Origin of the sequence: Pseudomonas fluorescens, assembly GCF_000967965.1 — a bacterium.
Classification (GTDB): Bacteria; Pseudomonadota; Gammaproteobacteria; order Pseudomonadales; family Pseudomonadaceae; genus Aquipseudomonas; species Aquipseudomonas grandcourensis.
Genome location: NZ_LACC01000004.1, coordinates 133,415 through 190,114, shown reverse-complemented (window position 1 = coordinate 190,114; position 56,700 = coordinate 133,415). Strand labels below are relative to the sequence as shown.

58 protein-coding genes (1 of these 58 running past the window's edge) are annotated in these 56,700 nt (G+C 59.9%); 54 read left to right on the top strand and 4 right to left on the bottom strand.

The window, feature by feature from the left end; all coding sequences use genetic code 11:
• The 30 genes from flgJ to flhB form a co-directional block, all read left to right on the top strand.
• Positions 1-292 carry the 3' portion of a flagellar assembly peptidoglycan hydrolase FlgJ gene (flgJ, locus tag VC35_RS03280; RefSeq protein WP_046037721.1) on the top strand. 995 nt of this gene lie to the left of the window's left edge, so 292 of the gene's 1,287 nt are visible here — the last part of the coding sequence; the start codon falls outside the window, past its left edge; its stop codon occupies positions 290-292.
• 23 nt (positions 293-315) lie between these two features.
• Positions 316-2,328 (top strand): flagellar hook-associated protein FlgK, encoded by a 2,013-nt coding sequence (gene flgK, locus VC35_RS03275; protein ID WP_046037720.1) that lies wholly within the window; start codon positions 316-318, stop codon positions 2,326-2,328.
• A 13-nt stretch (positions 2,329-2,341) separates the two neighbouring features.
• Complete coding sequence (locus VC35_RS03270; RefSeq protein WP_046037719.1) at positions 2,342-3,934, top strand: flagellar hook-associated protein 3; 1,593 nt, start codon at positions 2,342-2,344, stop codon at positions 3,932-3,934.
• A 300-nt stretch (positions 3,935-4,234) separates the two neighbouring features.
• A complete protein-coding gene (locus tag VC35_RS03265) occupies positions 4,235-5,164 on the top strand; it encodes a ketoacyl-ACP synthase III (RefSeq protein ID WP_046037718.1) in 930 nt (309 codons plus the stop codon).
• Positions 5,165-5,411: 247 nt separating this feature from the next.
• Positions 5,412-6,851 carry a flagellin N-terminal helical domain-containing protein gene (locus VC35_RS03260; protein WP_046037717.1) on the top strand — a complete coding sequence of 480 codons (1,440 nt, stop codon included), beginning with the start codon at positions 5,412-5,414 and terminating at the stop codon, positions 6,849-6,851.
• 74 nt (positions 6,852-6,925) lie between these two features.
• Positions 6,926-7,276 (top strand): flagellar protein FlaG, encoded by a 351-nt coding sequence (locus VC35_RS03255; protein WP_046037716.1) that lies wholly within the window; start codon positions 6,926-6,928, stop codon positions 7,274-7,276.
• A gap of 81 nt (positions 7,277-7,357) precedes the next feature.
• Entirely contained in the window at positions 7,358-8,743 is a 1,386-nt protein-coding gene (gene fliD / locus VC35_RS03250; RefSeq protein ID WP_046037715.1) for a flagellar filament capping protein FliD, read from the top strand.
• Between the two features lie 157 nt (positions 8,744-8,900).
• Positions 8,901-9,290, top strand: a complete 390-nt coding sequence (gene fliS, locus VC35_RS03245) for a flagellar export chaperone FliS (RefSeq protein WP_046037714.1) — start codon at positions 8,901-8,903, stop codon at positions 9,288-9,290.
• 24 nt (positions 9,291-9,314) lie between these two features.
• Entirely contained in the window at positions 9,315-9,611 is a 297-nt protein-coding gene (gene fliT, locus VC35_RS03240) for a flagellar protein FliT (protein ID WP_046037713.1), read from the top strand.
• Between the two features lie 172 nt (positions 9,612-9,783).
• Positions 9,784-11,259, top strand: coding sequence for a sigma-54 dependent transcriptional regulator (locus VC35_RS03235; RefSeq protein WP_046037712.1), 1,476 nt, complete (start codon positions 9,784-9,786; stop codon positions 11,257-11,259).
• 128 nt (positions 11,260-11,387) lie between these two features.
• A complete protein-coding gene (locus VC35_RS03230; RefSeq protein WP_185754731.1) occupies positions 11,388-12,581 on the top strand; it encodes a sensor histidine kinase in 1,194 nt (397 codons plus the stop codon).
• A gap of 5 nt (positions 12,582-12,586) precedes the next feature.
• Positions 12,587-13,972 (top strand): sigma-54-dependent transcriptional regulator, encoded by a 1,386-nt coding sequence (locus VC35_RS03225; protein ID WP_046037710.1) that lies wholly within the window; start codon positions 12,587-12,589, stop codon positions 13,970-13,972.
• 130 nt (positions 13,973-14,102) lie between these two features.
• Entirely contained in the window at positions 14,103-14,429 is a 327-nt protein-coding gene (gene fliE / locus VC35_RS03220; protein WP_008052868.1) for a flagellar hook-basal body complex protein FliE, read from the top strand.
• A 16-nt stretch (positions 14,430-14,445) separates the two neighbouring features.
• Positions 14,446-16,233 carry a flagellar basal-body MS-ring/collar protein FliF gene (gene fliF, locus VC35_RS03215; RefSeq protein WP_046037709.1) on the top strand — a complete coding sequence of 596 codons (1,788 nt, stop codon included), beginning with the start codon at positions 14,446-14,448 and terminating at the stop codon, positions 16,231-16,233.
• A complete protein-coding gene (fliG, locus tag VC35_RS03210) occupies positions 16,226-17,245 on the top strand; it encodes a flagellar motor switch protein FliG (protein WP_007983391.1) in 1,020 nt (339 codons plus the stop codon). Before fliF ends, fliG begins: the two co-directional genes overlap by 8 nt.
• A gap of 4 nt (positions 17,246-17,249) precedes the next feature.
• On the top strand, positions 17,250-18,047 hold the full coding sequence (gene fliH, locus VC35_RS03205; protein WP_046037708.1) for a flagellar assembly protein FliH: 798 nt from the start codon (positions 17,250-17,252) through the stop codon (positions 18,045-18,047).
• Positions 18,037-19,395 carry a flagellar protein export ATPase FliI gene (gene fliI / locus VC35_RS03200; protein ID WP_046037767.1) on the top strand — a complete coding sequence of 453 codons (1,359 nt, stop codon included), beginning with the start codon at positions 18,037-18,039 and terminating at the stop codon, positions 19,393-19,395. Before fliH ends, fliI begins: the two co-directional genes overlap by 11 nt.
• Positions 19,396-19,401: 6 nt before the next feature.
• Positions 19,402-19,851, top strand: a complete 450-nt coding sequence (fliJ, locus tag VC35_RS03195; protein ID WP_046037707.1) for a flagellar export protein FliJ — start codon at positions 19,402-19,404, stop codon at positions 19,849-19,851.
• A gap of 116 nt (positions 19,852-19,967) precedes the next feature.
• Positions 19,968-20,267, top strand: a complete 300-nt coding sequence (locus VC35_RS03190) for an STAS domain-containing protein (RefSeq protein ID WP_046037706.1) — start codon at positions 19,968-19,970, stop codon at positions 20,265-20,267.
• 5 nt (positions 20,268-20,272) lie between these two features.
• Positions 20,273-21,979, top strand: coding sequence for an ATP-binding SpoIIE family protein phosphatase (locus VC35_RS03185; RefSeq protein WP_046037705.1), 1,707 nt, complete (start codon positions 20,273-20,275; stop codon positions 21,977-21,979).
• Between the two features lie 30 nt (positions 21,980-22,009).
• On the top strand, positions 22,010-22,360 hold the full coding sequence (locus tag VC35_RS03180; protein ID WP_046037704.1) for an Hpt domain-containing protein: 351 nt from the start codon (positions 22,010-22,012) through the stop codon (positions 22,358-22,360).
• 100 nt (positions 22,361-22,460) lie between these two features.
• Positions 22,461-23,825, top strand: coding sequence for a flagellar hook-length control protein FliK (locus tag VC35_RS03175; protein ID WP_046037703.1), 1,365 nt, complete (start codon positions 22,461-22,463; stop codon positions 23,823-23,825).
• A gap of 175 nt (positions 23,826-24,000) precedes the next feature.
• Positions 24,001-24,507 carry a flagellar basal body-associated protein FliL gene (gene fliL, locus VC35_RS03170; protein WP_046037702.1) on the top strand — a complete coding sequence of 169 codons (507 nt, stop codon included), beginning with the start codon at positions 24,001-24,003 and terminating at the stop codon, positions 24,505-24,507.
• 9 nt (positions 24,508-24,516) lie between these two features.
• The gene (gene fliM / locus VC35_RS03165; RefSeq protein ID WP_046037701.1) at positions 24,517-25,485 is read left to right on the top strand and encodes a flagellar motor switch protein FliM; all 969 of its coding nucleotides are present in this window, start codon (positions 24,517-24,519) and stop codon (positions 25,483-25,485) included.
• Positions 25,486-25,551: 66 nt separating this feature from the next.
• Complete coding sequence (gene fliN / locus VC35_RS03160) at positions 25,552-25,998, top strand: flagellar motor switch protein FliN (protein WP_046037700.1); 447 nt, start codon at positions 25,552-25,554, stop codon at positions 25,996-25,998.
• Positions 25,999-26,442, top strand: coding sequence for a flagellar biosynthetic protein FliO (gene fliO / locus VC35_RS03155; RefSeq protein ID WP_046037699.1), 444 nt, complete (start codon positions 25,999-26,001; stop codon positions 26,440-26,442).
• Entirely contained in the window at positions 26,442-27,200 is a 759-nt protein-coding gene (gene fliP / locus VC35_RS03150; protein ID WP_046037698.1) for a flagellar type III secretion system pore protein FliP, read from the top strand. The genes fliO and fliP overlap by 1 nt, the downstream gene beginning before the upstream one ends.
• On the top strand, positions 27,197-27,466 hold the full coding sequence (gene fliQ / locus VC35_RS03145; protein ID WP_007948918.1) for a flagellar biosynthesis protein FliQ: 270 nt from the start codon (positions 27,197-27,199) through the stop codon (positions 27,464-27,466). Before fliP ends, fliQ begins: the two co-directional genes overlap by 4 nt.
• 3 nt (positions 27,467-27,469) lie before the next feature.
• A complete protein-coding gene (gene fliR, locus VC35_RS03140; protein ID WP_046037697.1) occupies positions 27,470-28,252 on the top strand; it encodes a flagellar biosynthetic protein FliR in 783 nt (260 codons plus the stop codon).
• Positions 28,253-28,255: 3 nt separating this feature from the next.
• Positions 28,256-29,395: a flagellar biosynthesis protein FlhB gene (gene flhB / locus VC35_RS03135; protein WP_046037696.1), complete on the top strand. Its 1,140-nt coding sequence runs from the start codon at positions 28,256-28,258 to the stop codon at positions 29,393-29,395.
• Between the two features lie 34 nt (positions 29,396-29,429).
• Here the strand turns inward: flhB and VC35_RS28560 are convergent, their stop codons facing one another.
• Positions 29,430-30,536: an RHS repeat-associated core domain-containing protein gene (locus tag VC35_RS28560; protein WP_080925243.1), complete on the bottom strand. Its 1,107-nt coding sequence runs from the start codon at positions 30,534-30,536 to the stop codon at positions 29,430-29,432.
• A 269-nt stretch (positions 30,537-30,805) separates the two neighbouring features.
• On the opposite strand from VC35_RS28560, the gene flhA reads away from it, so the two are divergent.
• From flhA to VC35_RS03060, 14 genes are all read left to right on the top strand, one after another.
• Complete coding sequence (gene flhA, locus VC35_RS03125; RefSeq protein WP_046037694.1) at positions 30,806-32,935, top strand: flagellar biosynthesis protein FlhA; 2,130 nt, start codon at positions 30,806-30,808, stop codon at positions 32,933-32,935.
• A gap of 11 nt (positions 32,936-32,946) precedes the next feature.
• On the top strand, positions 32,947-34,275 hold the full coding sequence (flhF, locus tag VC35_RS03120) for a flagellar biosynthesis GTPase FlhF (RefSeq protein ID WP_046037693.1): 1,329 nt from the start codon (positions 32,947-32,949) through the stop codon (positions 34,273-34,275).
• A 116-nt stretch (positions 34,276-34,391) separates the two neighbouring features.
• Complete coding sequence (gene fleN / locus VC35_RS03115) at positions 34,392-35,222, top strand: flagellar synthesis regulator FleN (RefSeq protein WP_007975361.1); 831 nt, start codon at positions 34,392-34,394, stop codon at positions 35,220-35,222.
• The gene (gene fliA, locus VC35_RS03110; RefSeq protein WP_007894214.1) at positions 35,219-35,959 is read left to right on the top strand and encodes an RNA polymerase sigma factor FliA; all 741 of its coding nucleotides are present in this window, start codon (positions 35,219-35,221) and stop codon (positions 35,957-35,959) included. The genes fleN and fliA overlap by 4 nt, the downstream gene beginning before the upstream one ends.
• 167 nt (positions 35,960-36,126) lie before the next feature.
• On the top strand, positions 36,127-36,498 hold the full coding sequence (locus tag VC35_RS03105) for a chemotaxis response regulator CheY (protein WP_003183998.1): 372 nt from the start codon (positions 36,127-36,129) through the stop codon (positions 36,496-36,498).
• A 21-nt stretch (positions 36,499-36,519) separates the two neighbouring features.
• Positions 36,520-37,308: a protein phosphatase CheZ gene (locus VC35_RS03100; protein ID WP_046037692.1), complete on the top strand. Its 789-nt coding sequence runs from the start codon at positions 36,520-36,522 to the stop codon at positions 37,306-37,308.
• A gap of 55 nt (positions 37,309-37,363) precedes the next feature.
• Positions 37,364-39,631 (top strand): chemotaxis protein CheA, encoded by a 2,268-nt coding sequence (locus VC35_RS03095; RefSeq protein WP_046037691.1) that lies wholly within the window; start codon positions 37,364-37,366, stop codon positions 39,629-39,631.
• A 48-nt stretch (positions 39,632-39,679) separates the two neighbouring features.
• Positions 39,680-40,810 (top strand): protein-glutamate methylesterase/protein-glutamine glutaminase, encoded by a 1,131-nt coding sequence (locus tag VC35_RS03090; RefSeq protein ID WP_046037690.1) that lies wholly within the window; start codon positions 39,680-39,682, stop codon positions 40,808-40,810.
• Positions 40,810-41,550 carry a flagellar motor protein gene (locus VC35_RS03085; protein WP_046037689.1) on the top strand — a complete coding sequence of 247 codons (741 nt, stop codon included), beginning with the start codon at positions 40,810-40,812 and terminating at the stop codon, positions 41,548-41,550. Before VC35_RS03090 ends, VC35_RS03085 begins: the two co-directional genes overlap by 1 nt.
• 277 nt (positions 41,551-41,827) lie before the next feature.
• Positions 41,828-42,718: a flagellar motor protein MotD gene (gene motD / locus VC35_RS03080; RefSeq protein ID WP_046037688.1), complete on the top strand. Its 891-nt coding sequence runs from the start codon at positions 41,828-41,830 to the stop codon at positions 42,716-42,718.
• A gap of 43 nt (positions 42,719-42,761) precedes the next feature.
• Positions 42,762-43,550, top strand: coding sequence for a ParA family protein (locus VC35_RS03075; RefSeq protein WP_046037687.1), 789 nt, complete (start codon positions 42,762-42,764; stop codon positions 43,548-43,550).
• Positions 43,551-43,589: 39 nt separating this feature from the next.
• On the top strand, positions 43,590-44,549 hold the full coding sequence (locus VC35_RS03070; protein ID WP_046037686.1) for a CheW domain-containing protein: 960 nt from the start codon (positions 43,590-43,592) through the stop codon (positions 44,547-44,549).
• Between the two features lie 76 nt (positions 44,550-44,625).
• Positions 44,626-45,111, top strand: a complete 486-nt coding sequence (locus tag VC35_RS03065) for a chemotaxis protein CheW (protein ID WP_007980742.1) — start codon at positions 44,626-44,628, stop codon at positions 45,109-45,111.
• Positions 45,112-45,504, top strand: coding sequence for a DUF2802 domain-containing protein (locus tag VC35_RS03060; RefSeq protein WP_046037685.1), 393 nt, complete (start codon positions 45,112-45,114; stop codon positions 45,502-45,504).
• 8 nt (positions 45,505-45,512) lie between these two features.
• On the opposite strand, the gene VC35_RS03055 is transcribed toward VC35_RS03060, so the two are convergent.
• The 3 genes from VC35_RS03055 to fliK form a co-directional block, all read right to left on the bottom strand.
• On the bottom strand, positions 45,513-46,898 hold the full coding sequence (locus tag VC35_RS03055) for a delta-60 repeat domain-containing protein (protein ID WP_080925242.1): 1,386 nt from the start codon (positions 46,896-46,898) through the stop codon (positions 45,513-45,515).
• A 154-nt stretch (positions 46,899-47,052) separates the two neighbouring features.
• Positions 47,053-47,382: an EscU/YscU/HrcU family type III secretion system export apparatus switch protein gene (locus tag VC35_RS03050; RefSeq protein ID WP_046037683.1), complete on the bottom strand. Its 330-nt coding sequence runs from the start codon at positions 47,380-47,382 to the stop codon at positions 47,053-47,055.
• Positions 47,379-48,953 (bottom strand): flagellar hook-length control protein FliK, encoded by a 1,575-nt coding sequence (gene fliK, locus VC35_RS03045; RefSeq protein WP_046037682.1) that lies wholly within the window; start codon positions 48,951-48,953, stop codon positions 47,379-47,381. The genes VC35_RS03050 and fliK overlap by 4 nt, the downstream gene beginning before the upstream one ends.
• A gap of 199 nt (positions 48,954-49,152) precedes the next feature.
• Between fliK and ccmA the strand changes: the two genes are divergently transcribed.
• The 10 genes from ccmA (at position 49,153) to VC35_RS28555 (ending at position 56,519) form a co-directional block, all read left to right on the top strand.
• Positions 49,153-49,788, top strand: coding sequence for a cytochrome c biogenesis heme-transporting ATPase CcmA (gene ccmA, locus VC35_RS03040; RefSeq protein WP_046037681.1), 636 nt, complete (start codon positions 49,153-49,155; stop codon positions 49,786-49,788).
• Complete coding sequence (ccmB, locus tag VC35_RS03035) at positions 49,785-50,453, top strand: heme exporter protein CcmB (protein ID WP_007980754.1); 669 nt, start codon at positions 49,785-49,787, stop codon at positions 50,451-50,453. The genes ccmA and ccmB overlap by 4 nt, the downstream gene beginning before the upstream one ends.
• Positions 50,454-50,526: 73 nt before the next feature.
• Positions 50,527-51,282 carry a heme ABC transporter permease gene (locus tag VC35_RS03030; protein WP_046037680.1) on the top strand — a complete coding sequence of 252 codons (756 nt, stop codon included), beginning with the start codon at positions 50,527-50,529 and terminating at the stop codon, positions 51,280-51,282.
• Complete coding sequence (gene ccmD / locus VC35_RS03025) at positions 51,279-51,455, top strand: heme exporter protein CcmD (protein ID WP_007983322.1); 177 nt, start codon at positions 51,279-51,281, stop codon at positions 51,453-51,455. Before VC35_RS03030 ends, ccmD begins: the two co-directional genes overlap by 4 nt.
• The gene (gene ccmE, locus VC35_RS03020) at positions 51,452-51,907 is read left to right on the top strand and encodes a cytochrome c maturation protein CcmE (RefSeq protein WP_046037679.1); all 456 of its coding nucleotides are present in this window, start codon (positions 51,452-51,454) and stop codon (positions 51,905-51,907) included. The genes ccmD and ccmE overlap by 4 nt, the downstream gene beginning before the upstream one ends.
• 3 nt (positions 51,908-51,910) lie before the next feature.
• Positions 51,911-53,899, top strand: a complete 1,989-nt coding sequence (locus VC35_RS03015) for a heme lyase CcmF/NrfE family subunit (RefSeq protein WP_046037678.1) — start codon at positions 51,911-51,913, stop codon at positions 53,897-53,899.
• Positions 53,896-54,432: a DsbE family thiol:disulfide interchange protein gene (locus VC35_RS03010; protein WP_046037677.1), complete on the top strand. Its 537-nt coding sequence runs from the start codon at positions 53,896-53,898 to the stop codon at positions 54,430-54,432. Before VC35_RS03015 ends, VC35_RS03010 begins: the two co-directional genes overlap by 4 nt.
• Complete coding sequence (locus tag VC35_RS03005) at positions 54,429-54,902, top strand: cytochrome c-type biogenesis protein (protein WP_046037676.1); 474 nt, start codon at positions 54,429-54,431, stop codon at positions 54,900-54,902. Before VC35_RS03010 ends, VC35_RS03005 begins: the two co-directional genes overlap by 4 nt.
• Complete coding sequence (ccmI, locus tag VC35_RS03000; RefSeq protein WP_046037675.1) at positions 54,895-56,097, top strand: c-type cytochrome biogenesis protein CcmI; 1,203 nt, start codon at positions 54,895-54,897, stop codon at positions 56,095-56,097. The genes VC35_RS03005 and ccmI overlap by 8 nt, the downstream gene beginning before the upstream one ends.
• 14 nt (positions 56,098-56,111) lie before the next feature.
• Positions 56,112-56,519, top strand: a complete 408-nt coding sequence (locus VC35_RS28555; protein WP_080925241.1) for a hypothetical protein — start codon at positions 56,112-56,114, stop codon at positions 56,517-56,519.
• The last annotated feature ends 181 nt before the right edge of the window (positions 56,520-56,700 follow it).

Below are 56,700 nucleotides of genomic sequence, written 5' to 3'. Positions count from 1 at the left end.
GGCGATCACCAGCGAATTCAGGGATGGGCAGATGGTCAAGGAGACGGCCGAGTTCCGTTCCTACGACTCCTACAAGGACAGTTTCCATGACCTTGTGACTTTGCTGCAGACCAACAATCGCTATCAAGATGTCGTGAAGTCGGCCGATAACCCAGAACAGTTTGTACGCGAGTTGCAGAAGGCCGGTTACGCAACCGACCCGGACTACGCAAGCAAGATTTCGCAGATAGCCAAGCAGATGACGAGTTACCAGAACTACGCTGCGGCGGGCGTTTCCACCACGCCTTTATAGGCACAAGGTATAAGGTTTGAACCATGAGTTTGCTCAATATCGGGATGTCGGGTTTGTCCGCCAGTCACGCTTCGTTGGTGACTACGGGTAATAACATTTCCAACGTCGATACCGTCGGGTACTCGCGCCAGCAAACTGTCCAGGGCACCAAAAGCTCTATACAGAATGGCAATGTGTTCATCGGCACTGGCACTACTCTGGCTGATGTGCGTCGGGTCTATAACAGCTACCTTGATGCACAATTGCAGACCACCACTTCGCTTAACGGCGATGCGCAGGCTTATCTTGGGCAGGCGACGCAAGTGGACAAGTTGCTGTCCGACAGTGGTACCGGTATTACCAAGACACTGCAGTCATTTTTCTCGTCACTGCAAACGTTGTCCGGCAACGCCAACGACAATGCTTCGCGCCAGGCTTTGTTGACCAATGCCCAGGGCTTGAGCAGCCGTTTCAATGCGATGTCCCAGCAGTTGAAGCAGCAGGGGTCGTACATCAATGATCAGTTGGGCTCGATGGCCGATCAGGTCAACAAACTGGCGTCGACCGTTGCGGCCTACAACAAAAAAATTGGTGAAGTCAGTAGTTCGGGTGGAACGCCCAATGAATTGCTGGATCAGCGTAACGAAACTATCCGCCAGCTCAACGAACTGGTTGGCACACAGGTCACCGAAACCGACGGCCGACTGGATATCTACCTGGGTAGCGGCCAGCCGTTGGTTATCGGCGACACGGTCAATAAATTGCGCGTGGCGGTCGACCCGGCCGACCCTACTCGTGCCTCGATCATCATGGATCGAGGTAGTTCGTCGATCGATATCACGGGTGTGATGAGCGGCGGCCAGATGGGTGGATTGTTGCGCTATCGCACTGAAGTTCTGACGCCCGCGGTTAACAACCTGGGGCGTATCGCCATGGTTGTGGCCGATCAGGTCAACAAGCAGCTGGGGCAGGGCCTGGATCAGAGCGGTAACTTCGGTGCGGCACTGTTCAACAACATCAATAGCGCGGCGGCCATCAGCCAGCGCAGTATTGCCAGTGCCAACAACAATCCGGCGTCCGGCAATCTGAATGTCACCATCAAAGACACCAGCAAGCTGCAAGCCAGTGATTATCAGGTCACAGTCACCGCCACGGGCTACAACGTACGCCGACTGTCGGATAACACCGACATGGGTAACTTCGCTTTCGCCACGCCTCCTGCGGCCGACCCGGTCATCGATGGATTGAGCCTGAGCTTGAACAGTGGTTCGGTCGCTGTCGGGGACTCCTTCAAGATTACCCCGACCCGTAGCGGTGCTGCGGACATGACCACGGTCATGACCGATACCAAAACCCTGGCTACGTCCGCACCGCTGACCTCCACCAAGGCCTCGGGGAATGGCGGCACCGGTGCTGTCAGCCAGCCGAACTTGACCACCACTCTGGATATCTACGATCCGGTCCAGCGCCTGGAAGTGCAGACGGCGGTCAAGACATCGATGCCCGTGCGCATGCTGATGACCAGTGCTACCGCTTATGAAGTGTTCGATTCCAAGGGCAACAGCATCGGTACCGGCAACATTGTGCCAGGTCAGAACAACGACCTGAGTATCGCAGTGCCTTACACCGATGCCGGTGGCAACGCCAAAACCTTCAATGTGGGAATGACCGTCAGCGGCAGCCCTGCTTCGGGGGACAGCTTCAACATTTCCATGACTGCGGCCGACAGTACCGACAACCGCAACGCCCAGGCCTTGCTCGGTCTGCAAACCAAGGCGACAGTCGGTGCAACTGCGACCAGTCCGGGTGTGAGCTTTACCGATGCGTATGGTGGTCTGGTATCGAAGGTCGGCTCGCTGACCAAGCAGGGGCAACTGGATGCAACGGCTACCGATACCATCTTGACTGGCGCTCGAAACGCCCGTGACTCGCTGTCTGGTGTCGATCTCGATGAAGAGGCTGGCAACCTGACCAAGTTCCAGCAGTACTACACGGCCTCTTCGCAGATCATCAAGACTGCGCAGGAAATTTTCAGCACCCTGATCAATGCCCTTTAAGGAGCCGTAGAACATGCGCATTTCTACAGCACAGTATTACGCCACGACGGCCGCCAACTATTCTCGTAACCTCAACAATGTGATGAAGACGGCCGAGCAGGCCAGCAGCGGCGTGAAGCTCGAGACCGCGGCGGACGATCCTGTCGGCGCGGCGCGGTTGCTGCAACTCGAGCAGCAAAAAGCCATGTTGGGGCAATACACCACCAACATCAGCGCGTTGAACACGGCGCAGGCGCAGGAAGAGAGCGTGCTGGACAGCATCAACAACGTGCTGCAAAAAGTCAGTGAGTTGGCGATACGAGCCGGTGGCGGTTCGTTGAACGACGATGACCGTAAATCCATCGCCGCCGAACTCAAGCAGTCCGAAGAGCAATTGCTAAGCCTGATGAACAGCAAGGATGCCAGCGGCAAGTACATTTTCTCCGGTGCGAGTAACAACACTCAGCCGTTTGTACACAACAGTGACGGCACTTACAGCTATCAGGGCGACCAGACCCAGCTGGAACTGAAGATCGGCGATTCGATGTCCCTGGGCCTGAACGATACCGGTTGGGACGTTTTCCAGCAGGCAATCAATGCCGCCCGCAGTTCGACCACGATGACAGCACCTGCCGTTAATGACGGGCGGGTGGACTTGTCCCCGGGACTGGTAAATTCCGGTCCGGCCTTCGATGCGAGTTTCCGCAACGGTCAGCCTTACACCATGTCGTTCACCAGCAGTACCCAGTTCGTGATTACCGATGCGCTGGGTAATGACGTGACGGCGGAAGCGACCGGTGGTGGCAAGTTTGATCCGAGTGCCAAAGGCGGTTCCGACGTCAACTTCCGTGGTGTGACTTTTAAGCTGGACATCACTTTCCAGCCGGGTGACACACCTGCCGACTCCGCCAGTGCCGACGCCGTGATCGCCGGTCACAGCTTCCAGTTGACGGCCAAGCCGGACAGCTTCGTCGCCAACCGCGCTCCGAACAACCCATCGACGGCGATCATTGCCCAGACTACGGTAACCAACGCTGCCGACTACAAGAGCTTCTTCCCTGAAGGCGGCGCAGTCCTGAAGTTCACCGGTCCTGGAGCCTTCGAGCTGTACGCGCGCCCACTGACCAGCACCAGTACCCCGGTTACCACAGGGACTGTAGTGGCAGGCGTGGCGACGGCGGCGGGTGTCAGCTTCACTTTGGGCGGCACACCGCCGACTCCGGCGGCAGGTGATCAGTTCGACATCGCGGTCAATACCCACCAGACCCAGAACGTGCTTGATACCATCAGCCAGCTGCGTTCGGCGCTCGACGCGCCGACCCAAGGCAACCCTGTCGCCCAGCGTTTTATGGAAGACACCGTCGCTTCCGCCATTGCCAACCTGAACAATTCCAAGAACCAGGTCGACATGGCGCGTGGTGCGATCGGTGCACGGGGCAATGTGATGGATATGCAGGCAGATCAGAACACGAGTTCCGGCCTGATCAACGAATCGACCGGCAACTCGATCAAGAACACCGACCCGGCGGAAGTGCTGACGCGCCTGACCTTGCAGCAGACCATGCTGCAGGCCGCGCAACTGGCGTTTGCCAAGGTTTCCCAGTTGAGTCTGTTCAACAAGCTTTGAGTCGGTCTTGACCGCTCGCGGCCAGTCCCTTTCATGGGGGACTGGCTTTTTTTTGCCTTTTTTCGGCTCGTCGCATAGCAGGGTGGGGCGGGATCCGGACCATAAAATCAAATAAAGCACTGATCTCTGAGTGACCCGTCAGTCAAAACGCGCATCTTCACTGTATCCTGTCTGCGGGCGGTGAAAGGTGGCGGACTGTTCAAGCTGTTTGCTTGAGCGCCGACGATGCCAGGCCCTGACTGTAGACGCCCTCGATTCAGCGAGCGGCGATGTTCAGCTGTTTATTATTGGGAAGCCATAATGATTGGCATAAAAAATATTGCGAGTTACGTGCCGGCAGCCGGGGTTGATAACTACGCCCAGGGTGCAAAGTTCGACAAGGACGAAACCTTCATCCTTGGCAAGATCGGTTCGGCGTTTTTGCCGCGTATGGATGCCGATCAGGAAACGTCCGATCTGTGTGTCGAAGCCGCCAAAGCGCTGTTCGCCGCCAGCCCCGAGCTCAAACGTGAAGCCATCGATTGCCTGATCGTCGTCACCCAGAACGGTGATGAAGAAGGGTTGCCGCACACCGCAGCGATCGTTCAAGACAAGCTGGGCCTGCCGACCCATGTCGCCGCTTTCGATATTTCCCTGGGCTGTTCCGGCTATGTGTACGGCATCTACGCGATCAAAGGCTTCATGGAAGCGGCAGGTCTGAAAAACGGCTTGCTGATCACCGCCGATCCGTATTCGAAGATCGTCGACCCGGAAGACCGCAACACCACCATGTTGTTCGGTGATGCCGCCACTGCGACCTGGATGGGCGAAAACGCTGTCTGGCAGCTGGGCAAGTCGAAGTTCGGCACCGACGGTTCTGGCGCGCCGCACCTGAAGGTCACCGACGGTGTGTTCTTCATGAATGGCCGCCAGGTCTTCAACTTCGCCTTGTTGAAAGTCCCGGCGCATTTGCATGAGCTGCTGGATGAGTCGAACTTGCAGGCCAGCGACATCGATGCCTTCTGCATTCACCAGGGCAGCGCGGCCATCGTCGATGCCGTAGCGCGCCGCTTCGAAGAAGGTGAGCCGGAGAAGTTCGTCAAGGACATGCTCGAAACCGGCAACACGGTTTCCTCCAGCATTCCGCTGCTGCTGCAAAACCATGTGTTCGATTCGAAATGGACGCGCGTGGCCATCAGCGGCTTCGGGGTAGGTCTATCCTGGGGCTCGGCGATTCTCTATCGCGGTTGATAGCTGGAATACAGGCATAAAAAACGCCCGGTAACGTAAGTTGCCGGGCGTTTTGCTTTTTTATGGCGCCGATTTTCTGGCTGTAAAGCCTTGAAAATAAAGGGCTGGCACGCTGCCACTAAAAATTTGCAAAAAACCGCTCAAGCAAAGCCTCTTCACGACGATAACTATTACGTAGGTTCTCTAGGCCACACCAGGCGGTAGCCAGGGCCGGAAGCCGCAGTATCCATCCAACGAGGATTTCGTCATGGCTTTAACCGTAAACACCAACCTTGCTTCCTTGACCGTTCAGAACAACCTGAACAAAGCTTCCGGTAACCTGCAGACCTCCATGCAGCGCCTGTCCTCCGGCCTGCGTATCAACAGCGCTAAAGACGACGCTGCCGGCCTGCAGATTTCCAACCGTCTGACCAGCCAGATCAACGGCCTGGGCACTGCCATCAAGAACGCCGGTGACGGTATCTCCATCGCGCAAACGGCTGAAGGCGCGATGCAGGAATCCACCAACATCCTGCAAAAAATGCGTACCCTGGCTCTGGCTTCCGCGAACGGCTCGCCAAGCGCTGAAGACCGTAAGTCGAACAACGCCGAGTACTCGGCTCTGACTTCCGAACTGACCCGTATCGCTACCACCACTACTTTCGGTGGTCGTAACCTGCTGGACGGTTCTTTCGGTACTACCGCTTTCCAAGTGGGTGCTAACGCCAACCAGACCATCAACATGACTCTGGGCAACGTAGCGGCAAACAACGTTGGTTCGCAGCAACTGAAAAGCGTAACAAACGCACCGAGTGCTACTGGTGGTCTGACTGGCGGCCCTATTACTGTTACAGGCGGCGGTCAAACCAGCGCTGCAATTGCCGTGGCTGTTGGTGATTCGGCCAAGACCATTGCTGCCAAGTTGAACGGTGCTGTAGGTGGTCTGGGTGCAACCGCCAGTACTGAAGTTGCATTCACTGTAACTGCTGCTGCTGCAACTCCTGCTGCCTTCGACCTGACCGTAGGTGGTGCAACCGTCAGCTTCACCGGCTTGACTAGCACCTCCGATCTGGCGGATCAGTTGAAGTCCAACGCCGCAAAACTGGGCATCAGCGTTAACTACGATTCCTCGACTCAGGCCCTGTCGGTGAAATCCGATACCGGTGAAAACCTGAGCTTCACCAATGGTAACGCCAACGCCGCCCTCATCGGGGTTGCAGCGAAAAACGGTGCCGGTGTCCTCAGTACCTCCACCCCGCTCGTTGTAGGTGCTGGTCCAATCATCGCTACTGGTGCTATCTCGCTGAACTCCACCAACAGCTACTCGATGTCCGGTGCCGGCGTTGGTGGCTTGTTCGGTGCTGCTGCAGCTACTTCTGCCAGCTCGGCCAAAACAGTTGTCAGCAACACTGACGTGACCACTGCCGCCAACGCGCAAAACGCTGTTGACGTGATCAGCCAGGCAATTGCCAACATCGACTCCCAGCGCGCTGACCTCGGTGCGGTACAAAACCGTTTCGACAGCACCGTGTCGAACCTGCGCAGCATCTCGGACAACTCCACTGCTGCACGTGGCGTGATCCAGGACGTTGATTTCGCGGCCGAAACTGCTCAGCTGACCAAGCAACAAACCCTGCAACAGGCTTCCACTGCGATCCTGTCCCAGGCTAACCAGCTGCCATCGGCTGTGCTGAAGCTGCTGGGTTAATTCCAGCGCTTGGTAACTGACGGAAGGGCGCGTTTACGCGCCCTTTTGTTTTTTTCATGATCAGGAGATTAGGCATGGACATGAGCGTCAAGTTGAACCAGTCCTATCCCGCGGTTGCCCATCAGGGCGTAACGCCGAATGTCACTGGAAAACCGGAGCAGCCCAAGACTGAAGCGCTGAAGGCCTCGAACGCCGAGCCAAAGCGTGACGAGCTGGAAAAAGCTGTCACCGATATTCAGGAATTTGTCCAAGCTGCCCAACGCAATCTGGATTTTTCCATTGATGATTCCACCGGCCGGGTCGTGGTCAAGGTCATCGCCACCGAAACGGGTCTCGTGATTCGTCAGATCCCGTCGGAAGCTGCACTAAAACTGGCTCAGAGCCTGTCGGACGCCAGTAGTTTGTTGTTTGACGGCAAAGTCTGAACTGGCATGAATTTTGTTGCTGTCGTTGTTTAAGGCGTTCCTGGTCAAGAAAACGGCAGCCACTGGATAAGGAGAGAGATGATGGCGGGTACATCGGTTAGTGGTATTGGTTCGAACATCGATACCCAGGCGATTGTGAAAACTTTGGTGGACTCCGAAAGAGCGCCGAAGCAGACGCAGATCAACAACCAAACGCTGAAAGCAACCACCTCGCTGTCGTCGATCGGCAAAATTCAGGCGGCGCTGGATGCTTTCCGTGGCGCGTTGGAGAACATGAAAACCACCGCCAGCTTCAGCGGGTTGAGCGGTTCGTCTTCTGACGAAAAAGTCGCCACCGTGACCACGGGTGCTGGCGCGGCGGTTGGCAGTTTTTCGCTGCTGGTCAACAAGTTGGCCACAGCGTCGAAACTTTCGACCAAGGTCTTTGCCGGCGGCGCTTCTTCAGTGGTCAATGCCGGTTCTACACCGACCACGCTGACTATCAATCAGGGCACTAACAAGTTCGACGTCAGCGTTCCCGGCGGCGCAACGTTGCAGCAGGTACGTGACTCGATCAACTCGCAGTACGCCAACCAGGGCTTGAGTGCCAACATTCTGACCGATGCTACCGGTTCTCGAATGGTGTTGACCTCGACCACGACGGGTGTTGGTTCGGACTTGACTCTGTCGGGGACCTCAGGTCTGGAGACCGGATATTCGGTTCTCGCTACACCACAGAATGCCGAGTACGTTCTGGATGGTGTGTCGATGACGTCCAAGAGCAATACCATTGCCGATGCGGTAAGCGGGATCACCGTCAAGCTGGCAGGGGTTTCTCCGGTACCGTCCGGTGGTGGTGCGGCGACGCCGTCCACCATCACCGTCGCTGCCAACAACGCAACACTGAAGTCTTCGGTCAAGGGTTTCGTCGATACCTACAATGCCCTGATCAAAGCTGCAAATGCCGAGACTCAGGTCACCACCAACGCCGATGGTTCCGTAACATCCGGGGCCCTGACTGGCGACGCCTCACTGCGTTCGATGATATCGGCGGTGCGGACCGAGCTGAACGCAATGGGCGGTAGCGGTCAGTTGAAGTCGCTTGCCCAGTTTGGTGTCAAGACGGACCAGAAGACCGGGTTGCTGTCGATCAATGACAAGTTGTTCGATGCCGCTGCGCTTACCAATGCTGCCGACATTAACGGTATCTTCACCGGTGATACCGGTTTGCTGGCGCGCATGAAGTCTGCCACAGACAGCTTTGCACTGAGCAAGACCGGTGTGTTCGCTGCGCGTTCGGCAAGCCTGACCGACAGCCTGAACGACCTGAAGAAGCAGCAGGACACCCTCAATGAGCGGATGACCAGCTTGCAAGCGAGCCTGAGCGCCAAGTACACCGCGATGGACTCCCTGGTGGCCAGGCTGCGCGCCCAGAGCGACAGCATCATGACCACGCTCAATGCGCTGAACAATCCGAAGTCGGACTGATCCGGATCAGGCATAAAAAAACCCAGGCAGGCTGTCATGGCAGTGTCTGGGTTTTTTTCTTTGGTGGCGGGTCTACGTTAAAGTTATGTGTCGCTCAGTCGACATAAAGATCAGAGCCTTCCCAATTTCAAGCTGTTGTCTGTCACGAGGTAGAAACATGAACCCCATGAGAGCCCTTCGCCAATATCAGAAGGTCAATTCCCATGCCCAGATATCTGAAGCCAACCCCCATCGCCTGGTACAGCTGCTGATGGAGGGCGGGCTGGACCGCATGGCCCAGGCCAAAGGTGCCATGGAGCGGGGCGACACTGCACTCAAGGGTTTGATGATGGGCAAGGCCGTGGACATCATCATCGGCCTGCGTGATGGCTTGAACCCGGAAAAGACCGAAGATCCGGCATCGCTGCAACAGCTCGACAATTTGTACGCCTACATGATGACGCGTCTGATGGAAGCCAATCGCGATAACAACGCGGCGATCATCGACGAAGTATCGGGTTTGCTCGAAACCCTCAAAAGCGGTTGGGATGCCATTGCCAATCAATAGGCCCGAGGGTCTGAGGATGACGTCATGAGTCAAGCACTGCGGCGGATTGAAGAAACACGTGAAGCCTTGGTCGACGCCCTGGCGGCGCGCAACTGGGATGCCATTGGCGAGCTGGATGCGGCGTGTCGCGAATGCGTCGACGAAGTGCTCAGCGACGCGCCCATCGACGAAGACGCGGTGCGGACTAATCTGGAAGGGTTGCTGGCCGTTTACAAAGAGTTGCTGACCGCGACGATGGGCGAGCGCCAGGCGATAGTCGATGAGATGTCGCAGATCAATCAAGCGAAGAGCGCGGCAAAGGTTTACCATCTGTTTGGTTAATTAACCCCAAGTTAATCCAAACAAGTGCGCCATAAATTTGACTGTGCACGGTTTTTTGACTTAACTAGTGGCTGGTTCCAGATTTCAGTCGTCTTCAGGCATATCAGGCCTGCAAGCGTTTAGCTTGCCCCAGCATTTTGGGCATTGAGTTGACTAGGGAAGTTGCTATTGCATGTGGCGTGAAACCAAAATTCTGCTGATCGATGACGATAGCGTCCGCCGCCGCGACCTGGCGGTGATTTTAAATTTTCTCGGCGAAGAAAATTTACCCTGCGGCAGCCATGACTGGCAGCAGGCTGTCGGCTCTTTGTCGTCAAGTCGTGAAGTGATCTGTGTCCTCATCGGGACGGTCAACGCTCCTGGTGCACTTCTGGGCTTGCTTAAGACACTCTCGACATGGGATGAGTTCCTTCCGGTTTTGTTAATGGGCGATAATTCTTCCATTGACCTGCCGGAAGACCAGCGTCGGCGAGTGCTTTCGACCCTCGAAATGCCGCCCAGCTACAGCAAATTGCTCGATTCGCTGCACCGTGCCCAGGTCTATCGCGAGATGTACGACCAGGCTCGCGAGCGCGGTCGCCATCGCGAACCCAATCTTTTCCGTAGCCTTGTCGGCACCAGCCGGGCGATTCAACACGTCCGCCAGATGATGCAGCAAGTCGCCGACACCGATGCCAGCGTGCTGATCCTCGGTGAGTCCGGCACTGGCAAGGAAGTGGTTGCGCGCAACCTGCATTACCATTCCAAGCGCCGCGAAGCGCCGTTCGTGCCGGTCAACTGCGGGGCGATCCCGGCCGAGTTGTTGGAAAGCGAATTGTTCGGTCATGAGAAGGGCGCCTTCACCGGGGCGATCACCAGCCGCGCCGGTCGATTCGAACTGGCCAACGGCGGCACCCTGTTCCTCGATGAAATCGGCGACATGCCGCTGCCGATGCAGGTCAAGCTGCTGCGTGTGTTGCAGGAGCGCACCTTCGAGCGCGTGGGCAGCAACAAGACCCAGAGCGTCGACGTGCGCATCATTGCGGCGACCCACAAGAATCTCGAAAGCATGATCGAGATCGGCACCTTCCGCGAAGACCTGTACTACCGCCTGAATGTGTTCCCGATCGAGATGGCGCCGCTGCGTGAGCGCGTCGAAGATATTCCGCTGCTGATGAACGAGCTGATCTCGCGCATGGAGCACGAGAAGCGCGGCTCGATCCGATTCAACTCGGCAGCGATCATGTCGCTGTGCCGCCATGGCTGGCCGGGCAACGTCCGTGAACTGGCCAACCTGGTGGAGCGCATGGCGATCATGCATCCATACGGCGTGATCGGTGTGGTCGAGTTGCCGAAGAAATTCCGCTACGTCGACGATGAAGACGAGCAGATGGTCGACAGCCTGCGCAGCGATCTGGAAGAGCGCGTGGCCATCAACGGCCATACCCAGGACTTCACCGCCAATGCCATGCTACCGCCAGAAGGCCTGGACCTGAAGGACTACCTCGGTGGTTTGGAGCAAGGGTTGATCCAGCAGGCGCTGGATGACGCCAACGGCATTGTGGCGCGCGCAGCCGAGCGCCTGCGCATTCGTCGTACCACACTGGTGGAAAAGATGCGCAAGTACGGCATGAGCCGTCGCGATGGAGACGAGCAGGCGGATGATTGACGCCTGTTTTCCAATCCATTCATTTATAAGAAGTTTTTTTTAGGCACGGGTATTGCTACATCCCTCGCAACGTTCCGTTTCACTGACGGTCAGCCAAGCGAGAGAGCACGATGCCCCAAGCCGCCCAGATGTCTCCTGTCCCTGATGCTTTGGGGCAACCGTCGTCCGTAGAGCAGGCGAGCCGGCTTGGCCTTGAGCAGGCATTTGCGCTGTTCAATCAGATGTCCAGTCAGTTGACCGATTCCTACAGCATGCTTGAAGCCCGGGTAACCGAGCTCAAGGGTGAACTGGCGGTGGTCAGTGCCCAGCGCATGCAGGAGCTGGCGGAAAAAGAACGCCTGGCCAACCGCCTGCAAAACCTCCTCGATCTGTTACCCGGCGGTGTCATCGTCATTGACGCCCAGGGCATCGTGCGCGAAGCCAATCCGGCAGCGTGCGAGTTGCTGGGGTTGCCGCTGGAAGGTGAATTGTGGCGCCACGTCATTGCCCGCTGTTTTGCGCCGCGCGAAGACGATGGCCATGAAGTCTCCCTCAAGGATGGTCGGCGCCTGTCGATCGCCACGCGCTCGCTGGACGCCGAACCTGGCCAGTTGGTGTTGCTCAACGACCTGACCGAAACCCGCCACCTGCAGGATCAACTGGCCCGCCATGAGCGGCTGTCGTCACTGGGGCGCATGGTCGCTTCGTTGGCTCATCAGATACGCACGCCGTTGTCCGCCGCGTTGCTGTATGCCAGTCATTTGACCGAGCAAGAGCTGCCTGTCGCTACCCAGCAGCGCTTTGCCGGGCGCCTCAAGGAGCGCCTGCACGAGCTGGAACACCAGGTGCGCGACATGCTGGTCTTTGCCCGGGGCGAGTTGCCGCTGACCGACCGCGTGACGCCCGGTCAGCTGATGCAATCGTTGCAAGCGGCGGCGCTGACCCACGTACAGGACCTGCCGATCCGCTGGCAGTGCGACAGTCATTCGGGGGAGTTGCTGTGCAATCGCGACACCCTGGTCGGTGCGATCCTCAATCTGATCGAGAACGCCATTCAGGCCAGTGCCGGTCAATTGCGCCTCAAGATTCACCTCTACACCCGCGGCAACAGCCTGCGTCTGTGTGTCAGTGACAGTGGCTCCGGTATCGATGCCGCCGTTCTGGCGCGATTGGGCGAACCCTTTTTTACCACCAAGACTACCGGCACAGGTCTTGGCCTGACCGTGGTCAAGGCAGTGGCGCGTGCTCATCAGGGAGAATTGCAGTTGCGTTCGCGGCTCGGTCGCGGCACCTGCGCACAGGTGATCCTGCCGTTGTTCAGCAGCGCTCAAGGAGCGGAGTGACACAAATGGGTATCAAGGTTCTGCTGGTCGAGGACGACCGCGCGTTGCGCGATGCGCTGGCCGATACGCTGTTGCTCGCGGGGCACGATTTCAAGGCGGTGGGTTCGGCCGAGGAGGCGTTGCTTGCCGTCGGCGGCGAGGCTTTCAGCCTGGTGATCAGTGACGTCAACATGCCGGGCATGGACGGCCACCAGTTGCTGGGCCTGCTGCGAGCGCGGCAGCCGCAGTTGCCGGTGTTGCTGATGACCGCTCACGGTGCGGTCGAGCGTGCGGTCGATGCGATGCGACAAGGGGCGGCGGACTACCTGGTCAAGCCATTCGAGCCCAAGGCGTTGCTCGATCTGGTGGGGCGTCATGCCCTGGGCAGTCTTGGCCTGACCGAGGGTGAGGGGCCGATAGCGTTCGAGCCTGCGAGCGCGCAGCTACTCGAGTTGGCGGCGCGGGTCGCACGCAGCGATTCCACGGTGTTGATCTCGGGTGAGTCGGGCACGGGCAAGGAAGTGCTGGCGCGTTACATCCATCAGCACTCTCATCGTTCCAGTCAGCCGTTCATTGCGATCAACTGCGCAGCGATCCCGGACAACATGCTCGAAGCGACCTTGTTCGGGCACGAGAAGGGCTCCTTCACCGGCGCCATAGCCGCGCAAGCCGGCAAGTTCGAACAGGCCGACGGCGGCACCATCCTGCTCGACGAAATTTCCGAAATGCCCCTGGGGCTTCAGGCCAAACTGCTGCGCGTGCTGCAAGAGCGCGAGGTCGAAAGGGTTGGGGCGCGCAAGCCGATCACACTGGACATTCGCGTGGTCGCCACCACCAATCGCGACCTGGCGGGTGAAGTGGCAGCAGGGCGCTTCCGCGAAGATCTTTACTATCGCCTGTCGGTGTTTCCCCTGGCCTGGCGCCCGTTGCGAGAGCGCACCGCCGACATACTGCCGCTGGCCGAGCGACTGCTGGCCAGGCACGTCAATAAAATGAAGCATGCGGCTGCCAGATTGTCCCCCGAGGCCCAGGCGTGCCTGATCGGTTATCCGTGGCCGGGTAACGTGCGTGAACTGGACAACGCGATTCAACGTGCGCTGATTCTGCAGCAGGGTGGCTTGATCCAGCCGCAGGATTTCTGCCTGGCCGGTCCGGTGGCTTGTGCGCCACTGCCTGCACTGGCGCAAGTACCGGTGCGCGCTGTGGAAATCGAGTCCGAGTCGGCCGGTGCGCTGGGCGATGACCTGCGTCGCCGTGAATTCCAGATGATCATCGATACCTTGCGCGCCGAGCGCGGTCGTCGCAAAGAGGCGGCCGAGCGCCTGGGTATCAGCCCGCGGACCTTGCGCTACAAGCTGGCGCAGATGCGCGATGCCGGCATGGACGTGGAAGCCTTTCTGTTCGCGACCTGATTGGCGGACAACAAAAGGCCCGGGAAGGGCTTTTGTTCAGAGTGGCCATGGAGCTGGCACCCTTGTTGCTAACACCTCACTACCCGCCGAGTGAGTGTCAAAAAATTGCGGGTCGTCAAAGAGAGAAACCATGAGCCAAGGTATTGAATTCAATCGGTTGATGCTGGATATGCGGGCCATGCAAATGGATGCCATGTCTGCGCCGAAATCGACTGCCGTCCCTGAAATGACGGGCAGCAGCTTTTCCGACATGTTCGGTCAGGCCATCAATAAAGTGAACGACACCCAACAGGCTTCCACGCAGTTGGCCAGTGCGTTCGAAATCGGCAAAAGCGGCGTCGACCTGACCGATGTGATGATTTCCTCGCAGAAGGCCAGCGTGTCATTCCAGGCGTTGACCCAAGTGCGCAACAAAGTGGTTCAGGCCTACCAAGACATCATGCAGATGCCGGTTTAAAGGACGAGATTGAGTCATGGCAGAAGCAGTCGCCGATAACGTTCCGGCCAAGGCCACCCCAATAGACGGCAAACCGCCGCTGTTCGGGTTGTCCTTCCTGGAAAACCTCTCCGAGATGACCATGTTGCGTCAGGTGGGCCTGTTGGTCGGCCTGGCGGCGAGCGTGGCGATTGGTTTTGCCGTGGTGTTGTGGTCCCAGCAACCGGACTACCGGCCTCTGTACGGCAGCCTTGCCGGCATGGACGCCAAGCAGGTCATGGATACCCTGGCCTCCGCCGATATCCCGTACACCGTCGAACCCAATTCCGGTGCCTTGCTGGTCAAGGCCGATGACCTGTCCCGTGCGCGGCTCAAGCTCGCGGCCGCTGGTGTCACTCCCAGCGACGGCAACATCGGTTTTGAAATCCTCGACAAGGAACAGGGACTGGGCACCAGCCAGTTCATGGAAGCGACCCGCTATCGTCGCGGCCTCGAAGGCGAACTGGCTCGCACCATTTCCAGCCTGAACAACGTCAAGGGTGCCCGCGTGCATCTGGCGATCCCGAAAAGTTCGGTGTTCGTGCGCGACGAGCGCAAGCCGAGCGCTTCGGTTCTGGTTGAGCTCTATTCCGGTCGTTCCCTCGAACCCGGCCAGGTCGTGGCCATCATCAACCTGGTGGCGACCAGTGTTCCCGAGCTCAGCAAGTCGCAGATCACTGTGGTCGACCAGAAGGGCAACCTGCTCTCGGATCAGGCGGAAAACTCCGAACTGACCATGGCTGGCAAGCAGTTCGACTACAGTCGTCGCATGGAAAGCATGCTCACCCAGCGTGTGCACAACATCCTGCAGCCAGTGCTGGGCAATGACCGCTACAAGGCTGAAGTCTCGGCCGACGTGGATTTCAGTGCTATCGAGTCGACTTCCGAGCAATTCAACCCGGATCAACCGGCGTTGCGCAGCGAGCAGTCGGTCAACGAACAACGTACCGCCAGCAATGGCCCGCAAGGCGTGCCGGGTGCCCTGAGCAACCAGCCTCCAGCGCCGGCCTCCGCGCCACAGACCACCGGCGGCACGCCGGGGGCAGCTGGCATGGTGCAACCGGGCCAGCCGCTGGTTGATGCCAACGGCCAGCAAATCATGGACCCGGCCACCGGTCAGCCGATGCTCGCACCGTACCCGGCGGACAAGCGTCAACAATCGACCAAGAACTTCGAACTCGACCGCTCCATCAGCCACACCAAGCAGCAGCAGGGCCGGTTGAATCGCCTGTCGGTGTCGGTGGTGGTCGATGATCAGGTCAAGATCAACCCGGCCAACGGTGAAACCACCCGCGCGCCGTGGACCGCCGATGAATTGGCGCGCTTCACTCGCCTGGTCCAGGACGCGGTCGGCTTCGATGCCAGCCGTGGTGACAGCGTCAGCGTGATCAACATGCCGTTCTCCGCCGAGCGCGGTGAAGTGATTACCGAAATTCCGTTCTACTCCCAGCCGTGGTTCTGGGACATCGTCAAGCAAGTGCTGGGTGTGCTGTTCATTCTGGTGCTGGTGTTCGGTGTGCTGCGTCCGGTGCTCAACAACATCACCGGTGGTGGCAAGGGCAAGCAGCTGGCCGGTATCGGCAGCGACGTCGAACTGGGTGGCATGGGCGGTCTGGACGGCGAGCTGGCCAACGACCGTGTCAGCCTCGGTGGCCCGACCAGCATCCTGTTGCCGAGCCCGAGCGAGGGCTATGACGCTCAGTTGAACGCAATCAAGAGTCTGGTGGCAGAAGATCCGGGTCGTGTGGCCCAGGTCGTGAAAGAGTGGATTAACGCAGATGAGTGATAACCGAGCCGTTGCCGCCAAACTGTCCAAGGTCGACAAAGCCGCAATCCTGTTGCTGTCCCTGGGCTCCACCGACGCTGCCCAAGTGCTGCGCCACATGGGCCCCAAAGAGGTTCAGCGCGTGGGCGTGGCCATGGCCCAGATGGGTAATGTGCACCGCGAGCAGGTCGAGCAGGTGATGAGCGAGTTCGTCGATATCGTCGGCGACCAGACCAGCCTGGGCGTCGGCTCCGACGACTATGTGCGCAAGATGCTCACCCAGGCCCTGGGCGAAGACAAGGCCAACGGCCTGATCGACCGCATCCTGCTCGGTGGCAACACCAGCGGCCTCGACAGCCTGAAGTGGATGGAACCGCGCGCCGTCGCCGACGTGATCCGCTACGAGCACCCGCAGATCCAGGCGATCGTGGTGGCGTATCTCGATCCGGACCAGGCCGGTGAAGTGCTGGGCAACTTCGACCACAAGGTGCGGCTCGACATCATCCTGCGCGTGTCCTCACTGAACACCGTACAGCCAGCGGCCCTGAAAGAGCTCAACCAGATTCTCGAGAAGCAGTTCTCCGGCAACTCGAATGCCTCGCGCACCACCTTGGGTGGCATCAAGCGCGCGGCGGACATCATGAACTTCCTCGACAGCTCCATCGAAGGCCAGCTCATGGACTCGATCCGCGAAGTCGACGAAGACCTGTCCGGTCAGATCGAAGACCTCATGTTCGTGTTCAACAACCTGGCCGATGTCGACGACCGCGGGATCCAGGCACTGTTGCGCGAAGTGTCCTCCGATGTGCTGGTGCTGGCCCTCAAGGGGTCGGACGAAGGCGTCAAGGAGAAGATCTTCAAGAACATGTCCAAACGTGCGGCCGAACTGTTGCGCGACGACCTGGAAGCCAAGGGCCCGGTGCGCGTCAGCGACGTGGAAACCGCGCAGAAGGAAATCCTCACCATCGCCCGCCGTATGGCCGAAGCCGGAGAAATCGTTCTCGGCGGCAAGGGCGGCGAGGAAATGATCTAACACCATGGTCAAGAATGATGATGCACCCACTGACCTGATCCGGGCCAGGGATGTCAGTGGCTTCGAGTCCTGGGCGCTGCCCAGCTTCGACCCGCCGGAACCTGAGCCTGAACCAACGCCTGAACCCGAACCGCCGGAAATGGAAGAGGTGCCGCTGGAGGAAGTCCAGCCACTGACCCTGGAAGAACTCGAAAGCATTCGCCAGGAAGCCTACAACGAAGGCTTCGCGGTGGGTGAGAAGGAGGGCTTCCACAGCACCACGCTCAAGGTCCGTCAGGAAGCCGAACAGGCGCTGGCCCCGAAAGTTGCCGGGCTGGAACAGTTGATGGCGAACTTGTTCGAGCCTATCGCTGAGCAGGACACCCAGATTGAAAAGTCGCTGGTCGACCTCGTGCAGCACATCACCAGACAGGTGATCCAGCGCGAACTGGCCATCGACTCGACGCAGATCGAACACGTCATGCGCGAGGCCCTCAAGCTCTTGCCGTTGGGCGTGGGCAATGTGCGGCTGTACATCAATCCGCAGGACTTCGCACAAATCAAAGCCCTGCGCGAGCGTCATGAGGAAACCTGGCGCATCGTCGAGGATGAGTCGTTGTTGCCTGGCGGCTGCCGGGTCGAGACCGAGCACAGTCGCATCGACGCCACGGTGGAAACCCGTGTCGCGCGGGTGATGGACAAGCTGTTCGATCAATTGCACGAGCAGGCCTTGCACCCGGCCGCGCCGGACCTTAGCCTGGAATTGCCGATCGACAGCAAGCCGGCGACCGCGCCAGAAGCGGATGCACCTGATGCGCCTTGAGCGCACCAGCTTCGCCAAGCGCCTGGGCAGTTACGCCGAGGCGACTGAATTGGCCGGCGCGCCGATCCTTGAGGGCCGCCTGCTGCGCATGGTCGGCCTGACCCTCGAAGCTGAAGGCCTGCGCGCCGCCATGGGCAGTCGCTGCATGGTCATCAACGACGACAGCTATCACCCGGTACAGGTTGAAGCCGAAGTGATGGGCTTCTCCGGCAGCAAGGTCTTTCTGATGCCGGTCGGTAGCGTCGCCGGCATCGCGCCCGGTGCCCGAGTGGTGCCCTTGGCCGACACCGGTCGCCTGCCCATGGGCATGAGCATGCTCGGACGGGTGCTCGACGGTGCCGGTCGTGCGCTGGACGGCAAGGGCGGGATGAAGGCCGAAGACTGGGTTCCAATGGACGGCCCGACCATCAACCCGCTTAAGCGCGAACCGATCAGCGAGCCGCTGGACGTGGGCATCCGTTGCATCAACGGCATGTTGACGGTCGGTCGCGGCCAGCGACTCGGCCTGTTCGCCGGTACCGGTGTCGGTAAATCCGTGCTGTTGGGCATGATGACGCGCTTTACCGAGGCCGACATTATCGTCGTCGGGCTGATCGGTGAGCGGGGTCGTGAAGTCAAGGAATTCATCGAGCACATCCTCGGTGAAGAAGGGCTCAAGCGTTCAGTGGTGGTGGCGTCCCCGGCGGACGATGCACCGCTGATGCGTCTGCGTGCGGCCATGTATTGCACGCGCATCGCCGAGTATTTCCGCGACAAGGGCAAGAACGTCCTGTTGCTCATGGATTCACTGACCCGTTTCGCCCAGGCCCAGCGGGAAATCGCCCTGGCCATCGGTGAGCCGCCGGCGACCAAGGGCTATCCGCCGTCGGTGTTCGCCAAGCTGCCGAAGCTGGTGGAGCGGGCCGGCAACGCGGAGAAAGGTGGTGGTTCGATCACCGCGTTCTACACCGTGCTGTCCGAAGGCGACGACCAGCAAGACCCGATTGCCGACTCGGCGCGGGGCGTGCTCGACGGGCACATCGTGCTGTCCCGGCGCTTGGCCGAGGAGGGGCATTACCCGGCCATCGATATCGAAGCGTCCATCAGCCGGGTGATGCCGGCGGTGGTGTCGCCGGAGCACATGGTGCGCGCGCAGTACTTCAAGCAATTGTGGTCGCGTTATCAGCAGAGTCGCGACCTGATCAGCGTCGGCGCCTATGTCGCCGGCGGAGATCGCGAGACCGATCTGGCGATTTCCCTGCAACCGCAATTGGTCAAATACCTGCGCCAGGGCCTCAACGACAGCATCAGCCTGGGCGAAAGCGAGGCGTATCTGGCCTCGATCTTCGCGCCAGCGGCAGGCGGTTAAGCGGTCATGGCCCTGAGTCGGGCGGGACGGCTGGCGCCGGTGGTGGAAATGGCCGAAAAGGCCGAAAAAACCGCAGTCCAGCGCCTGGGGCACTTTCAAGGGCAGGTTCGCCTGGCTGAAAGCAAGCTCGCCGACCTTGAAGCCTTCCGTCTCGACTATCAGGAACAATGGATCGTGCGCGGCAGTGGCGGTGTCTCGGGCCAATGGTTGCTGGGCTATCAGGGCTTTCTCGCGCAACTGGGCACGGCCATCGACCAGCAGCGGCAAAGCCTGGCCTGGCATCAGAACAACCTGAACAAGGCCCGGGAGACCTGGCAGCAGGCGTTTGCCCGGGTCGAAGGCTTGCGCAAGCTGGTTCAGCGCTACGCCGATGAAGCGCGGGCTCTGGAAGACCGGCGCGAACAGAAGCTGCTGGATGAATTGTCCCAGCGCTTGCCGCGTGAGAATCCGTATTGAACCAGGACGGGCGCGATGTCGATTTGACAGGCACCATGATTTCCAACCTTGCCCCAACCTCTACACGATGCTAAAACTTGTACAAGCAGGTTCCTCAATGACAAGGAAGCCATGAAATGTCAGTCGTTTCAGAAGTGTCCCAGGACGGGCAAAAGCTGACGATCTCGGTCAAGGGTCGTTTCGATTTCGCCAAGCATCAGGAATTTCGTCAGTCCTACGAAGATAAACAGCTATCGGCGGTCGTGGTCGATCTGAAAGAGGCCACTTACCTCGACAGCTCGGCCCTGGGCATGTTGCTTTTGCTGCGCGATCACGCAGGTGGCGACGATTCCGATGTGCGCGTCGTCAACAGCAGTACCGACGTGCGCAAAATTCTCGCCATCTCCAACTTCGACAAACTGTTCGACATCAGTTGATTGCCATGCAGCCACTGGAGCCGCTGACGATCCTGATTGCCGAGGACAGCGCCGCCGATCGCCTGCTGTTGTCGAGCATACTGCGCCGCCAGGGGCACGACGTGCTGACGGCGGCCAACGGTGCCGAAGCGGTCGACGTGTTTGGCCGGCAGCAACCGCACCTGGTGTTGATGGATGCGATGATGCCCGTCATGGACGGCTTCGAGGCGGCCCGGCAGATCAAGGCCCTGGCCGGGGAAACCCTGGTGCCGATCATCTTCCTCACGTCGTTGTCCGAAAGCGAAGCCCTGGCCCGTTGCCTGGAAGTCGGCGGTGACGACTTTCTGGCAAAGCCCTACAACCAGGTGATTCTCGCTGCCAAGATCAAGGCGATGGATCGCTTGCGGCGCTTGCAGGATACCGTGCTGCAACAGCGTGACCAGATCGCCCGGCACCACGACTACCTGCTCAACGAACAGCGCGTGGCCAAGGCCGTTTTCGACAAGGTGGCACACTCCGGCTGCCTGAATGCCGCTCCGAATATCCGTTATCTGCAATCGCCCTATGCGCTGTTCAACGGCGACCTGTTGCTGGCCGCGTTCACCCCGGCCGGAGACATGCACGTGCTGCTGGGCGACTTCACCGGCCACGGTCTGCCGGCGGCGGTGGGCGCCATGCCTCTTGCCGAAGTCTTCTACGGGATGACCGCCAAGGGCTACGGCCTGGCGGAAACCCTGCGCGAGATGAATGCCAAGCTCAAGCGCATCCTGCCGGTTGACATGTTCTGCTGTGCCACGTTGCTGTGCCTGAGTTTTCAGCGCCGTTCGGTGGAAGTCTGGAACGGCGGCATGCCGGACGGTTACCTGCATCGCATCGCCAGTGGCGAGCGAACGCCTCTGCCAGCGCGGCACCTGCCATTGGGGGTACTGAGCCCGGAATCCTTCGATGAGCGTACCGACGTGTATCCCATGGCCCTCGGGGATCGGGTGTTTCTCCTGTCCGATGGCGTGATCGATACCTGTGACGCCAATGATCAGTTGTTTGGCGTGCAGCGATTGCAGTGGGTGTTTGCCGCCAATCGCCATCCGGATGCACTGTTCGAAGAGATCGAGCAGGCGCTGCGTCATTTCGGCGGAGAAGCGCGCGACGATGTCAGCATGGTGGAAATCAGCCTGCTGGAGACGGCACAGATTACTCCGCCGGCGTTGGTCTACTCCGACAGCGGCCAGTCCTGCCCGCTGGACTGGTCGGTGAGTTTCGAGTTTCGCGCCGCCACGCTCAAGCGCTTCAATCCGTTGCCCTATCTGTTGCAGTTGTTGCTTGAGGTCCATGGTCTTCGGGCTCAGAGCGGTGCGCTCTACAGTGTGCTGGCGGAGCTCTATTCCAATGCGCTGGAACATGGCGTGCTGGGGCTGGATTCGAGCCTCAAGCGCGATGCTTCGGGGTTTGCGCGGTATTATCAAGAGCGCAATACCCGGCTCGACGAGCTGCAGGAAGGCTATGTACGGTTACATTTGCAGGTGACGCCAACGGACGATGGCGGTTGCCTGGCCATTCACATTGAAGACAGCGGCAAGGGTTTCGATGTCGAGCGGGTGATGGCAAGGCCATTGGAAGACGTCCGCCTGTCGGGACGTGGGGTCAGTCTGATCCGCCAGTTGGGGCGTAATGCCCGCTGGAGCGACAATGGTCGAAGTGCACGCGTGGAGTTTATCTGGGAGGCTCTGGCATAATCCGCGCATTCTTGATCAAGGAGTGAGCAAGTGGACGACACACATGTGGATCGCGACGTGCTGAGTGCATTGCAGGAAGTGATGGAAGAGGGCTATCCGGATCTGCTGGATATCTTTCTTGCGGACTCCGAAGAGCGCCTGAAAGTCTTGAGAACGGCTGACAGTACCGCACTGCTGGTTGAAGTCGCCCATAGCTTCAAGGGCAGCAGCAGCAATATGGGCGCCGTCAGGCTGACCGAGCTCTGCCACCAGCTTGAGCAGCAGGCCAGAAGTTTGCCAAGCGCCGCCGTTCAGGAACTGGTCGGCGAAATCGACCGCGAATTCGCCGGTATCCGGCCGCTGTACGAAGCTGAACGACAGCGTTGCCCGGCGAAAATCTGAGCGCACGCTGCATTTGGCCTTCTTCGAGTGAAACTGGCCCGACCTTTGCAGTCAACTCATCCAACTGTACTTACGAGCCCCGTGCAGCGGAGACCGTTTCATGCCCGTTACCCCCGATATTCTGCTTCAGGCCTCCAGACAGGCCAAGACTCAAGCCGGCTCCGCCAATCCTGCGGCGCAGACCGTTGAGCCCGGGGGCACGGCCGCAAGCTTCGCTCATGTCTATGCCAGCCAGGCCCAGAACAAGCCCAATGTGTTGGCGGATGCCTCGGTCAAGCCGGGTCGTGACACAACCAGCGATGTCGCCGGAAAAAAAGACGCTGGCGACGACAAGTCTGCAACCGAGGAACCGGTGGTTGCCGATGGCGGCAAATCCTTGCCTGCTGACCAGTCGGTACAGGCGGACGACAAGACCGCCGGCGATGTTGCGTCAGATGCCGTTCCGGCTCCGGTCGTTGATGCCGCACTGCTGGATCCGGCGCTTGATCCTTCATTGCAGCCCGTCGTGCCGGCACCGGTAGCCCCCGCCGTGGTCGACACCGTGCAACCTGTGGTTGAAATGCCGGTTTCCGACGCGGCTACGGCTACGGCTACGGCTACCGCTGCAATCGCTCCAGCGCCGGCCACTGCCGACGGTGATTTCGATCCCTCGACCGATCCGCTCGACGCTTTACCGGCGGTGCGCCTGGCGATGGAGCAGGGCGGTCACGTATCGGCTTCCAGCCAGGCACAGCCCAAGGCTGCACCGACACAGGCACAAGCCCCGGCTGACGGAGAGCTGACGTCGGCGCAAAACTTTGCCGCCGGCATGGCGACCCTGCTGGATGTTCAGGGTGACAAGAGCAGCACCAGCCAAGGTGACGACAAGGCTTTCAGCGGCTTGATCGATGACGGCCTGAAGGATCTCAAGTCCGCCAGCAGCGACACCCGTGTCGATGATTTCGCCAACCGTCTGGCAGCGTTGACCCAGGCGGCCACACCGAAGACAGCCAATGCCTTGCCGGTGAACCAGCCAATCGCCATGCATCAGAGCGGTTGGACCGAAGAGGTGGTGAACCGGGTCATGTACCTGTCCAGCGCCAATCTCAAGGCGGCGGACATCCAGTTGCAGCCCGCTGAACTCGGGCGTCTGGACATTCGGGTGAACATGGTTCCCGATCAACAGACCCAGGTCACGTTCATGAGTGCGCATCCGAGCGTCCGTGAGGCGCTGGATGGCCAGGTCCATCGCTTGCGCGACATGTTCGCGCAACAGGGCATGGGGCAGGTCGATGTCAATGTTTCGGACCAGTCCCGTGGTTCGCAGCAAGGGCAGGAACAAGCCCGGCAAAGCCAGACCGGACGGACCAGTGCCGGCGGTGGTCGCCTCGACTCGATGGATGACGACATCACCTCGAGCGTCGCTGAAGTAGCGGCCAACACCACCAGCGTGATCGGCTCCAGCGCTGTCGACTACTACGCCTGATCAACACAACGCCCAACCCTGTGGGAGCGAGCCTGCTCGCGAAGGCGGCACAACATTCAACATCTTTGTTGCCTGTCACGCCGCCATCGCGAGCAGGCTCGCTCCTACATGGCATAACACTTGCTCTTGCCTTGCCGTGCGACTGTGAAAACCCGAATAGTGACGGATTATTGGCATGGCGAAGAGCGACGCAGCAGTAGTAAAAGACCCCGCAACCAAAGGCAAACTCAAGCTGATCATCGTGATCGTGGTGGCCCTGCTGCTGGCGGTCGGTGTGTCCGTGGGGGCGACCTGGTACTTCATGCACAGCGCTCAGAGCAAGCCTGCCGCGGTCGAGGCGCAAACCGCTCCTGTCGGCAAGCAGCCAGCGATTTTCGAGGCGATGGCACCGGCTTTCGTGGCCAATTTCAACCAGAACGGCCGCCAGCGCTACATGCAAGTGAGCATCACCATGCTCGCGCGCAACCAGGCGGATCTGGAGGCGCTCAAGGTCCACATGCCAGTGATCCGCAATAACCTGGTGATGCTGTTCTCCGGGCAGGACTTCGCGACCCTCGCCTCGCCGGTCGGCCAGGAAATGCTGCGGCAGAAAGCTACCGCCAGCGTCCAGGAAGTGGCGCAGAAAGAGCTCGGCAAAGTGGTGATCGAACAGTTGCTTTTCACTAATTTCGTACTGCAGTAGGAACACGACATGGCCGTGCAGGACCTGCTGTCCCAGGATGAGATCGACGCGCTGTTGCATGGCGTGGACGATGGACTGGTACAGACCGATAACGCTGCCGAACCCGGCACCGTCAAAAGCTACGACCTGACCAGCCAGGATCGCATCGTCCGTGGACGCATGCCGACCCTGGAAATGATCAACGAGCGTTTCGCCCGCTATACCCGCATCAGCATGTTCAACATGCTGCGGCGCTCGGCGGACGTGGCGGTCGGCGGCGTGCAGGTGATGAAGTTCGGCGAATACGTGCACTCGCTGTACGTGCCGACCAGTCTCAACCTGGTCAAGATCAAACCCCTGCGCGGCACCGCGCTGTTCATCCTCGACGCCAAACTGGTGTTCAAGCTGGTGGACAACTTCTTCGGCGGCGACGGCCGCCACGCCAAGATCGAAGGGCGTGAATTCACGCCGACCGAACTGCGTGTGGTGCGCATGGTGCTGGAGCAGGCGTTCGTCGATCTGAAGGAAGCCTGGCAGGCGATCATGGAAGTCAACTTCGAGTACATCAACTCGGAAGTGAACCCGGCCATGGCCAACATCGTCGGTCCGAGCGAAGCCATTGTGGTGTCGACCTTCCACATCGAACTCGATGGCGGTGGTGGCGACCTGCACGTGACCATGCCGTACTCGATGATCGAGCCGGTGCGCGAAATGCTCGACGCCGGCTTCCAGTCGGACCTCGACGACCAGGACGAACGCTGGGTCAACGCCCTGCGCCAGGACGTGCTGGACGTCGACGTGCCGATCGGGGCGACGGTGGCTCGTCGTCAGTTGCGCCTGCGCGACATCCTGCACATGCAGCCGGGGGATGTGATCCCGGTCGACATGCCGGAAGAAATGATCATGCGCGCCAACGGCGTGCCGGCCTTCAAGGTCAAGATGGGCTCGCACAAGGGCAACCTGGCGTTGCAAGTGATCGAGCCGATCGAGCGCCGTTGACTGGCGCTCGTACCCATTCGCGATTAACCGAATTCTGAATTTTTGCTCGCCGAGGACACCGACAATATGAACACCCAAGACGACCAGGCTCTGGCCGATGAGTGGGCAGCAGCCCTGGAAGAAACCGGTGATGCCGGGCAGGCGGATATCGACGCCTTGCTGGCCGCCGACTCCGCCAGTTCCGCGTCCAACCGCCTGCCAATGGAAGAGTTCGGCAGCGTGCCGAAAAACAACGATCCGGTCAGCCTCGAAGGCCCGAACCTGGACGTGATCCTCGATATCCCGGTGTCGATTTCCATGGAAGTGGGCAGCACCGACATCAACATTCGCAACCTGCTGCAACTGAACCAGGGGTCGGTGATCGAACTCGATCGCCTGGCCGGCGAGCCGCTGGACGTGCTGGTCAATGGCACACTCATCGCCCACGGCGAAGTGGTGGTGGTCAACGAGAAGTTCGGCATCCGCCTGACGGACGTGATCAGCCCAAGTGAACGCATCAAGAAGCTGCGCTGAGTGAAAAAGGTTCTCGGGTTTGTATTGGCGATGCCGTTCACCGTGCTGGCGGCCGAACCGGTTGCAACGGCGGCTACGGCTGCTGCACCGGCGGTGAGCAGCGGTGTGGCTGGCCAGTTGACGCAGTTGGTGTTCGGCCTGCTGCTGGTGCTGGGGTTGATCTTCTTCCTCGCCTGGTTGCTGCGTCGCGTCCAGCAGGCCGGTCCGGCCGGCAAGGGGCAGGTGATCGAGATTGTCGGCTCCCGCGCGCTGGGGCCTCGCGACCGCCTGATGCTGGTGCAGGTCGGCAACGAGCAGATTCTGTTGGGCCTGAGCCCCGGCAACATCTCTGCACTGCACGTCCTCAAGGAGCCGGTGCAAGTGCCGAGTACCGAGAAGCCAACGCCGGAATTTGCCCAGCGCCTGTTGGAGATGCTGGGTAAAGATCAGAAGGATAAGAAGTAATGGGTGCGCTACGCATCGTCTTGACGCTGACCCTGATGCTGGTCGCGCCGCTGGCATTCGCCGCCGATCCGCTGTCGATCCCGGCCATCACCCTGGGCACCAATGCGCAGGGTGCGCAGGAATATTCGGTCAGCCTGCAAATCCTGCTGATCATGACCGCGCTGAGCTTTATCCCGGCGTTTGTCATGCTGATGACCAGTTTCACTCGGATCATCATTGTCTTCTCGATCCTGCGCCAGGCCCTGGGCCTGCAGCAGACACCGTCGAACCAGATCCTCACCGGCATGGCGCTGTTCCTGACCCTGTTCATCATGGCGCCGGTGTTCGACCGGGTGAACCAGGACGCCTTGCAGCCGTACCTGGCGGAAAAACTGACGGCTCAGGACGCGGTTGCCAAGGCCCAGGTGCCGATCAAGAACTTCATGCTCGCCCAGACCCGCACCAGCGATCTGGAGTTGTTCGTGCGCCTGTCCAAGCGCACTGACATCGCGACGCCGGATCAGGCGCCGTTGACCATCCTGGTGCCGGCCTTCGTGACCTCCGAGCTGAAAACGGCGTTCCAGATCGGCTTCATGATCTTCATTCCGTTCCTGATCATCGACCTGGTCGTGGCCAGTGTGTTGATGGCCATGGGTATGATGATGCTCTCGCCGCTGATCATTTCCCTGCCGTTCAAGATCATGTTGTTCGTGCTGGTCGATGGCTGGGCGCTGATCATCGGCACGCTGGCCAGCAGCTTCGGCGGTGTCTCGCCATGACCCCGGAAGTTGCGGTCGATATCTTCCGCGAAGCGCTGTGGCTGACCACCATGATGGTGGCGGTGCTGGTGATTCCGAGTCTGCTGGTCGGCCTGCTGGTGGCGATGTTCCAGGCCGCCACCCAGATCAACGAACAGACCCTGAGCTTCCTGCCGCGCCTGCTGGTGATGCTGGTGACCCTGATCGTGGCCGGCCCGTGGCTGGTGCAGACCTTCATGGAATACATCCTGCAGTTGTACGGCAGCATTCCTCAGGTCATCGGCTAAACCATGTCGCTGCTAGCGCTGACCGATACCCAGATCAGCACCTGGGTGGCGACGTTCATGTTGCCGCTGTTTCGCGTCGGCGCCTTGCTGATGGTCATGCCGGTGTTCGGCACGACCCTGCTGCCCAGGCGCATCCGCCTGTATTTCGCGTTGGCCATTACCGTGGTCATCGCGCCGGGCCTGCCGCCCATGCCGCCGGTCAATGCCCTGGATTTGAGCGGGCTGTTGCTGATTGCCGAGCAGATTCTCATCGGTGCGGTGATGGGGTTTTCCTTGCAGCTGTTCTTCCAGGCCTTTGTGGTCGCCGGGCAAATCGTCGCCATCCAGATGGGCATGGGCTTCGCCTCCATGGTCGACCCGACCAACGGTGTATCGACGGCGGTGATCGGGCAGTTTTTCACCATGCTGGTGACGCTGCTGTTCCTGTCCATGAACGGTCATCTGGTGGTGTTCGAGGTCCTCACCGAGAGTTTCACCACGTTGCCGGTGGGTGGGGGGCTGATGGTCAATCACTACTGGGAGCTGGCCGGCAAGCTCGGCTGGGTGCTCGGTTCGGCGCTGTTGCTGGTGCTGCCGGCGATCACCGCGTTGCTGGTGGTCAACATCGCGTTTGGCGTCATGACCCGGGCGGCACCGCAACTCAATATTTTCTCTATCGGCTTCCCGCTGACCCTGGTGCTTGGGCTGTTCATTATCTGGGTCGGGCTGGCGGACATTCTCAACCAGTATCAACCGCTGGCCACCGAGGCCTTGCAGTTGTTACGCGAACTGGCACGGGCGAGCTGAGTCATGGCCGAGAGCGAAAGCGGTCAGGACAAAACAGAAGACCCCACGGAGAAGCGCAAGCGGGACTCCCGTGAAAAGGGTGAGATCGCACGTTCCAAGGAACTCAACACCCTGGCGATCATGCTGGTAGGTGCCTCGGCGCTGCTGATTTTTGGCGGCGCCATGGCGCAGGACATGATGGAACTGATGCGCATCAACTTCTCGCTGCCGCGGGAAGTGATCCTGGATCAACGCTCCATGGCCACCTACCTGATGCGCTCGGGGCAAATTGCCCTGTGGTCGATCCAGCCAGTGATGATTGCGCTGGTGCTGGCCGCCATCATCGGTCCGATTTCCCTGGGTGGCTGGCTGTTTGCGGCGGGCTCCATGGCGCCCAAATTCAGCCGCTTGAACCCCGGTCCCGGCCTCAAGCGCATGTTCTCGACCAAGTCGCTGGTCGAATTGCTCAAGGCCCTGGCCAAGTTCATCATCATCCTGTTCGTGGCGCTGGCGGTACTGTCGTCGGACATCGATGACCTGCTGCGCATCGCCCATGAACCCGTGGACATGGCGATCATTCACAGCCTGCAAGTCGTGGGCTGGAGCACCTTGTGGATGGCGTGCGGGCTGATCCTGATCGCGATGGTGGACGTGCCGGTGCAGCTCTGGGAAAGCCACAAGAAACTGCTGATGACCAAGCAGGAGGTGCGCGACGAGCACAAGGACCAGGAGGGGCGGCCGGAGGTCAAGCAGCGGATTCGACAGCTGCAACGCGAAATGTCCCAGCGACGGATGATGGCCGCCATTCCCGAGGCCGACGTGGTCATCACCAACCCGACCCACTACGCCGTGGCCCTCAAGTACGACCCGGAAAAGGGTAATGCGCCGGTATTGCTGGCCAAGGGTAGCGACTTCCTGGCCCTGAAGATCCGCGAGATCGCGGCGGCCAACGAGATCCTTCTGCTCGAGTCTCCGGCGTTGGCGCGATCGATTTACTACTCCACCGAGCTTGAGCAGGAGATTCCGGGGGGGCTGTATCTGGCGGTTGCGCAGGTGTTGGCTTACGTTTATCAGATTCGACAGTACCGGGCGGGCAAGGGCAAACGGCCTGATCCGCTCAAGGATGATTTGCCGATTCCGCCGGATTTGCGGCGGGATTTATAGCGGTCTTATTGAGATTCAGTGGCAACGTTGTTTACTACAATATGAAATAAGTTGTCCTGATCTGTTTTGCCTTGGCTCTTAGCTCAACCCTATTTGGATGTTTGGCAGATAAAAGTCTTTTAGTATACATAAGGGCTGTTTGGCTCTTGGGGCGCAAGATGGATGGTATTTTTGGATTGATTGTGTTTGATGCTACGTCCTCCAGGCTTTGCGCGGAAAAGGAGTGGCTTGCATTTTCAAGAGGTGAGTATTGACCGTTTTTTATATATTCAAGTAAATTGCTTTGGTCAAATAGATTGGAAATGGCATCGGGTGTTGTATAGAGGTTTTCGCTGGGAAGTCTGGTTCTTTCTGTGTGCAAGTCGTTAAGGTAGATCTGGTCTAAATAATTTTCACGCTTTAACATTTCATTTATCTGATTGAGATCTGCTCGGGCTTTTACAGCTTGTTCTGGTGTTGTTCCAGGCCTCAAGAGAACTCTATTGGGTGCAATGGGGTTGTCGGGAGTCAGTGTTATCATTCCTGTTTTTTTTGCCACTGTTGCTGATGCGCGTCTTGCGCGAGTTATAAGATTTGTCACCCATTGAATAACAGCGTGTCCTTTAGCAGCGTGTCCATTAGCATCGTGTCGATTAATCGGATCTCCCAAGCAATATGTATACGAGTTGATTCCTCCTTCCCCGAATGGGCTCCAATTGTCAGGGCAGTTAAATCGCATCAATGCCGGATTAAACGCCCGATACCCATTCCCCAATAAATAATGTCCAGTCACCGTATCCGGCCGTTCGCCGTTAAAGCCCATAAGACTCGTCAATCCGCTTTCGGCCTGGCGATGGCCGTAAGGCGAGTAGGCGATGGGGTGTTGCTGTTGATCGGCTGTGAGGGTTTGCAGCACCGAGCGTTGCAGGTCAGTCGCCAGCAACGTGCTTTCAACGGCACCGCCCTGGCTCTTTTGTTGCGCCAGCAGGAGGTCGTTATTTTGAAAGACACTGAATCCGATCGCCCCCTGTATTTCGGTGGCCAAGCGGCTTTTGCAGTAAAAACGCTGGTGAGCGGGTGCATCCGGTTGAAGCTGGCTGATCAGGCGATCCAGAGGGTCGTACCTGTAGCGGCAACGCAGGATGGGTTGTGTGGATTCCATGAAGGTCGCTCCAGATTCTCAAAGGGAGGGCGATTGAGTGTCGGTCGATCAGTCTCAGGTGGGTACTAGCAGAACTGATAGGTTCGGTAATCCGTGCGACTTATGGCTAGCCATAAACACTGCAAAACCTGTGGGATCCGTGTCAGTCGCAGATGCCTGCGCCATACGCTCAATTCCTTTCTCGGCAAAAGTTGGAAAGCTTCTTGCAGTAGCCGCCCTGCGCCTGCTTCAGGCGTCAAAAGTTTGCTTTAAAGGAACGGGGAAAACCGGTGGATCGCTCTCAGTTAATCAACAGTGCCCGCACAAACGTTGCCGATCTCAGTCGAGGCAATCTGGGCGTGCCGCTGTTGCTGCTGGTCATGCTGGCGATGATGATGTTGCCGGTGCCGCCGTTCCTGCTTGACGTGTTCTTCACCTTCAACATCGCGCTGTCCATCGTCGTGCTGCTGGTGTGCGTCTACGCCTTGCGGCCACTGGATTTTGCGGTGTTCCCGACCATTCTGCTGGTGGCGACGCTGTTGCGCTTGGCGTTGAACGTGGCCTCCACCCGGGTGGTGATGCTCCACGGTCAGGACGGTCATGCCGCCGCCGGCAAGGTGATCCAGGCCTTTGGCGAAGTGGTGATCGGCGGTAACTACGTGGTCGGTATCGTGGTCTTCGCGATCTTGATGATCATCAACTTCGTCGTGGTGACCAAGGGTGCGGGGCGGATTTCCGAGGTGAGTGCGCGTTTTACCCTCGATGCGATGCCCGGCAAGCAAATGGCGATCGACGCCGATCTCAACGCCGGCCTCATCGATCAGAACCAGGCCAAGCTGCGCCGGATGGAAGTGGCCCAGGAAGCCGAGTTCTACGGCTCCATGGACGGTGCCAGCAAATTCGTTCGTGGCGACGCCATCGCCGGCCTGTTGATCCTGTTCATCAACCTGATCGGCGGCATGGCGGTCGGTATCTTCCAGCACGGCATGACCTTCGGCGACGCCGGCAAGGTGTATGCGCTGTTGACCATCGGTGACGGTTTGGTGGCGCAATTGCCATCACTGTTGTTATCGACAGCAGCGGCGATCATGGTGACCCGTGCGTCCGGTTCGGAAGACATGGGCAAGCAAATCAATCGCCAGATGTTCGCCTCGCCCAAGGCGCTGGCGGTAGCGGCGGGCTTGATGGCGGTCATGGGCCTGGTGCCCGGCATGCCGCACTTCTCGTTCCTGAGCATGGCGGCCCTGGCAGCCGGTGGTGCTTACCTGTTCTGGAAAAAGCAGAACGTCGTCAAGGTGCAGGCCCTGCAAGAGGTCAAGCGCCAGCAGGAACTGTTGCCGTCGCCGGCCCGCGCCCAGGAAACCAAGGAACTTGGCTGGGATGACGTGACGCCGATCGACATGATCGGCCTGGAAGTGGGTTATCGCCTGATTCCGTTGGTGGACCGCAACCAGGGCGGCCAGTTGCTGGCGCGGATCAAGGGTGTGCGCAAGAAGCTGTCCCAGGATCTGGGCTTCCTGATGCCCACGGTGCATATCCGCGACAACCTCGACCTGGCGCCGAGCGCCTATCGTTTGACCCTCATGGGGGTGATCCTGGCCGAGGCGGAGATCTACCCGGATCGCGAGCTGGCGATCAACCCGGGGCAGGTCTACGGCACGCTCAACGGCATTACCGCCAAAGATCCGGCTTTCGGCCTGGAGGCGGTCTGGATCGAAATCAGCCAGCGCGCCCAGGCGCAATCCCTCGGTTATACGGTGGTCGATGCCAGTACAGTAGTGGCTACCCACTTGAACCAGATACTCTACAAGCATTCCAGTGAACTGATCGGTCACGAAGAAGTGCAGCAACTCATGCAATTGCTGGCCAAAAGCTCGCCGAAACTGGCCGAGGAGCTGGTGCCGGGCGTGGTTTCGCTGTCGCAGCTGCTCAAGGTGCTGCAAGCGCTGCTGGCCGAACAAGTGCCTGTGCGCGACATCCGCAGCATTGCCGAGGCGATCGCCAACAATGCCGCCAAGAGTCAAGATACCGCCGCGCTGGTGGCTGCCGTGCGGGTTGGCGTATCCCGTGCAATCGTCCAAAGCATTGTAGGTACTGAGTCGGAGCTGCCAGTTATCACGCTGGAGCCAAGGTTGGAACAGATATTGCTCAATAGTCTGCAAAAGGCAGGACAAGGCTCGGAAGAGGGCGTTCTGCTGGAGCCAAGCATGGCTGAGAAGCTGCAACGTTCGTTGATCGACGCGGCGCAGCGTCAGGAGATGCAAGGTCAGCCGGTGATTCTGCTGGTGGCCGGTCCGGTTCGCGCGATGCTCTCGCGATTTGGCCGGCTCGCAGTCCCGGGTTTGCATGTGTTGGCTTACCAGGAAATCCCTGACAACAAGCAAGTGACCATCGTTGCGACAGTAGGGCCCAACGGCTGAGGTAGTGGTTTATGCAAGTTAAGCGTTTTTTCGCCGCCGATATGCGTCAGGCCATGAAGCTGGTTCGCGATGAGCTGGGCGCTGATGCGGCCATTATTGGCAACCGCCGGATCGCCGGGGGTGTCGAGCTGACGGCGGCGCTGGATTACAAATTGTCGGCGCTGGCGCCGCGGGTTCCGAACATGGAACTCGAAGACGAGCTGCGCAAGACTCAGTCGCGGATCGTCACCGCCCAGGCCGAATTGAGCCTGCGTGGCGATGGCGAGAGCGACAATGCAACCAATCGCCAGTTGTTCGCCGGCTTGCCGTTGACCGCCGCCGAACCGCTGATCGAGCCGACCTACGCCGAACCCCGTCGCCCCGCGCCAGCCGCTGCGCCAGCGTCCGGTGGTGTGGACCCGCGGGCGTTCGACTCGATGCGTTTCGAACTCAACAGCCTGCGCGAACTCATGGAAGTCCAACTGGGCTCCCTGGCCTGGAATCAGCTGCAAGGCAGCCGTCCGGACCAGGCCAACCTCTGGCGTCGCCTGCAACGCATCGGTCTGTCCGGCCCGCTGTCGCGCGACCTGCTGGGGATGATCACTGAAATCGAAGAACCTCGTCAGGCCTGGCGCATGTTGCTGGCGCACTTGGCGCGCATGATCGTTACCCCGGAAGTCGAGCCGCTGGAAGAGGGCGGTGTGATCGCCATGGTCGGCCCTGCCGGCATGGGCAAGACCACCACCCTGGCCAAGCTGGCTGCCCGTTACGTGCTCAAGTACGGCGCGCAGAACATTGCGCTGGTGAGCATGGACAGCTTCCGCATCGGTGCCCAGGAGCAGCTCAAGACCCTGGGGCGCATTCTTAATGTGTCGGTGACCCACGTCGATCCGGGCCAGTCCCTGGTGCAGGCGCTGGAACCCTTGCTGCGCAAACGCGTGGTGCTGATCGATACCGCCGGCCTGCAGGCCAGCGATCCGGCCCTGCGCATGCAGCTCGAAAGCCTGGCCGGTCGTGGCATCCGCTCGAAAAATTATCTGGTCCTGGCAACCACCAGCCAGAAACAGGTTCTAACGGCCGCTTATCACAGTTACAAGCGTTGCGGGCTCGCAGGCTGCATCCTGACTAAACTGGATGAAACGGCCAGTCTGGGCGAGGTGTTGAGCCTTGCCATCAGTCATGAACTGCCGGTGGCTTACCTGACCGATGGCCCGCGGATCCCGGATGATTTGCATCTGCCGCGCCGTCATCAATTGGTCAGTCGCGCCGTGAGCGTGCAAATGCAGGAAGAACCCAGCGAAGAAGCCATGGCTGACATGTTCGCTGACATCTACCACAGCCCGACCAAGCAGGTTGGCTGAGGTAATAATGAACAGTTTTTGTACCTACATCGATGGTCTGCCATGCATTGTTCCGTTTGTGAACGCGCAGCCAGTAATGTGGCCTCCGTCTATGCAAGACAAGGTAAAGAAATAACATGGGCAGCATGCATCCCGTACAGGTGATCGCGGTGACCGGCGGCAAAGGTGGCGTCGGGAAAACTAATGTGTCAGTGAACTTGTCCCTGGCTTTGGCCGAGCTTGGCCGGCGCGTCATGCTGTTGGACGCCGACCTGGGACTGGCGAACGTCGACGTTCTGCTGGGCCTGACACCCAAACGTACCCTGGCCGACGTGATCGAAGGCCGCTGCGAACTGCGCGATGTACTGCTGCAGGGACCCGGCGGCATCCGTATCGTTCCGGCCGCATCCGGCACTCAGAGCATGGTGCATCTGAGCCCCGCCCAACACGCCGGTCTGATCCAGGCCTTCAGTGATATCGGCGACAACCTCGACGTATTGGTGATCGACACCGCTGCGGGCATTGGTGAATCGGTAGTCAGTTTCGTTCGCGCAGCCCAGGAAGTGCTGCTGGTGGTGTGCGACGAGCCGACCTCGATTACCGATGCCTATGCCTTGATCAAGTTGCTGAACCGCGACTACGGCATGAACCGCTTCCGCGTCCTGGCCAACATGGCCCAGAGCCCGCAGGAAGGACGCAACCTGTTCGCCAAGTTGACCAAGGTCACGGATCGCTTCCTCGACGTCGCCCTACAATACGTCGGCGCGGTGCCCTACGACGAAAGCGTGCGCAAGGCCGTGCAGAAGCAGCGCGCCGTCTACGAGGCCTTCCCGCGTTCCAAGTGCTCGCTGGCGTTCAAGGCCATCGCGCAGAAGGTCGATACCTGGCCGCTGCCTGCCAACCCGCGCGGGCACCTGGAGTTTTTCGTCGAGCGGCTCGTGCAGCAGACAGCAGGACCTGTTCTATGACAGCCAGCGGCTACAACCTCTACAAGAAGTCGGCACGTGATGCGCAGTACGAGCTGATCGAGCGTTACGCGCCGCTGGTTAAACGCATTGCCTACCACTTGCTGGCGCGTTTGCCGGCCAGTGTCCAGGTCGAAGACCTGATCCAGGCCGGGATGATCGGCCTGCTTGAAGTGTCGACCAAATATGACGCCAGCAAAGGCGCCAGTTTCGAGACGTACGCGGGCATTCGAATCCGCGGCGCCATGCTCGATGAAGTGCGCAAGGGGGATTGGGCGCCACGTTCGGTTCACCGCAATACGCGCATGGTCAGCGATGCCATTCGCTCGATTGAAGCTAAAACCGGCCGTGACGCTAAAGATCACGAAGTTGCGGCCGAACTCCAATTGAGTCTCGATGATTACTACGGGATTTTGAACGACACCCTGGGCAGCCGGCTGTTCAGTTTCGACGACCTGTTGCAGGACGGCGAACACGAAGGGCTGCACGAGGATGGCGCGAGTGCTCATCTCGAGCCGTCACGCGATCTGGAAGATGAACGCTTCCAGGCTGCGCTGGCGGATGCGATTGCCAATTTGCCGGAGCGTGAGCGACTGGTGTTGGCGCTGTACTACGACGAAGAGTTGAACCTCAAGGAAATCGGTGAGGTCCTGGGGGTCAGCGAATCGCGGGTCAGCCAGTTACACAGCCAGTGCGCGGCCCGTTTGCGGGGGCGTTTGGGGGAGTGGCGAGCGCGCTGAAGGCAGTGTGGGGACACTGCGAACGAGGCTGGTGTGGTGTTGAACTGCGCCGGTCGCGATCTGTTGTGCTCCAGACAGTCATTGAGTGCTTTGCCGGATTGATTGAAATGGCGCGTTCAGGTGCTGGGCGCGTTTAAGACTGCTTGGAGGTCGAATTGGACAAGAACATGAAAATCCTCATCGTTGATGACTTCTCAACGATGCGGCGGATCATCAAGAACCTGCTGCGTGACCTTGGGTTCACCAACACCGTCGAGGCCGACGATGGCACTACCGCCATCCCGGTGCTCAACAGCGGAAGCATCGACTTTCTGGTAACGGACTGGAACATGCCTGGCATGACCGGTATCGATCTGCTGCGCCACGTGCGTGCCGATGAAAAGCTCAAGCACCTGCCGGTGCTGATGGTGACCGCTGAAGCCAAGCGCGAGCAGATCATCGAAGCGGCCCAGGCCGGCGTTAACGGCTATGTGGTCAAGCCCTTCACGGCCCAGGCGTTGAAAGAAAAAATCGAGAAGATTTTCGAACGCATCGGTTGATGAGTGCGCCACGGGGGAGCTATGGGCAATAACGAAACTTCATTGGGCGATTTTGAATCGACCCTGAAAAAACACGCCGTCGAATTGGTCGCGAGCCTTGAAAAAGGCAAGTTCGGCGACGCGGTGCAATTGATCCATGAGCTCAACCAGACCCGTGACCGCGGCCTGTATCAGGAAGTGGGCAAGCTCACTCGCGAACTGCATAGCGCGATCGTCAATTTCCAGATTGACCCGCACATGCCGCAAGCCGAAGAAGTGTCGCAGATCACCGACGCCACCGAGCGCCTGGGGTATGTGGTCAAGCTGACCGAGGCTGCGGCCAACCGCACCATGGATCTGGTGGAAAGTGCCACGCCGCTGGTCAATGGCCTGGCGGATGAAGCCAAGGTGTTGAGCGCGGACTGGGGGCGCTTCATGCGTCGCGAAGTCGGCGCCGAAGAGTTTCGTGAACTGGCCCGGCGGGTAGACGGGTTCCTGACGCGCAGCGGCACGGACAATCGCGCGGTGTCGGGCAACCTCAACGACATCCTGCTCGCCCAGGATTACCAGGACCTCACGGGCCAGGTGATCAAGCGTGTGACCCAGTTGGTCACCGAAGTTGAAAGCAACCTGCTCAAGCTCGTGCTGATGGCCAGTCAGGTGGACCGCTTTGCGGGCATCGAACATGACCGTGAAGCGATGCTTGCTGAAAAAGATCCACAAAAACATCTCTCTCAGGGTGAAGGTCCGCAGATTCATGCCGATAAGAGAGAAGACGTTGTGTCCGGTCAGGATGATGTGGACGATTTGTTATCCAGCCTGGGATTTTAGAGTTTTAGAATTTTAGGTTTTTTGGGTTTTTAGACCTGTAGGAGCACCCCCCTTAATGAGCTTCGGCGCCGATGAAGAGATCCTTCAGGATTTCCTGGTTGAGGCCGGCGAGATTCTAGAGCAACTGTCCGAGCAACTGGTCGAGCTGGAAAGCCGTCCGGATGATGCGGATCTGCTCAATGCAATTTTTCGCGGTTTTCACACTGTAAAAGGGGGCGCCGGCTTCCTCCAGCTCAACGAGCTGGTGGAGTGCTGCCACATCGCCGAGAACGTGTTCGACATCCTGCGCAAGGGTGAACGTCGCGTCGACTCGGAACTGATGGACGTGGTTCTCGAAGCGCTGGACGCGGTGAACAGCATGTTCAGCGAAGTCCGCGAACGCAGCCCGATCACGGCCGCGACACCGGAACTGCTCGCGGCGCTGGCCCGTCTGGCCGAGCCGCAATCGGCTGACGAGGTGGCTGCCGCACCTGTCGCCGCCTTGGTCGAAGCGCCTGTGGCTGAAGCCGAATCGGGCGATATCACCGACAATGAATTCGAACAACTGCTGGACTCGCTGAACGCCGTCAAGGCCCAGGCCGAGGCCCCGGCGGCTGCTCCAGCGCCTGCCAGCAATGCCGCTGGCAGCGATGAAATCACCGATGCAGAGTTCGAGTCGTTGCTCGATCAACTGCACGGTAAAGGCCAGTTCGCCGTCGATGCAGTGGTCCCGGCACCGGCTGCGCCAGAAGCCCCGAAAGCGGCGGGCGACAGTTCCGATATTACTGACGACGAATTCGAAGCACTGCTCGACCAACTGCACGGCAAGGGTAACTTTGCTGTCGAGGCGCTGGAGTCGGCCATTGCTTCGGTGCCTGCAGCCGCAGCACCAAGCGCGGTGGCGGCGGGCAGCGATCTGATTTCCGATCACGAGTTCGAAGCGCTGCTCGACGAATTGCACGGCAAAGGCAAGTTCACAGAAGTGGGCGCAACGGCTGGAACGGCAACCGGCGCCAACGCCTCGGTTGCGGCACCGGCAGTCAAGGCTGTGGCGCCGAAACCCGTGGCCAAGGCTCCTGAGCCAAAAGCCGAAACACCGGCCCCTGTGGTCGCTGCTGCACCGGCTGCTGCCCGCGCCCCGGCCGCGCCTCCTGCGGAAAAACCGGCGAGCGAAGCCGAGACCACCGTGCGCGTCGATACCGCGCGTCTCGACGAGATCATGAACATGGTCGGCGAGTTGGTGCTGGTGCGTAACCGCCTGGTCCGCCTGGGCCTCAACAGCGGCGACGAAGCCATGTCCAAGGCTGTGTCGAACCTCGACGTGGTCACCGCCGACCTGCAGACCGCGGTCATGAAGACCCGGATGCAACCGATCAAGAAAGTCTTCGGGCGCTTCCCGCGCCTGGTTCGCGACCTGGCTCGCCAGCTCAAGAAAGAGATCAACCTGGAACTGGTTGGCGAAGAAACCGACCTCGACAAGAACCTCGTCGAGGCCCTGGCCGACCCGCTGGTCCACTTGGTGCGCAACGCGGTCGACCACGGCATCGAATCACCGGAAGAACGCGAAGCCTCGGGCAAGGCCCGGGGCGGCAAGGTCATCCTGGCGGCCGAGCAGGAGGGCGATCACATCCTGCTGTCGATCTCCGATGACGGCAAAGGCATGGACCCGAACGTCCTGCGTTCCATCGCGGTAAAACGCGGTGTGATGGACAAGGATGCCGCCGATCGCCTGAGCGACACCGAATGCTACAACCTGATTTTCGCCCCGGGTTTCTCGACCAAGACCGAGATCTCCGACGTATCGGGTCGCGGCGTGGGCATGGACGTGGTGAAAACCAAGATCTCCCAGCTCAACGGCTCGATCAACATCTACTCGGCCAAGGGCCAGGGTTCGAAGATCGTCATCAAGGTGCCGCTGACCCTGGCGATCATGCCGACACTGATGGTCATGCTCGGCAACCAGGCGTTCGCGTTCCCGCTGGTGAACGTCAACGAGATCTTCCACCTCGACCTGTCGACCACCAACGTCGTGGACGGCCAGGAAGTGGTGATCGTGCGGGACAAGGCGTTGCCATTGTTCTATCTCAAACGCTGGCTGGTCAGCTCCGCCGCTCACGAAGAGCAGCGCGAGGGCCATGTGGTGATCCTTTCGGTGGGCACGCAGCGGATCGGCTTTGTCGTCGATCAACTGGTGGGCCAGGAAGAAGTGGTCATCAAGCCATTGGGCAAAATGCTCCAGGGAACTCCGGGCATGTCCGGCGCCACCATCACCGGTGACGGCCGCATCGCGCTGATTCTCGATGTTCCGAGCATGCTCAAGCGTTACGCCACACGGCGTATTTGATTCTGGTGGAGCGGGGCGCCTGGCCTCGCTCCATCTAATGGAGTGTTTATGGCAGTCAAAGTCCTGGTGGTGGACGATTCGGGGTTTTTCCGCCGCCGCGTCTCGGAAATTCTTTCAGCGGATTCCAATATCCAGGTCGTCGGCACGGCGACCAACGGCAAAGAGGCGATCGATCAGGCACTGGCCCTCAAGCCCGACGTGATCACCATGGACTACGAGATGCCGATGATGGACGGCATCACCGCCGTGCGGCACATCATGCAACGCTGCCCGACCCCGGTCCTGATGTTCTCCTCGCTGACCCACGAAGGCGCCCGGGTCACCCTCGATGCGCTGGATGCCGGCGCGGTGGACTTCCTGCCGAAGAATTTCGAAGACATCTCGCGCAACCCCGAGAAGGTCAAGCAACTGCTGTGCGAAAAGATCCTGAGCATCTCGCGCAGCAATCGGCGCGTCAGCACTTACAGCGCTCCGGCCCCTGTGGCCGCACCTGCTCCAACACCTGCGCCTTCGAGCATCGGCAGTTACGGCAGCAGCGCGCCCGTGCGTCCGGCTCCGGCACCGATCCCTGCACGTACGCATGGGGCCACCGCGTCGTCGCCCGCGCCGAAACGCAAAGTCTACAAGCTGGTGGCCATCGGTACGTCCACCGGCGGCCCGGTCGCCCTGCAGCGAGTGTTGACCCAGTTGCCGGCCAACTTCCCGGCCCCGATCGTGCTGGTCCAACACATGCCGGCCGCCTTCACCAAGGCTTTCGCCGAGCGCCTGGACAAGCTCTGCCGCATCAGCGTCAAGGAAGCCGAGGATGGCGACATCCTGCGTCCGGGCCTGGCGCTGCTGGCGCCGGGTGGCAAGCAGATGATGATCGACGGCCGCGGCGCGGTGAAAATCCTCCCGGGTGACGAGCGTCTCAACTACAAGCCGTGCGTGGACATCACCTTTGGTTCGGCAGCCAAGACCTACGGTGACAAAGTTCTGGCGGTGGTCCTGACCGGCATGGGCGCCGACGGTCGCGAAGGCGCGCGCATGCTCAAGCAAGGCGGCAGTTCGATCTGGGCGCAGGACGAAGCCAGTTGCGTGATCTACGGCATGCCGATGGCCATCGTCAAAGCTGAACTCGCCGACGCGGTGTACAGCCTGGACGACATTGGCAAGCACCTGGTCGAGGCCTGTATCTGATGGATGTTCTAAGCCTGATTGGCATCATCATGGCCTTTGTCGCGATCATCGGCGGCAACTACCTTGAAGGCGGTCATCTCGGCGCCCTGGCCAACGGCCCGGCAGCGCTGATCGTGCTCGGCGGCACCATTGGCGCCGCGTTGCTGCAATCACCGATGAGTGCCTTCAAGCGCGCCATGCAGATCCTCGCCTGGATCCTGTTTCCGCCCCGTGTCGACCTGGCCGGTGGCATCGACCGCGTGGTGAGCTGGAGCCTGACCGCCCGCAAGGAAGGCCTGCTGGGCCTTGAAGGCATCGCCGACGCCGAGCCCGACAACTACGCGCGTAAAGGCCTGCAACTGCTGGTTGACGGCGCCGAGCCGGAAGCGATCCGCAGCATTCTCGAAGTGGATTTCTACACCCAGGAAAGCCGCGATGTCGAAGCCGCGAAGGTCTTCGAAAGCATGGGCGGTTACGCGCCGACCATCGGCATCATCGGTGCGGTGATGGGCCTGATTCACGTCATGGGCAACCTGGGCGATCCGTCGCAACTGGGTAGCGGTATCGCCGTGGCCTTCGTCGCCACCATCTACGGCGTGGCCAGTGCCAACCTGGTGCTGTTGCCGATCGCCGCCAAACTCAAATCCATCGCGTTGCGCCAGTCGCGTTATCGCGAAATGTTGCTGGAAGGGCTCCTGTCGATCGCCGAAGGTGAAAACCCACGCTCCATTGAGTTGAAGCTCCAGGGCTTCATGGATTAAGGGAGTACAGGGCCTGCTCACAGTAAATGATGGAGCGCGCAGCGCCCTGCGAGCCGCAAGACTAGGCACGAGGAGAGAGGTTTGGTTGTTTCAAATGAACGACGAGTAACGACGTATTGCGGCGCGCAGGGCGCTGCCCTTCGGGTTGGCGCTGTGATTGCGCCAGGCTGCGTTGCGCGACTTGAGAAGGGAGAAGCCATTCTCGGCGTCACGCGCCTTACCTGGCACAATCACAGCGCCAACGCGCTGCATCATTTACTGTGAGCAGGCCCTGATCATGGCTCGTCGTCGACAACATGATGAACATGTAAACCATGAACGTTGGCTGGTTTCCTACGCCGACTTCATCACCTTGCTGTTCGCCTTTTTCGTAGTGATGTACTCCATCTCTTCGATCAACGAAGGCAAGTACAAGGTCATTTCCGAAGCGCTGATCGGGGTCTTCACTGATTCCGATCGTTCGCTCAAGCCGATCCCCATCGGTGACGAGCGGCCGAAGACCGTGACCCCGGCCAAGCCGCTGGTCAAGGACAGTGACCAGGTCGATGCCGGTGTTGCCGGTGCCAGCGATCCACTGAAAAGCATCGCCGACGACATCAGTGCGGCGTTCGGTGACCTGATCAGCTCCAACCAGATGACCGTGCGCGGCAATGAGTTGTGGGTCGAGATCGAGCTCAATTCCAGCCTGTTGTTTGGCAGCGGCGACGCCATGCCCAGCGACATCGCGTTCAACATCATCGACAAGGTCGCGGCGATCCTGAAGCCGTTCGACAACCCGATCCATGTCGAAGGTTTCACCGACGATCAACCGATCCGCACTGCGCAGTACCCGACCAACTGGGAGCTGTCCTCGGCCCGCTCGGCCAGCATCGTGCGCATGCTGGCGATGCAGGGGGTGAACCCCGGTCGCCTGGCTTCGGTGGGCTACGGCGAGTTTCAGCCGGTGGCCAACAACGCCACCGCTGAAGGCCGCGCCCGCAACCGTCGCGTGGTGCTGGTGGTGTCGCGCAACCTCGATGTTCGCCGCAGCCTGACCGGCACCGGAACCGCCCATGCGCAACCGGATGCCGCATTGAAGCGTGCTGGCACACAAACTGCACCGACACCGGTCAAGTCGCCGGTACGAGAGAGCGCCGTCAATTCTCCGTCACCCGCATTAACACGTTGAGCTATTTCTCGGTCGATCCATTCGGCCGGGAGGAACAATCCGAATGAGAGTCTGGGCAGTCGCCAATCAAAAGGGTGGTGTCGGTAAAACCACTTCCTCCATCGCTTTAGCCGGTTTACTGGCGGAGGCGGGCAAGCGGGTGGTCGTAGTCGATCTCGACCCCCACGGCTCGATGACCAGTTACTTCGGCTACGATCCCGACGCCCTGGAGCACAGCAGCTACGACCTGTTCCTGCACAAGGGCAGCGTGCCGCAAGGCCTGCCGGGTCAACTGCTGCTGTCGACCAGTGACGAACGCATCTCCCTGTTGCCCTCCAGTACCGCACTGGCCACCCTTGAGCGCCAGTCGCCGGGGCAGAGTGGCTTGGGCCTGGTGATTGCCAAGAGCCTGGCGCAACTGTGGCAAGACTTCGATTACGCCGTGATCGACAGCCCGCCCTTGCTCGGCGTGCTGATGGTCAATGCCTTGGCGGCGAGCCAGCAACTGGTGATCCCGGTGCAGACCGAACATCTGGCGGTCAAGGGCCTGGAGCGTATGGTCAACACCCTGGCGATGATCAACCGCTCGCGCAAACAGGCATTGCCCTTCACCATCGTGCCGACCCTGTTTGACCGCCGCACCCAGGCGTCCCTCGGAACGTTGCGCGTGCTGCGCGACAAATTCCCCGAGGAAATCTGGCAAGGCTACATCCCGGTGGACACGCGCCTGCGCGATGCCAGCCGCGCCGGTCTGACGCCTTCGCAATTCGATGGCAAGAGCCGAGGCGTTCTCGCTTACCGCGCGTTGCTCAAGCATCTGCTGGCGGCGCAACTTGTTGCGCAGGTGGCGTGACATGAGCCCAATGCCCGTAGCGCCCGCGCAGGTGTGCCAATGAATCGGCCAGTGAAGACGACATCGCGCCCGCAACTGGCGTTGCAGTCGTATCTGGACAGCCTGCTGCAAGACGCAACCGAGGACTTCGCGCCTGAGATCGAGGCGCTTGTTGAGGTTGTCGAAGCGGTGAAAGTCATCGAAGAGCAAGCGGTGTTGGACGAGTTCCAGGCCGCGGTGCTCGAAGAGCAGGCCCGGGACGCACAGAAAACCGCAGTGGCCGCCGCGCCGGTGGTCGCGCCTTTGGCAAAGACTCCCGTAGCCGTGGTCGAAGCCCCGGAACCCGTACTGGTGCCGGTTTCGACCCTCGCGCCGCTGTTGCAAACCCTGGTGGCTCCAGTCATTGAAGAGCCGGTAGCGCTGGTGGCTCCGGTGATCGAGGAGCCTCAGGCGCTGGTGCCTCCCGTCGTCGAAGTGCACCTGCCGCTGAGCAATACGCCGCCACCGGTGGAAACCGATGGTCGTCCATCCTGGGCTGCCGAACCCTTCGAGTGCCTGCTGTTCGATGTCGCCGGCTTGACCCTGGCGGTGCCGCTGGTGTGCCTGGGGTCGATTTACTCCCTGGCCGGTCACGAGTTGACACCGTTGTTCGGCCAACCGGAGTGGTTCCTGGGCATCCTGCCGAGCCAGGCCGGCAACCTCAAGGTGCTCGATACCGCGCGCTGGGTCATGCCCGACCGTTACCGCGACGATTTCAAGCAGGGCCTGCAATACGTGATTTCGGTGCAAGGCTACGAGTGGGGGCTGGCGGTGCATCAGGTCAGCCGTTCGTTGCGCCTGAACCCGAATGAAATCAAATGGAGAAGTCATCGAGGTCAGCGGCCATGGCTCGCCGGCACGGTGATTGAACACATGTGCGCCTTGCTCGATGTCGCCTCATTGGCCGAGTTGATCGCAAGTGGCGGCGCCAAGCACATGTCTGGCAGCAAGCCGGGCCACAAACCGACATCAGTCAAATAAACAAAACAGGCGACGTCACTCTGATGATGTTGCACAGAACACACACCGCCAGGGCGGTTTCTTGAGGGGTCAGGGTATGAATGACAAGGCAACGGCGGCAAAAGGTTCCGAAGATCCGATCCTGCAATGGGTCACCTTCAAGCTGGACAACGAGACCTACGGCATCAACGTGATGCGCGTCCAGGAAGTCCTGCGCTACACCGAAATCGCCCCGGTCCCGGGCGCCCCGAGCTACGTGCTGGGCATCATCAACCTGCGCGGTAACGTCGTCACCGTGATCGACACCCGCCAGCGCTTCGGCCTGATGAATGCCGAGATCAGCGACAACACCCGTATCGTCATCATCGAAGCCGACAAGCAGGTTGTCGGGATCATGGTCGACAGCGTGGCCGAAGTGGTTTACCTGCGTCAGTCGGAAATCGAAACCGCGCCGAACGTGGGTAACGAAGAGTCCGCCAAGTTCATTCAAGGCGTGTGCAACAAGAACAACGAATTGCTCATCCTGGTCGAGCTCGACAAGATGATGAGCGAAGAAGAATGGTCGGAACTGGAGAGTATCTGATTGATTCTCGAGGTTGCGGTCATTGTCCTGTTCCTGTTTTGGGCCGGCACGCTGGCAATGTTCCTGGCGTACATTCGCGGTCAAAAGCAGATCGCCGCGCAACAGGCCAAGGGTGATGCGCAGCGTGATCAGCGCATCAAGGACCTGGCCAAGCGCGTCGACGACTACCAGAACGGCAATGTGCGCATGGGCGAAGACCTGTATGAACTGCGGGCGATCGTTGCGCCATTGCCGGACAAACTCGTTCAGCTGGAACAGCGCGATCCCACCAGCCTGTCGTTCGCCCAGGCGGCGCGACTGGTCGGGATGGGTGCCAGCGTCAACGAACTGACCCAGTCCTGCGGCTTGACCCAGGCGGAGGCGGAGTTGATGAGCAAGTTGCATAGAAACTAAAACGCAGATCAAAGATCGTCCGAACGCTGTTCGAGCTTTCGGGCGATTTTTATAGCGATTTGTCCTCTTCGGCCATTCGCGAGTCGAACGAATGACATTTGGTGGCTTGTAGACACCCAACTGTTTCCAGCTATCAATAGTTTCCCGTCGGGCAACAATGCATAGGTTTTCGCGGCATCCTCAATGCCAAACACTGAGATCGTTCTCCATCCAATGCCATTGGCGAAGCGAAGATCCAGACGCCCATTTGCCAGGTAGCGGCCTACGAGGAACTCACTTTTGTGTCCACTACCGCTCCGTCCATGAGCATTACCGATAGTCGTCGTGGTGTCATCGATTGATGACGCTCCCCCCAACCAGTAGCAGTCTTTCGGTCTGGGTTGTGTAATAACTGGTTTGCCTTCATTGAACGCGGTGTCGGGTCTACCGTCTGTTGTAAAACCCATCACCATACAGTCGTTGGTTCCCAAGCCGTCTTCAGCATAAGTGTAAGCAATGCCTATAGCGACTAGTCGCCCATCCGGTTTTATGGAGACTTGATTGCAGTGGATTAAGTGTTTTGGGTAGCTGATAGTTGTAAATCCGCCAGCGCCAAATGAGGTATCAAGTTGCCCGTCAATGTCAAGTCGGGCCAGAAGTCCATGTTCGAATTCCTTCTGGACTCCGCCAAAGACGAGGATCTTTCCATCCGCTTGGAGTGCATGTCCAGATAGGGTTACGGGATAACCGTCAAACTTGAGTTTTACGGACCCGCTATTGTTGAAGCTTGTATCGAGCACGCCATTCGCCAGGAACCGCATGACAATCCCGTATCCGTCTTGACCTTTAACTGCAGCGTGCACAGTCAACAATATCGTTCCATCGGATTGGACTGTCGCACTGTCCGCTATGCTGAAAGCCGTGGGTGCATGTTCGTTGTGCTGGGTTCTTGAAAGTGGTTCGGTTAATGGAAGATCAATGATGATCTGCCCGTTTTTACCAAACTCCGTGTCAGGTGTTCCATCGTCATTAAAGCGTGCCAAAACATGCTGGTACCCCTGTTCACCGTAATTGAAGCCCGACAACAGGATTTTTTCATCCGGCAGAACTGAAACCCCACCGCCCAGTGCCCTGACTCCAGGCAAGAAGTTACCTCTGATATATCCACTTGAACCACTTCCGCCAAACTGTGTATCGACATTGCCGTCTTCATTTAACCGCATCAGGCCAAACTGTTGATCATCGTTGCCATAGGTCGTTGCGCTTACGATGATTTTTCCGTTTGCATTCATCGCCATACCAGCGACATGGGAGGTAGTGGTACCAGGAAACATGTGTATTATTTTCCCGTTTTGTCCAAATGACGGATCAAGAAAGGGTGTGTTATCAGCAGGTGTTTGAACATTGATTTTCATGACGATGACCAGTCCTGGAGGGATGGGCTCACGGGTACAGGGCGTGTAGCCCGTGAAGTAGCACTGGCGCTACAAGCATCATTCAATATTCAAACAGGCATGCTCGCTACTGTCAGATCTGACAGTAGCGATGGACGGGCAACGACTGAACGTATCAGTAGTCGTCGCCGCGCTCAGTAATGTCCTTCTCGACCATCAGCGCATTCGGATCCTGCCCCGCCTGAAACTTCCCCTTCAAACTCCACGCAAACGCAATGATCTCGGCAATCGTCAGATAGAGCTCCTGCGGAATGCTGTCCCCCAGCTCCATCCTCGCCAGCAGCCTCACCAACTCGGCGTTTTCGTAGATCGGCACTTCGCAGTCGCGGGCAATGCGCAGGATTTCTTCCGCCAGCGCTTCGTCGCCCTTGGCCGTGAGGGTGGGGGCGTGGGTGCCGTCGTATTTGAGGGCGATGGCCTGGCGTGGGGCGTTGGGGTTTTTCATGCGGTTTCGTCGACCCAGCGTTGTTCGAGGCGGGTTTGCGGGCCTTGGGGTGGTGTGCCGAGGTGGCAGTCCAGATCGCCGACGTTCAGGCCGGCGGACAGCAAGCGGTCACGCAGCCCGCTCAGGTTACTTTCGATCAGGTTCGCGGTGTAAGGCCGCTCGGCCCAGAGCTGGCTGGAGAGGCTGCCCTTGATCAGTTGCGCCTGGATTTGCAGCGGCCCCAAAGGTTCCATGGCAAAGGCCAGCTCCACACGCCACAGCTGTTGCTTGGGTTCGCGTTCTTCGCGACGTTCCTTCGGCTGTTCTTTTTCGGGGGAGTCTTCACGCTGGAATTTGACCTGCAAGGGCACGATGTCCTGCATGTTGCGCATCGGGATTTCCAGCTGCCAAGTGCTCATCAGCCGTCCGTCGGCGGTGACGCCGGTTTGTTCCAGGCTCGACAGTTGATGGCTTTGCAGGCGTGAAACCGCGGCGGCGGCCAGGCGAAGCAGGTGTTCGAGGTCGTTTTCACCATCGGCGCCTTGCAACTGGCGTTCGGGCAGCGGGAAACCGGTCGGCGACGGCTTGGCACTGACCTGGCCGAGCATGCCCAGGGCATTGCGGACAAAGTTCGGCATGGCCTGGGCCAGGGTATTGGCGGCGATGATCGCGCCGAGGCTGGTGTTGGCCGGCAAGCCCTGACTCAACTGCGCAACCAGTTTGAGCAGGTCGCCCTTCATGTCCGGCGCGAGTGTCGGGTTTTGCCCGGTCAGCAGTTTGCTTTCGAGAAACACACCGCTGCTGGCAAGGGCCTGGGCCAGGCCCTTGTGGGTGCTCAACTGTTGAACATCCGGCAGGCCGGCGAGCAACCGGGCAGCGACGTTACGTAATTCAACGGATGTCTGGTCCGAGGGCGCAAGGTTCTGCAGGAGCTTGAGCAAGCCGTCCAGCGACCCCTGGCGGCTTTGCTGGTCGACCAGTTGCCGGGTCACCGCCAGTTGTTCCTGTCGGCTGCTCAGGGGCACGAACTTCACGGTCTGGGCGTCCTGAACCTGTGCGCTCAACAAGGTGCCGATGCGCAAGGGCTGCGGGCTGTCGATGCTCAGGGTGCTGCCGCTCAGTGCGGTGTTGAGCAGGCCCACCATCGAGCGAAACACCATGGGCTGGCCGGGCACCTGGGGCAGCACTTGCGAGGTCAGCACTTTGCCCTGCAGCAGAGTGCCAAAGGGCAGTTGCGCGGTGTCGAGGCGGGTGAGGGTGGCGACATTGGAGGCAATGGCCTGTTGCACCGTCACGGCCAGGTTGCCGGCCGAGGGTTGGCTGACGAGCAGCGTGGTGCCCTGGGCCAGCGGTTGATTGCTGGTGGTCTGGACCGTGGTCTGGCGGCCGCTGTCGAGGGTGACCTTGAGCAGCATCTGGAAAGTCTGGTCCGCCTGCTTGAGCGACAACACTTCGGCTTGGGCGGTTTGACCGACGCTGATCAACCCCTCCACCGGCGTCAGCAATTTTAGCAGCTCGCCGCTGACCACCTGCGGGCGTGACGTCGCCGGGAGGGTTTGCGGTAGCGGGAGGATGTTCATTTCGCCTGTCATTCGCGGTCACAACCTGAGGAAAATGCACTCTTTAGAGTAAGGCATGGCATGTATAATGCCGCGCCGTTGTATCCAAAAATGGCGAAAACTTTGCAATTGTTTGACGCAGCTCTCTAGAACAAGACGTCATTGCATCTATGCTGCATCTCTTTAACGGCCGCGCCAGAGCCGACTTGAACCGTATAAGGCCCGTGAACCCTTGACCAGTCCTGTCCTGCAAACCGTTGCCCTTGCCTGTGAGCGAGACCTTCGGCTGCTCTTCGAAAATCTCGATTTGAGACTGGCCAGTGGCGAAATGATGCAAATCAGTGGCCCCAACGGCAGCGGCAAGACCAGCCTGTTGCGCCTGCTCTCAGGGCTGATGCAGCCGACCGCCGGTCAGGTGCTGCTCAACGGTCAGCCGCTGAACGAACAACGCGGTGAGCTGGCGCGCAACCTGCTGTGGATCGGCCACGCGGCCGGGATCAAGGATTTGCTGACGCCGGAAGAGAACCTGAGCTGGCTGTGCGCCTTGCATCATCCGGCGACCCACGAGGCGATCTGGCAGGCGCTGGCCGCGGTCGGCCTGCGCGGATTCGAGGATGTGCCTTGCCACACCCTGTCTGCCGGTCAGCAGCGCCGCGTTGCCCTGGCGCGCCTGTATCTGGACAGTCCGCCGCTCTGGATCCTCGATGAACCCTTTACCGCCCTCGACAAGCAGGGCGTGGCACAGCTTGAATCTCATCTGGCCGGCCACTGCGAGCGCGGCGGCATGGTGGTGTTGACCACTCATCACACGCTGAGCCGGATGCCGGCCGGTTATCGCGACATCGATCTTGGGAGCTGGGCCGTATGAGTGTTTTCGGCCTGCTGGTCGCCCGCGAGGCTCGTCTGCTGTTCCGCCGTCCGGCAGAACTGGCCAATCCGCTGGTGTTCTTCGCCATCGTCGTGTCCCTGTTCCCGTTGGCGGTCGGACCCGAGTCTCAATTGTTGCAAACCTTGTCTCCGGGACTGGTCTGGGTCGCGGCACTTTTATCGGTTTTGCTCTCGCTGGACGGGCTTTTCCGCAGTGATTTCGAGGATGGATCCCTCGAGCAGTGGGTCCTTTCGCCGCACCCCCTGGCTCTTCTGGTTTTGGCCAAGGTGCTGGCACACTGGGCTTTTTCCGGCCTGGCACTGGTTTTGCTCGCGCCTTTGCTGGCGCTGATGCTCGGTTTGCCTGCCGCCTGTCTGCCAGTGTTGCTGCTTTCGTTGCTGCTCGGTACACCGGTACTGAGCCTGCTCGGTGCGGTGGGCGCGGCACTGACGGTGGGCTTGAAGCGCGGTGGCCTGTTGCTGGCACTGCTGATACTGCCGTTGTACATCCCGGTGTTGATCCTTGGCAGTGGCGCCTTGCAGGCTGCCTTGCAGGGAATGCCGGCGACCGGTTATCTCCTATGGCTTGGCAGCCTGACCGCCTTGGCGATAACCCTGACACCTTTTGCAATAGCCGCTGGCTTGAAGATCAGCGTCGGCGAATAATGAGGTCTGGTTAAAAAATAACCAGTAAAGACCCTGGCTCTTCACAGTAAAGAGCAACCGTGATGGAAACAGTATGAACTGGACGTGGTTTCACAAGCTTGGCTCGCCCAAATGGTTTTACGGCATCAGCGGCAAACTGCTGCCCTGGCTGAGCGTCGCGGCGTTGCTGCTGATCAGCGTTGGCGTGGTCTGGGGCCTGGCCTTTGCGCCGCCGGACTACCAGCAGGGCAACAGCTTCCGCATCATCTATATCCACGTCCCGGCCGCCATGCTGGCCCAGTCCATCTACGTGATGCTGGCGGTGTGCGGCATCGTCGGGCTGGTGTGGAAAATGAAACTGGCCGACGTCGCCCTGCAATGCGCAGCGCCCATCGGTGCCTGGATGACCGCCGTGGCGCTGGTCACCGGAGCGATCTGGGGCAAGCCGACCTGGGGCTCGTGGTGGGTCTGGGATGCACGCCTTACGTCCATGCTTATCCTGCTTTTCCTGTACTTCGGTCTCATTGCGCTGGGCAACGCCATCAGCAATCGTGACAGCGCGGCCAAGGCCTGTGCGGTGCTGGCGATCGTCGGTGTGATCAACATCCCGATCATCAAGTACTCGGTGGAGTGGTGGAACACCCTGCACCAGGGCGCGACCTTCACCCTCACCGAAAAACCGGCGATGCCCGCCGAGATGTGGCTGCCACTGCTGCTGACGGCGTTGGGTTTCTACTGTTTCTTCGGTGCGGTCCTGCTGCTGCGCATGCGTCTTGAAGTGCTCAAGCGCGAAGCCCGGGCCAGTTGGGTCAAAGCCGAAGTGGAAAACAGCCTGGAGGTCGCTCGATGAGTTTTGCTTCATTCGGCGACTTCATTGCTATGGGTCATCATGGCCTGTATGTCTGGTCAGCCTATGGCATCTGCCTGACGGTTTTGGCCCTCAACGTGGCGGCGCCGATCCTGGCCCGCAAGCGGTATCTGCAACAAGAGGCGCGTCGTCTGCGCCGGGAGAACGGCAAGTGAATCCGCTGCGCAAAAAGCGTCTTATCATCATTCTCGCGATCCTGGTCGGGGTCGGCGCTGCCGTCGGCCTGGCCCTGAGCGCCCTGCAGCAGAACATCAACCTGTTTTACACACCGACCCAGATCGCCAACGGTGAAGCCCCACAAGATACGCGCATTCGCGCCGGCGGCATGGTCGAGAAGGGCTCGCTTGAGCGATCCAGTGATTCCCTGGACGTGAAGTTCGTCGTCACCGACTTCAACAAATCCGTGACCATCACTTATCGCGGCATCCTGCCGGACCTGTTCCGCGAAGGGCAGGGCATCGTCGCCCTGGGCAAGCTCAATGCCGATGGCGTGGTCGTGGCCGATGAAGTGCTGGCCAAGCACGATGAGAAGTACATGCCGCCGGAAGTGACCAAGGCGTTGAAAGACAGCGGTCAATCGGCTCCAACGCCCGCGAAGGAGGGTTGATCCATGACGTCCGGCATCTTTATTCCCGAGTTGGGTCATCTGGCGATGATCCTGGCCCTGTGCTTTGCCCTGGCTCAGGCCGTGGTGCCGCTGTTCGGTGCCTGGCGCGGTGACCGCCTGTGGATGAGCCTGGCCCAGCCGGCCGCCTGGGGGCAATTCACCTTTCTGGTGTTTGCCTTCGGTTGCCTGACCTACGCCTTCATGGTCGATGACTTCTCCGTCGCTTATGTGGCCAACAACTCCAACAGCGCGTTGCCGTGGTACTACAAGTTCAGCGCCGTGTGGGGTGCCCACGAAGGTTCCCTGCTGTTGTGGGCCTTGATTCTCGGCGGCTGGACCTTCGCGGTGTCGGTGTTTTCCCGGCAGTTGCCGCAGGTCATGCTGGCCCGCGTGCTGGCGGTGATGGGCATGATCAGCACCGGTTTCCTGCTGTTCCTGATCATGACCTCCAACCCGTTCAAGCGCATCCTGCCGCAAATGCCCAGCGACGGTGCCGACCTCAACCCGCTGCTGCAAGACATCGGCCTGATCGTTCACCCGCCGATGCTGTACATGGGTTACGTCGGTTTCTCGGTGGCCTTCGCCTTCGCGATCGCCGCGCTGATGGGCGGTCGCCTGGATGCCGCGTGGGCGCGCTGGTCGCGTCCTTGGACCATCGTGGCCTGGGCGTTCCTCGGTATCGGCATCACCCTGGGTTCGTGGTGGGCGTACTACGAACTCGGCTGGGGCGGCTGGTGGTTCTGGGACCCGGTGGAAAACGCCTCGTTCATGCCGTGGCTGGTGGGCACCGCACTGATTCACTCGTTGGCGGTCACGGAAAAGCGTGGCGTGTTCAAGAGCTGGACCGTGTTGCTGGCCATCGCTGCGTTTTCGCTGAGCCTGTTGGGTACTTTCCTCGTGCGTTCCGGCGTGCTGACCTCGGTGCATGCCTTTGCCTCCGACCCAGAGCGCGGGGTGTTCATCCTGATTTTCCTGCTGTTCGTGGTCGGTGGTTCGCTGACGCTGTTCGCCCTGCGCGCGCCGGTGGTCAAGAGCCAGGTGGGCTTCAACCTCTGGTCCAGGGAAACCCTGCTGCTGGGCAACAACCTCGTGCTGGTGGTAGCGGCCTCGATGATCCTGCTCGGCACCTTGTATCCGCTGATTCTGGACGCCATGACCGGCGCCAAGCTGTCCGTCGGCCCGCCGTATTTCAACGCGCTGTTCATTCCGTTGATGGCGTTGCTGATGGTGGTGATGGCGGTCGGCGTGATCGTGCGTTGGAAAGACACACCGGTGAAATGGCTGGTGAGCATGCTCACCCCGGTCCTGCTCGGCAGCGCTGCGCTGGCAGTAGTGGCCGGCGTCGCCTACGGCGATTTCAACTGGGCCGTGCTCGCGACCTTCATGCTCGCCGCCTGGGTGTTGCTGGCCGGTGTGCGTGACATCTTCGACAAGACCCGCCACAAGGGCCTGATCAAAGGCCTGCCAACCCTAACCCGCAGCTACTGGGGCATGCAGGTCGCGCACCTGGGCATTGCCGTGTGTGCGCTGGGTGTCGTGTTGTCCAGCCAGAACAGTGCCGAACGTGACCTGCGCCTGGCGCCGGGCGAATCCATGGACCTGGGTGGTTATCAGTTCGTCTTCGAAGGCGCCAAGCATTTCGAAGGCCCGAACTTCACCTCCGACAAGGGCACGGTTCGCGTGATCCGCGATGGCAAGGAAGTCAGTGTGCTGCACCCGGAAAAACGCCTGTACACCGTGCAGAACTCAGTGATGACCGAAGCCGGCATCGATGCCGGTTTCACCCGCGACCTCTATGTCGCCCTCGGTGAACCCTTGGGTAACGGTGCCTGGGCTGTGCGCGTTCACGTCAAACCGTTCGTGCGCTGGATCTGGTTCGGCGGTTTGCTGACCGGCTTAGGCGGGTTGCTGGCGGCGCTGGATCGGCGATATCGGGTCAAGGTCAAAAGCCGCGTGCGCGAAGCACTGGGCATGTCGGGAGCCACTGCATGAAGCGTTGGTTGATGTTGTTGCCACTGGCGATTTTTCTGGTGGTTGCTGTATTCCTTTACCGAGGGTTGTACCTGGATCCGGCCGAGTTGCCTTCGGCCATGATCAACAAACCGTTCCCGGAGTTTTCCCTGCCAACGGTGCAGGGCGACAAGACCCTGACCCGCGCTGACATCCTCGGCAAACCGGCGCTGGTCAACGTCTGGGGCACCTGGTGCATTTCCTGCCGGGTCGAGCACCCGGTGTTGAACAAGCTGGCACAGCAAGGCGTGGTGATCTACGGCATCAACTACAAGGACACCAACGCCGATGCCTTGAAGTGGCTGACGGACTTCCACAACCCGTATGTACTGGACATTCGTGACGACCAAGGCTCGCTGGGCCTGAACCTCGGAGTCTACGGCGCCCCGGAAACCTTCTTCATCGATGCCAAGGGCATCATCCGTGACAAGTTCGTCGGCGTGATCGACGAGCAGGTCTGGCGCGAAAAACTGGCGGCCAAGTACCAGGCGCTGGTCGACGAGGTCAAGCCATGAAGCGCTGGATTGCTGCCGCCGTTATCGGTTTGAGCATGGCCGGCATGGCCCACGCGGCCATCGACACTTACGAGTTCGCCAAGGAAGGTGACCGCGAGCGTTTCCGCGAACTGACCAAGGAGCTGCGTTGCCCCAAGTGCCAGAATCAGGACATCGCCGACTCCAACGCACCGATTGCCGCCGACCTGCGCAAAGAGATTTTCCGCATGCTCGGCGAGGGCAAGGACAACCAGCAGATCATCGATTTCATGGTCGACCGCTACGGTGATTTCGTTCGCTACAAGCCTGCGCTGAACGCCAAGACCGCCTTGCTCTGGTTCGGCCCCGCCGGCCTGCTGCTGGGCGGGGTGGTGATCATCGCGGTGATCGTCCGCCGTCGTCGCGTGCAACGCGCCGGCACCCCGGACTCGCTTTCTGCCGAGGAGCGCTCGCGCCTCGACCACCTGTTGGATAAAACCAAGAATGATTGATTTCTGGCTCGCTGCAGGTCTGCTGCTTCTGGTTGCCCTGAGTTTTCTATTGATCCCGGTGCTGCGCAGCCGTCGCGCCCAGCGTGAAGAGGATCGTACCGCCCTGAACGTCGCGCTGTATCAGGAGCGCGTGGCTGAGTTGCAGACTCAGCAGGAAGAGGGCGTGCTCGATGCGGCGCAAATGGACGCCGGTCGCGCCGAAGCCGCCCGTGAGTTGCTGGCGGACACCGAAGGCGCTGAAGCGCCGCGGGTGTCGCGTCTGGGCAAACCCTTGCCGTTGCTGGCGGCCATTCTGGTGCCGGTGCTGGGCCTGGGGCTGTACATGCATTACGGTGCCAGCGACAAGGTTGAGCTGACTCGCGAGTTCGCGCAGGCACCGCAGTCGATGGAAGAGATGACCAAACGCCTGGAGCGCGTGGTCGCCGCTCAGCCGGATTCCGCTGAAGGCATGTACTTCCTCGGTCGCACCTACATGGCTCAGGATCGCCCGGCGGACGCGGCGAAGATGTTCGAACGTACAGTGAACCTGGCTGGTCGTCAGCCCGAGCTGCTCGGTCAATGGGCCCAGGCCCAGTACTTCGCCGATGGCAAGAAGTGGTCGGACAAGGTCCAGGCCCTGACCGACGAAGCGCTCAAGGCCGATCCGAAAGAAGTCACCAGCCTTGGCTTGCTTGGCATTGCTGCGTTTGAAAGCGAGCGTTATCAGGACGCCATCGATTACTGGAATCGCCTGTTGGCGCAATTGCCGCCGGAAGACCAGTCCCGCGAGGCGCTGCAAGGCGGGATTACCCGGGCCACGGAGAAGCTTGTTGCCAGTGGTGGCAAGGTTGCGCAAGCACCGGCGGCCAAGGCCTCGGCGCTGCTCAAGGTCAGCGTCGATCTGGCGGCGGACCTCAAATCCAAGGTCCAGCCTGGCGACAGCGTGTTCATCTTCGCCCGTGCGATCTCCGGTCCTCCGGCCCCGCTGGCGGTCAAGCGCATGACCGTGGCCGACCTGCCGGTGACCGTCGAACTGGGTGATGCCGACGCAATGATGCCGCAATTGAAACTGTCGAACTTCCCTGAAGTCCAACTGGTTGCGCGCATTTCCCGTGCCGGCAAACCGACCGCCGGCGAATGGATCGGTCGCAGCCAGCCACTGGCCAGCAGCACCACCGCGCCGCAAACACTGACCATCGACAGCCCGGATAAATAACAGGAAACGCCACCATGACCGCCATTGCTCGTATTGCCCTGCTCAGCGCTGTTTTGGGGTTAAGCGCTTGTGCGGTCCAGCAACCAACGGAACATCAGGCACCACCACCGTTCCCGCCGTCGCAGCCGAGCCCCACACCATCGACGTCGCCCGTACCGAGCAAGCCGACCATACCGGCCAAACCTTCCAAGCCGTTGCCACGCACCTCAGCGAGCTTCGCGCCACCACCTGGGGGCAATAGCCATTGGGATCCGAAGCTTGGGGTGTATGTGCTGGATGACCAGCCCAATACCTTTTATCGCCAGCGTACCTATTACCGCTGGGATAACGGCTGGAGCCGGTCGATCAGTCCGAACGGGCCGTGGGAAGATACTGACATCCACGGTGTACCGGGTGGCCTGGGGCGGCAGTTCGGGCAGTAGTGCAAAGAGGCGACCTTCGGGTTGCCTTTTTCTTGGCTGGGAAATGTGATTGCCGGGCCACTGCTGGACCCTGTGGGAGCGAGCCTGCTCGCGAAGGCGGCCTGACAGCCGACCTGTCTTTTGTTGATCGTGTACATATCCGTTTCTGCGGTAACGACGACTTATGGTTCCGCTCTTACAG

What these genes read in the sequence shown, in the direction of transcription:
- flgK (WP_046037720.1), top strand. Translation starts at nt 316, where the DNA reads ATGAGTTTGCTCAATATCGGGATGTCGGGTTTGTCCGCCAGTCACGCT.
- VC35_RS03270 (WP_046037719.1), top strand. Translation starts at nt 2,342, where the DNA reads ATGCGCATTTCTACAGCACAGTATTACGCCACGACGGCCGCCAACTAT.
- VC35_RS03265 (WP_046037718.1), top strand. Translation starts at nt 4,235, where the DNA reads ATGATTGGCATAAAAAATATTGCGAGTTACGTGCCGGCAGCCGGGGTT.
- VC35_RS03260 (WP_046037717.1), top strand. Translation starts at nt 5,412, where the DNA reads ATGGCTTTAACCGTAAACACCAACCTTGCTTCCTTGACCGTTCAGAAC.
- VC35_RS03255 (WP_046037716.1), top strand. Translation starts at nt 6,926, where the DNA reads ATGGACATGAGCGTCAAGTTGAACCAGTCCTATCCCGCGGTTGCCCAT.
- fliD (WP_046037715.1), top strand. Translation starts at nt 7,358, where the DNA reads ATGGCGGGTACATCGGTTAGTGGTATTGGTTCGAACATCGATACCCAG.
- fliS (WP_046037714.1), top strand. Translation starts at nt 8,901, where the DNA reads ATGAACCCCATGAGAGCCCTTCGCCAATATCAGAAGGTCAATTCCCAT.
- fliT (WP_046037713.1), top strand. Translation starts at nt 9,315, where the DNA reads ATGAGTCAAGCACTGCGGCGGATTGAAGAAACACGTGAAGCCTTGGTC.
- VC35_RS03235 (WP_046037712.1), top strand. Translation starts at nt 9,784, where the DNA reads ATGTGGCGTGAAACCAAAATTCTGCTGATCGATGACGATAGCGTCCGC.
- VC35_RS03230 (WP_185754731.1), top strand. Translation starts at nt 11,388, where the DNA reads ATGTCTCCTGTCCCTGATGCTTTGGGGCAACCGTCGTCCGTAGAGCAG.
- VC35_RS03225 (WP_046037710.1), top strand. Translation starts at nt 12,587, where the DNA reads ATGGGTATCAAGGTTCTGCTGGTCGAGGACGACCGCGCGTTGCGCGAT.
- fliE (WP_008052868.1), top strand. Translation starts at nt 14,103, where the DNA reads ATGAGCCAAGGTATTGAATTCAATCGGTTGATGCTGGATATGCGGGCC.
- fliF (WP_046037709.1), top strand. Translation starts at nt 14,446, where the DNA reads ATGGCAGAAGCAGTCGCCGATAACGTTCCGGCCAAGGCCACCCCAATA.
- fliG (WP_007983391.1), top strand. Translation starts at nt 16,226, where the DNA reads ATGAGTGATAACCGAGCCGTTGCCGCCAAACTGTCCAAGGTCGACAAA.
- fliH (WP_046037708.1), top strand. Translation starts at nt 17,250, where the DNA reads ATGGTCAAGAATGATGATGCACCCACTGACCTGATCCGGGCCAGGGAT.
- fliI (WP_046037767.1), top strand. Translation starts at nt 18,037, where the DNA reads ATGCGCCTTGAGCGCACCAGCTTCGCCAAGCGCCTGGGCAGTTACGCC.
- fliJ (WP_046037707.1), top strand. Translation starts at nt 19,402, where the DNA reads ATGGCCCTGAGTCGGGCGGGACGGCTGGCGCCGGTGGTGGAAATGGCC.
- VC35_RS03190 (WP_046037706.1), top strand. Translation starts at nt 19,968, where the DNA reads ATGTCAGTCGTTTCAGAAGTGTCCCAGGACGGGCAAAAGCTGACGATC.
- VC35_RS03185 (WP_046037705.1), top strand. Translation starts at nt 20,273, where the DNA reads ATGCAGCCACTGGAGCCGCTGACGATCCTGATTGCCGAGGACAGCGCC.
- VC35_RS03175 (WP_046037703.1), top strand. Translation starts at nt 22,461, where the DNA reads ATGCCCGTTACCCCCGATATTCTGCTTCAGGCCTCCAGACAGGCCAAG.
- fliL (WP_046037702.1), top strand. Translation starts at nt 24,001, where the DNA reads ATGGCGAAGAGCGACGCAGCAGTAGTAAAAGACCCCGCAACCAAAGGC.
- fliM (WP_046037701.1), top strand. Translation starts at nt 24,517, where the DNA reads ATGGCCGTGCAGGACCTGCTGTCCCAGGATGAGATCGACGCGCTGTTG.
- fliN (WP_046037700.1), top strand. Translation starts at nt 25,552, where the DNA reads ATGAACACCCAAGACGACCAGGCTCTGGCCGATGAGTGGGCAGCAGCC.
- fliP (WP_046037698.1), top strand. Translation starts at nt 26,442, where the DNA reads ATGGGTGCGCTACGCATCGTCTTGACGCTGACCCTGATGCTGGTCGCG.
- fliQ (WP_007948918.1), top strand. Translation starts at nt 27,197, where the DNA reads ATGACCCCGGAAGTTGCGGTCGATATCTTCCGCGAAGCGCTGTGGCTG.
- fliR (WP_046037697.1), top strand. Translation starts at nt 27,470, where the DNA reads ATGTCGCTGCTAGCGCTGACCGATACCCAGATCAGCACCTGGGTGGCG.
- flhB (WP_046037696.1), top strand. Translation starts at nt 28,256, where the DNA reads ATGGCCGAGAGCGAAAGCGGTCAGGACAAAACAGAAGACCCCACGGAG.
- VC35_RS28560 (WP_080925243.1), bottom strand. Translation starts at nt 30,536, where the DNA reads ATGGAATCCACACAACCCATCCTGCGTTGCCGCTACAGGTACGACCCT.
- flhF (WP_046037693.1), top strand. Translation starts at nt 32,947, where the DNA reads ATGCAAGTTAAGCGTTTTTTCGCCGCCGATATGCGTCAGGCCATGAAG.
- fleN (WP_007975361.1), top strand. Translation starts at nt 34,392, where the DNA reads ATGGGCAGCATGCATCCCGTACAGGTGATCGCGGTGACCGGCGGCAAA.
- fliA (WP_007894214.1), top strand. Translation starts at nt 35,219, where the DNA reads ATGACAGCCAGCGGCTACAACCTCTACAAGAAGTCGGCACGTGATGCG.
- VC35_RS03105 (WP_003183998.1), top strand. Translation starts at nt 36,127, where the DNA reads ATGAAAATCCTCATCGTTGATGACTTCTCAACGATGCGGCGGATCATC.
- VC35_RS03100 (WP_046037692.1), top strand. Translation starts at nt 36,520, where the DNA reads ATGGGCAATAACGAAACTTCATTGGGCGATTTTGAATCGACCCTGAAA.
- VC35_RS03095 (WP_046037691.1), top strand. Translation starts at nt 37,364, where the DNA reads ATGAGCTTCGGCGCCGATGAAGAGATCCTTCAGGATTTCCTGGTTGAG.
- VC35_RS03090 (WP_046037690.1), top strand. Translation starts at nt 39,680, where the DNA reads ATGGCAGTCAAAGTCCTGGTGGTGGACGATTCGGGGTTTTTCCGCCGC.
- VC35_RS03085 (WP_046037689.1), top strand. Translation starts at nt 40,810, where the DNA reads ATGGATGTTCTAAGCCTGATTGGCATCATCATGGCCTTTGTCGCGATC.
- motD (WP_046037688.1), top strand. Translation starts at nt 41,828, where the DNA reads ATGGCTCGTCGTCGACAACATGATGAACATGTAAACCATGAACGTTGG.
- VC35_RS03075 (WP_046037687.1), top strand. Translation starts at nt 42,762, where the DNA reads ATGAGAGTCTGGGCAGTCGCCAATCAAAAGGGTGGTGTCGGTAAAACC.
- VC35_RS03070 (WP_046037686.1), top strand. Translation starts at nt 43,590, where the DNA reads ATGAATCGGCCAGTGAAGACGACATCGCGCCCGCAACTGGCGTTGCAG.
- VC35_RS03065 (WP_007980742.1), top strand. Translation starts at nt 44,626, where the DNA reads ATGAATGACAAGGCAACGGCGGCAAAAGGTTCCGAAGATCCGATCCTG.
- VC35_RS03055 (WP_080925242.1), bottom strand. Translation starts at nt 46,898, where the DNA reads ATGAAAATCAATGTTCAAACACCTGCTGATAACACACCCTTTCTTGAT.
- VC35_RS03050 (WP_046037683.1), bottom strand. Translation starts at nt 47,382, where the DNA reads ATGAAAAACCCCAACGCCCCACGCCAGGCCATCGCCCTCAAATACGAC.
- fliK (WP_046037682.1), bottom strand. Translation starts at nt 48,953, where the DNA reads ATGACAGGCGAAATGAACATCCTCCCGCTACCGCAAACCCTCCCGGCG.
- ccmB (WP_007980754.1), top strand. Translation starts at nt 49,785, where the DNA reads ATGAGTGTTTTCGGCCTGCTGGTCGCCCGCGAGGCTCGTCTGCTGTTC.
- VC35_RS03030 (WP_046037680.1), top strand. Translation starts at nt 50,527, where the DNA reads ATGAACTGGACGTGGTTTCACAAGCTTGGCTCGCCCAAATGGTTTTAC.
- ccmD (WP_007983322.1), top strand. Translation starts at nt 51,279, where the DNA reads ATGAGTTTTGCTTCATTCGGCGACTTCATTGCTATGGGTCATCATGGC.
- VC35_RS03015 (WP_046037678.1), top strand. Translation starts at nt 51,911, where the DNA reads ATGACGTCCGGCATCTTTATTCCCGAGTTGGGTCATCTGGCGATGATC.
- VC35_RS03010 (WP_046037677.1), top strand. Translation starts at nt 53,896, where the DNA reads ATGAAGCGTTGGTTGATGTTGTTGCCACTGGCGATTTTTCTGGTGGTT.
- VC35_RS03005 (WP_046037676.1), top strand. Translation starts at nt 54,429, where the DNA reads ATGAAGCGCTGGATTGCTGCCGCCGTTATCGGTTTGAGCATGGCCGGC.
- ccmI (WP_046037675.1), top strand. Translation starts at nt 54,895, where the DNA reads ATGATTGATTTCTGGCTCGCTGCAGGTCTGCTGCTTCTGGTTGCCCTG.
- VC35_RS28555 (WP_080925241.1), top strand. Translation starts at nt 56,112, where the DNA reads ATGACCGCCATTGCTCGTATTGCCCTGCTCAGCGCTGTTTTGGGGTTA.